This window comes from Hyphomonas sp. TMED31 (genome assembly GCF_002172815.1).
In the GTDB taxonomy this organism is placed as follows: domain Bacteria; phylum Pseudomonadota; class Alphaproteobacteria; order Caulobacterales; family Hyphomonadaceae; genus Hyphomonas; species Hyphomonas atlantica.
In genome coordinates, this window is the sequence record NZ_NHCK01000064.1 from 1 (window position 1) to 44549 (window position 44549).

Here is a 44549-nt window from a genome sequence, read left to right on the forward strand (position 1 = left end):
TGCTTCAAACGCGCCGGCGCCAGCGGCGTGATCACGTATTTTGCGGAAGAGGCGGCGGAGAAATTGGGCGGGGAGCCTTACGCGGACTCATCCTGAGCGAAGTCGAAGGATGCGAGGGACACAGCGCTCGTGCTTCGACTTCGCTCAGCATGAGCGCTCATCTCTCTACCCCGCCAATCCCTCAAAATACCCCATCAGCATTTGCAGCGTCAGCTCCCTTGCGCGCTCTGGCGGTTTGCCGATCAGTGTACCGAGGGAGGGGCCGAACAGGCCGGTGCCGAGGGCGAGGGTAACGCTCATCAGGATCATGTCTTCGGCAAGCTCTGACGGGATGCCGCCTTGGCTGATCTTTTTCTGCGCGACATCCCGAACCGCCTCGCGCACCACGGTCAGGCGGCTGGTNTCGTCCGTCAATTCCAGCCAGGCGGCCAGCCTNGCTGCGCCGCGTGACTCCAGCGCATCGAACAGGGTCTTCAGGCCCTCGGCCCGCGCCTTTGCCGGGGCNTCGACGGGAATTTCGATAGCCATGATCGCGTCCACAAGGTCTGCAATCATCCGCTCCATGAGGGCTTGCTGCACGGCGTCGATGGAGCCGAAATGATGCAGCACGGTGGCATTCGCCACNCCCGCCGCCTTGGCCACATCCGCCAGGCGCAGCGTCTGCGGCCCCTGTTCCACGAGCAGCGTCTCCGCCGCCGCAAGGATATTGGCGCGNGATTCCTCCGGCGTGCGACGGATTCGGGGTGAGGTNTCTTTTTTCTTTATTGACATTTTTGTCAGTAGTGTTACCTGTTGCGACAAGACGATTGCCAGTTCTGTACCAGAAAGCAGTAAACACAATGACGCGCAAACGCACCCCCGAAGACATCACGATCCAGCCGCGCAATCTGCGCTTTGACATGACCGCCGCGGAGGATGGCCGCCCCTGGCTGGACGGAAACCCCGTCGCCACNGCCGTTTACAACGCCATGTCGCTGACCTTCCCGGAGGGCGAGCGCATGTTCGTGGACGCGGTAAAGGCCTATCGCGGAGAGGTTTCGGGCAAGCTGGCCGACGATGTGCAGGACTTCATCACGCAGGANGCNATNCATTCGCGTGAACACCANTTGCTGAACAACAAGATCGACCGCGANAAATACCCCGTCGCTGACATCGAAGCGGAGGTGTTGGAGCGGGTAAATTTCGGCCGCGCCGGTGGNCCGATGCGCATGCTGATGGCCACGATCTGTCTGGAGCATTTCACCTCAATGATGGCCGATTTNATGTTCGATGCCGACATTGACGGTGTACNGATCTTCAGCCAGACCGACCCGGCGCTGGAACGCCTCTGGCGCTGGCATGCCATGGAAGAGACAGAGCACAAGGCCGTCGCCTATGACGTGTTCCTTGAGGTCACCAAGGGGTGGCCTTCGCTGAAGCGCTATTTCCGGCGCAGCCTGTCCATGCTGCTGATCACGAAACACTTCACCGCCAATATCGCCAATTTCTCCGCCATGCTGCTGGAGGCTGACGGCTATACNCGCGAAGAGGCCGACCGGGCCGTGAAGGAATTCCTCTGGAAGAAACCGGCCCTGTTCGGACGCGGCTGGAAGNTCTGGCTGTCCTGGTTCAAGCCCGGCTTCCACCCGTGGGACCATGACAANCGCCACGCAATGGATGACTGGAAAGAGGCGCTCACGCCCGTTCCGGCCGAATGATCCGTCAACTGGCGGCCTCGCGCGCCAATTGCTCGAACGGCTCGATCAAATCATCCACAAAGGCGGNCAGCTCNGCGCCGGANAGCCCCCGTTGCAATTCAATCTGCAGGGCGGTCAGCGCAGCCTGGTAACGNCGGGCCAGCCGGGCTGCATCCGCCGTGTGCGGCAAATCCCCGGCTTCCTTCGCCGCGTTGAATCCTGCCTCGAACTCAGCCTTCATCCGGTTCAGATAGTCCCGCGCAGGGCCTGAAATCTCTGAATCNGTCGCCGTNGCTTCCAGCAGGGTCTTGAGCAGCAGGCAAGCATGCACCCGCGCGCCGGGCGCATCTTCGGCATAGGCCCGCAGGAAGCTGGTCAGCCCCGCGAGGGGCGCGACCGCCCCTGCCATGTGCGCGCGAAACCCGGCCTGCATCTTTTCGAAATACCGCTCCATNGCCGCAAGGAACAGNGCCTGCTTGCTCTTGAANGCGGCATAGATGCTGCCCGGCCGCATGTTCAGCGCGGCTTCGAGATCCTTCAGCGATGTCGCGTGATAGCCCTTCGACCAGAACAGGCGAACGGCGGCCTCCAGCGCGGCATCCCGGTCATAGGCAGGCATACGTGTCATGCCCTCAAGATAGGGCCTTCNGGCGCGCTTGTCTTGCCCCGCCGCTCACATTTGAGTGATCACTCAAAAAAGATCTTGGTTTCGCGGCGCGGCCTCCCAGATGAGGTGGGCCCCGACGAACGGGCACNCAAACACTCAACGCAAGGAGCCCCCCAGATGACCGATTTCACCCTCCACACCGAAGACACCGCCCCCGCAGAAAGCCGCGAGATCCTCGCTGGCGCCAAGAAAAGCATGGGCATCGTCCCGAACCTCTACGCCGTCATGGCCGAAGCGCCGGGCCTGCTGAAAGCCTACAAGGAACTGGGCGATCTGTTNCAGGCGTCCAGCTTCGACAAGGACGAGCTGACCGTGGTGTGGCAGGCCATCAATGTCGANCATAGCTGCCACTATTGTGTCCCCGCGCACACCGCGATCGCAGGCAGCATGGGGGTTAGCCAGGACATCACNGACGCCCTGCGCAACGAAACGCCCCTGCCAAGCGACAAGCTGGAAGCGCTGCGCACCTTCACGCTCAGCGTCGTGCGCAATCGCGGCAATGTAGACGACGCCGCTGTGAAAGCCTTCCTCGATGCAGGCTACACCCAGCGACAGATNCTCGAAGTCGTGCTCGGCGTCGCCCAGAAGACGATCTCGAACTACACAAACCACCTCGCACAAACGCCGGTGGATGCGCCGTTCGCGAAATTCGAATGGCACAAGGCCGGCTAACCCGCCGCCTTGAGCTGGCCGGTGCGGTCCCCCTCCCGCACCGGCCTTTTTTTTTCAGTTTGCCGCCTCTACGCGATACAACGCCTTCAGCTCAACGGTCGGAGCAAAACCCGGCTCAGCGTCGAGGGCACGCTCCATCGCTTCATAGGCAAGCGCATATTGCCCGAGATCATGATGGGCGAGCGCCAGATTGTGGAAATACTGCGCGCGGTTCTCCGAGGCCGGTGCCTCAGACTCCGACAGCACCCGCAAGGCCAATTCGGGCTTGCCGGAGCTAAGATAGACTGCCGCGCAGCTCGTCGCCGTGTCCGCCCCCGCATCATGATAAGCCAGTGCGCGGACGCAGTCTTGCTGTGCCAGGTCGAGCTGACCCGCGCGCCGGTAGAGTATTGCCCGATTGGTCAGCCCCGCCATGAGCAATCGGTCACGCGGCGGATCGCCCTCCACAAGCTCCGTACACGCCTCTATGCCCTGCAGACCAGCCGCTCCGGGCTTCTGGACCGCATCGAAGCACCTCTCCACATGCGACGCCTCTCCCCTCAGTGAACGCACATACACGCCTGCGGGGTCTGCGATCGCGGCTTGCGTGGCCAGAGCCGCTGCGACACTGCAGAGCCCACCTGTCTTGAGCAAAATTTGTCTCCAATTCATCGGTCCGGACTCCTGTGCCTTTTTGTTGGAAGACCAAAACCTAGGGGATTGTCTGACCGAACCGAATTGGCAATAATGACAATATATGGTTGATTTCCGCCAAATCGGAGGCACGCTTGCCAGACACGACACAACCGGGCCCTCATTGTATCGTCGCGCTTGCATATGAGGGGCTGTGGCCGCTCGAATTCGGCATTGCGGCAGAGATATTTGGCTGGTCCCGGCCGGAACTCGACACCGACTGGTACGATTTCCGGGTAGTCTGTTCAGAAAACGTATCCCGGGCTGTGGGGGGATTCACGCTTACCTCGCCTTACGGGTTGGACAGCCTGCAGGACGCGGACACCATTATCGTTCCGGGGTGGCGCAATGTCGGAGAGCCCCCTCCGGCCGAGATCCAGAATGCCCTGATCTCGGCCCATGAGCGGGGGGCACGACTTGTTTCCTATTGCAGCGGCGCGTTCGTGTTCGCGCATTCCGGCTTGCTGGATGGGCGACGCGCGACAACACATTGGCGCTACCTGCCGATGATGAGAGACCGGTTTCCCCTGATCGAGACGCAGGAAGACGTGCTCTACGTCCACGATGCCAACATCATCACATCCGCTGGCAGCAGCGCTGCAATTGATGCGAGCCTTCACGTCATTCGGTGTGACCACGGCTCGGCCATCGCGAACAAAATTGCCCGCAGCCTGGTTGCGCCCCCTCATCGGGATGGAGGCCAGTCCCAATATGTTGAAGCCCCGATACAGGAACGGCCGGGCACATCGATTGCGTCTGTCCTGGATTGGGCCCGCGAGAATCTGGACAAACCTTTGACCGTGACCGAACTGGCCCAACATGCCGGCATGAGCGATCGGACATTCCTCCGGCGCTTTCGCGACGGCACTGGAACCACACCGCTCAAATGGCTGCGCAGTGAAAGAGTGTTCAGAGCCATGAGCTTGCTGGAATCTACCCAGATGGATACTGCAGACATTGCCCATCAATGTGGTTTTGGCGCCACCGACACTTTCCGCGCCGTCTTCCGTCAGGTTTCGGGCACCTCGCCGCTTGCCTATCGCCAGCGGTTTGATGCGCGAGACGGCTGATCCGACCTTGCCGAAGGCGGTGAGGCTTGGAATGTAGGGGTATGACCAAGCTGCTCATCATCTATCATTCCCGCACTGGCGGCACGCGCCAGATGGCAGAGGCCGCTGCCGATGCCGCGGGCGCAGAGACGGACACCACGCTGCAGCGCGCCGAAGATACCGGGCCGGAAGACCTGTTGAACGCAGACGGCTATCTCTTCGCAGCGCCGGAAAACCTCGCCGCCCTGTCCGGCGCGATGAAGGAATTCTTTGACCGCTGCTACTATCCGGTTCTGGGCAAGATCGAAGGCCGCCCCTATGGCCTGATGATCTGTGCCGGCTCTGACGGGGAGAACGCCGCGAAACAGGCCGCACGCATCGCCACGGGCTGGCGCCTGAAACAGGTGCAGCCGCCCCTGATCATCTGCACGCATGCGCAAACCGAAGCTGAGATCCTGGCGGAGAAAACCATCCCTGACGCAGACCTTGCCAAATGCCGGGAGCTTGGCGCCGCCCTGGGCGCAGGAATTGAAATGGGCGTATTCTGAATATCCCGCCCTATCCCCACTTTTATGGGTAATTCGCCTTGAAATCATTGCGCAAAAAATAAACTCATCCCACACCGTCCGAACCCGGCCTATAGTCAGAGCCATGATTGAGCCGCGTCACCTTCGATACTACGCCTTTGTCTGGCCCCTGTTCTGGCCAGTCCTGTGGCTCAATCTGCGCCGGCTTACCGCCTGGCAGAAACAAACGCGTCGCGTTGTTCTCATTCGTATTGACCGCTGTGGCAATCTTACCATTCAGGCGATGGCCGATGCGCCAAATCCCGGCCGCTACCGGTATACGCCGCCTGCTGTTCCGGCATGGCAGCGCCCNTCGCGNTGGANNGACNTGCCTGAGACCATTGTCGATGACATGGCACAATTGGAAACCGTACATNGCGCNTGGGCCGGGGCTCCGCAGACCCANATTGCAGCGACGGCCCCATTCATCCTGCACGACACGTCCTGACACGGATTTTCATNTGAACTCAGTCANACTTNACCGGANGGCCTCGCCAGTCCGNGCAAATGTGCTGCCTGAAACGAAAAACGGCGGCGCTCCTCTTTGGAACGCCGCCGTCTTTAAGTCTGATGCGGGGAAAACTACGCCGCAGCGTCAATCTTCACCAGTTCGATGTTGAAGGTCAGGTCCTGACCGGCCAGCGGATGGTTCGCGTCCAGCGTCACCGTGCTGTCGTCAACCGCGGTAACCGTNACCGGGATGACCTGTCCGTTCTGTGTCTGCATCTGAAGGCGGGTGCCGGTTTCCAGCGGGATGTCAGCCGGAATGTCTGCGCGCGGCACGGCCTGCGTCATTTCCGGATTAACCTGCCCATAGGCTTCGTCACAGGCAACGTTGACGGTCTTCTTGTCGCCGACAGTCATGCCCGGAATGGCAGAATCGAGGCCCGGAATGATCTGGCCNGANCCGACCTGAAAGCTCAGCGGCTCGCGGCCCTCGGAACTGTCGAANGTGGTGCCGTCATTCAGCGTGCCTGTGTAATGAATGTGTACGGTATCGCCCGTTTTCACTTGCGTCATGGTCTCTCTCCAGGATTTGGTAGGTGGATTTCAGAGGCCGCGGCGCGCGCACGGGTGCTCTGTCGAACTCACGCCATACCTAGGCGATCTGAGGCAGATGTAAACCCGAGCGGTGGGAAAAGGCCCGNCGATGAGCCGGGCCAGTACATTGATCAGTATACGAAAACTGCTTTGATGTTGACGAATTCCTTCATGCCAAAGCCGCCATGCTCGCGGCCATAACCGGAATCCTTCACCCCGCCAAACGGCATGTTGGGCGTGGCAATGCCATAGCCATTGATCATCACCATNCCGGTGTCGAAATGATTGCAGGCCAGCTCGATTGCCCGGTCTTCATTGGCNGAAAAGATGCCNCCNCCGAGGCCGTAACGGCTGTCATTGGCAATGCGCATGGCGTCTTCATCATCCTTCGCACGGATGACAGAAGCCACGGGGCCGAACAACTCATCGTCATAGGCTGGCTGGCCGGGTGCAACCTCGGTCAGCACGGTGGCAGGGTAATANGCGCCCTCGCCATCCGGCACTTCGCCCCCGCACCGGATTTTCGCCCCNTTCTTCACGCTCTCGGTGACCTGCTCGTGCAGCGTCTCCCGCAAATCCGCGCGGGCCATTGGGCCAATGTCCGTGTCCTCGCTGAACGGGTCGCCGGATTTGATGTTCGACATCGCCTCCACGAAGCGTTCGGTGAAGGCGTCATAATTCTTGTCCGTCACAATGAACCGTTTCGCGTTCACACAGGTCTCGCCATTATTGAACAGGCGACCTTCGACGGACTTTTTCACCGCCAGATCCAGATCGGCATCGTCCAGCACCAGATAGGCGTCGTTGGAGCCCAGCTCCAGCACGGTCTTCTTCAGCGCCTTGCCTGCCTGCTCCGCCACGATCTTGCCCGCGCCATCGCTGCCCGTCAGGGTCACGCCGCGCACAAGATCATGCTCAATCACTTTCTCGGACTGGTCATGCGAGATCAACAAGACCGTGAACAGATGTTTCGGCAGGCCCGCCGCCTCATAGATATCACGCAGCATCAGCCCACTGCCGGTGCACGCTTCTGCATGCTTCAGCAGCACGCCATTGCCTGCCATCAAATTCGAAATGGAATAGCGGATGGCTTGGTAGAGCGGGAAGTTCCAGGGCTGGATGCCGTAGACAATCCCGATCGGCGAATAGGTCACAATGCCCTTCTTGCCGGTCATGATCTCCCGTTCTTCGCTGGCCAGCTCTTTCGGCCCTTGCTCGGCGGTGTAGTCACAGATCCCGGCGCAGAGCTTCACCTCTTCCTGGCCATCGCGATAGAGCTTGCCCATCTCCCTGGTCATCAGCTCGGCATAGTCATCGACATGCTTGCGCAGCTCCTCACCGATGGCCTTGATCACCTTGGCACGGTCTTCCAGGCTGCGCTGACGCCAGTCCTGATAGGCGGCGTGGCACTGCTCGATGGCGGTCTGCATTTCGGCATCGCTCATGCGCGGATACGTGTTCAGCAACTCGCCGGTCGCTGGATTGATTGTCTTGAGGGGGTCGTTCATCAGGGGATACTCCAATCTGGTGTTCCCAGACTGAACGGGCCGCCCCCTCAGACAGTTCCGATCACATTCCCGTCAGACTGTGGTCTGTCATGCGTCCCACGTCTGATAATTCGCCTTCATGTAGGCCACGCCGTCCTCGACGATCTCCCGCAGCACATCCATGTCGATGTCGGCCAGCTTGTTGATGTAGAGACAGCTCTTGCCCAGCTTGTNCTTGCCNAGCCGCGCCAGCTTCTCGCCCATGTCGCGATAGCCCGGCATGATATACATCACCAGATTGGCCTTGCGCGGGGAAAAGCCNGTGACCAGCATGTCGCCCTCGCGNCCGCTGTCATATTTGTAGTGATAGCGGCCATAACCGATCAGGCTCGGCCCCCACATTTTCGGCGCGTAGCCTGTGACATCCTCAAACCATTTCAGCAGCACTTCGGCATCTTCGCGCCTGCGATCATGCTCAACGCTGGCGATGAAATCGGCTGGCGACACGTCGGTCGGCTGNGTCTTGTTCTCNTTCTTNGCCATGCGCGCCTCNCCGTCCCGGAAAGCCTAGCCGACAGACACTTCCGAGCCAAGGTCCAGCCAGATGATCAGGGCGGTGGCGATGGTCAACAACAGGATGGACAGGACCGCATTGATCCACACCGCGCGCTGCGCATTCTTCTGGTCGATCCAGGCACGTGGCCGGATCTTCCGCAGCCGGAACACGATCAACGCTGCCAGAACCAGCGCGACGACGTTGAGCGCCAACAGCAATCCGGCCCGCATGGCCAGCGTCCAGTGCCCCGTTCCAACGAACAGGCCCAGCGCTGCGCCCGGCGGCAACAGGGCCGCGGCCACCATGACGCCGACAAGCGCCGAGGCCTGTCCACGCGTCAGGGACAGCGCCGCNGCGCCGCCCGCCGCCATTGCCAGCGCCAGCCCGTCCAGCCGCACTTCTGCGCGGGACATNAGTTCCCGGCTCTGAAGATCAATCTGCAACACGAAGGACAAGAGCCACGCACAAAGCAGCGCGATGCCGATGCCCGACGCCAGCGTCACCGAGGCGCGCTTCAGCAGTTTGAAATCTCCCAGCGCAGCGCCCATGGAAAAGCCAANCACCGGCCCCAACAGTGGCGCAATCACCATCGCACCAATCACGGCCGCAATGCCATCGGAGTTCAGGCCAATCGCCGCCACGATGGTGGACAGCACCACCATAATGACGAAGTCGCGGTCCAGCCGGGCCCCGGTGGAAACATCGGAATAGATCTCTTCCCGCGTGGCCTGAATTTGTTTCTGGGCCTTCTGGTCAGTGGCCTCTTCAATGTTCGGGGCCGTGGCCTCAACCGGCAGGACGGTGATGCGGAAATCATCACACGTCTCCAGCGCCGTCTGGATGTTGTCGATCAGCGATTGCCCGGTCCCCTCGCGGATGAAGACGGAGATCAGCTTCCGGTCCTTGCGTTCTGTATTCTGAACATAATAGTCGATCGGGTCCGCGGCCTTCACGGCACGGATCACGGTATCGAACCGGTCATCGGCTGGCAGGTGAACTTCAAGCAGGCGCATGGCCGATCAGTCCCGCGTAAGCCGGGCGATCAGGCTGGACGTATCCCAGCGCTGCCCGCCCATCGCCTGAACATCGGCGTAGTATTGGTCCACAGTCGCCGTCAGCGGCAGGCTCGCGCCATTCTCCCGCGCCGCCTCCAGCGCGATCCGCAAATCCTTGCGCATCCAGTCCACGGCGAAGCCATGCTCGAATTGCCCCTCGACCATCGTCTTCCAGCGATTGTCCATCTGCCAGCTTTGCGCCGCGCCGCCGCTGATTGCCGCGATCACTTTCTCCGCGTCCAGCCCCGCCTGCTCGGCAAAGTGCAGCCCTTCGGAGAGGCCCTGCACAATGCCCGCAATACAGATCTGGTTCACAGACTTGGCGAGTTGGCCCGCGCCGCTCTCACCGATCAGCGTCATGCTCTTGCCATAGGCCGCCATGACGGGCTCGGCAGATTTGAACGCCTTCTCCTCGCCGCCGCACATGATGGTCAGCTTGCCATTNATGGCCCCGGCCTCGCCGCCGCTGATCGGTGCNTCCAGGAAGCGCGCNCCCTTCACNCGGCAGCGCTCGTCCAGCTCCCGCGCCAGTCCGGCAGANGCNGTGGTGTGGTCCACGACNATCATGCCCGCGCCAAGGCTCGGCTCCAGCTGGTCGAACACGTCGCGNACGTCCGGATCATCNCCCAGGCACAGGAACACGAACTCCGCGCCGAACGCGGCATCCGCCGGGCTCTTCGCCACCTCGCCCTTGTGCTGGGCCGCCCAGTCACCGCGCTTGGCCTCGCTCCGGTTCCAGACGGTCACCTGATGGCCCTTGGCNGCCAGATGGCCAGCCATGTGAAACCCCATGACCCCAAGGCCAAGAAACGCTGTTTTCGCCATTCTGTATCGCCCCTTAGTTGAAAGCGGTTGCTATCTTGTCGTTAGATAGTCCGACTGAGAGAGATCACTANTAGATTACATGAGGGGGAAGACAAGGATGCTGGAGCAAATTGGAAAGGTGCCGTCTTACATATGCACGACTACAAAAGAATGGGGCTTGGCCTGCGATCAACCACTACTAGTGATCAATGTATGGAATTTGGTACTTAGTTTAATTTTGGGAATTNCNNCGTTCGTCATTGTTCGTCTGATTGCGCGATACAAGGGCTTGGAGACACATGACCAAGTCTTCGAAATGAGAGTTCCTGCTGGCGCTCTACCTGAAAAGCGACTTATGCGTCTCAATCCGTACACGATGGCCAAGCTGGTAGGGGAAACTGGTTATAGCGGCCTTGGGTATCGTGAAGCCGGCTCGAAACTAAACGAAGCATACGGTGACAAGTATTTCGTTGTTCAGTTCCAAGAAGGCGGAAACAGCGTCTGCAGAACAGAAATACGACTAAAGGCCGCTTACTTTGGGCAGGACAGAAATGAAGTTCGCGTCGACGCGGAAACGTTGACGAAGCTGAAGATCGGATCCGCAAGCAAAGCTGATGATGGCACCAGCGACAGTGTTGGCGTAGACGGCCAATTCGATATTTTTGCGCGTGAAGTTCGCTGGTGGGATGTGCGGCACTATCTGTTTCATCCCAATCGGGAGATTAGGTACGCTCTCTATGTTGCACTCTTCGCAACGACCTTGGAGTACTCTTCTCCAATATTCGAACTAGTCGCGCGAATACTAAAATCACCGAGCTGATAGAGCGCCGCCACTTCATTGAAATTTGACGCAAATCCCACCCTTTGTTCTCAACCGGCATAAACCAAGCTCTGGTAGAACCGCCATTCCTGACAGAATGATGGGAACTGAAGCGCATGGCGATTGCCACCACCACCTCGCAACGCTTTCCGGGCAGAAGGCCCGCCGCGCCTCGGCGCAAGATGGGCACGTGGAAGATGGCNTATGCCGACTTCCTNACAGCGCTCGTGGCCTTTTTCCTGGTCATGTGGCTCGTCAGTGGTGTGTCACCAGACTCCCGCACAGCGATCGCGGACTTCTTCACGGGTGAAGACACCACCGCAACGCAATCGAGCACGCTGGTCGATCTGCGCCCTTCGGAATCCGCCCGTGCGTTCCATGNCCTGAAATCGAACCCGGCCTTGAGCGCCGCTGGCACGAGCCTGATCCTGACCCAGGAGGCAAACGGCATCCGTATCGACCTGGTCGATGGCGACGCGCGCCCTCTCTTTGACAGTGAAAGCGGCACCCTGACCGATTCAGGTGAGGCACTCACACGCGATCTTGGCGTCGCCCTCGGGGGCATGCCAGGCGCGATCACGATTGAGGGCCACACCGATGCCTTTCCGAGCCTGATTCCGAATCGGAGCAATTGGGATATCTCTTCCGAACGCGCCAACGCAGCGAGACGGGTGCTCTCAAATGCCGGTATATCCCCCGAACGTGTACGCGCTGTAACAGGATTGGCGGATACCCAACCGCTTAAACCGGGTGAGCCGCACTTGTCAGTCAATCGCCGGATAAGCATATTGCTTGATCTTGACGGCTAGTCCCTGCGGACCGGGCCAAAGCACACTCAAGACCCGGAGCCGCAATGCTATCTGAGCTGGTCCAAACCTGGCCGATGTGGGCGAGCCTCGCCGTCGTGTGTGCAGCCATCACCTTCTACATGCTCGACCGCTGGTCGATGGAATTTGTCTCCGTTTGCGTGATCGCGGCCCTCCTGCTCGTCTTTGCCATTCCGGGGGCGAGCGATGTGGACGGCAACGCGATCAGCGCCTCTGATCTGTTGTCGGGCTTCGGAAACCCCGCCCTCATCACGATCATGGCGCTGCTTGTCGTTGGCCAGGGCCTGTTTCAGACCGGCGCGCTGGAAGGCCCCACCAAGGCCCTGCTTGCAGGATATGACAAGCGACCGGTCACGACGCTGATACTGGCNTTTCTCGCCGTATTCGTGACCAGCGCCTTTGTGAACAATACCCCCATTGTCATCATGTTCCTGCCTGTGATGACCGCCATCGCCATGCGCATGAACGCGCCGCAATCGCGCCTGATGATGCCGCTCAGCTTCGCATCGATCTTTGCGGGCATGACGACCCTGATCGGCACCTCGACCAATTTGCTGGCTGCAGAATCCTATGACCGGATCACAGGCGAACAACTCGGCTTCTTTGACCAGACCCCAATGGGGCTGATCCTCGCCGCGGCGGGCCTGCTCTATATTCTGATCTTCTCCAAATTCATGNTGCCCAACCGCCGGGGCCTGTCTGACGACATCGTCCAGCCNTCNGGTAAGCAATTCGTGGCGCAGATCGAAGTCACACAAGGACATTTCCTGCTCGGCAAGAAACCCATTGCGGGTATGTTCACGGACTTGCCGGACATGACTGTGCGCATGATCCAGCGCGGCGAGCGCGCCTTCCTGCCGCCTTATGAAGATATCAGCCTGCAAGTGGGCGATCTGGTGATTATCGCCGCCACCCGCGCGGCGCTTCAGAACGTGCTTGCTCGCCAACCGGACTTCCTGCAGCAGGTCTGGCAGGCCTCCGGAGCGGACCTTGAAGAATCGCCCCGCCCCGGAACGCTGGCCCTGACTGAAGCGGTGATCGCCCCCGGCTCCCGCATGGTTGGCCGAACGGTTGAGATGCTCGGCTTCCGCCGNCTGACGCGGGCCGTGACACTCGGCATCCAGCGCCGCAGCCGCATGATCCGCACCAAGCTGGGCGAGATCCGCCTGGAGTCTGGCGACACGCTGCTCCTGTGTGGACCGGTTGATGCGTTCCGGGAATTGCGTTCCAGCCGCGACCTCATCCTGCTCGAATGGTCCCAGACCGAAATCCCACTCACGACCAAGGCCCTCGCCGCGCGGGTCATATCCATCGCCATGGTCATTGCNGCCGCTACGAGCCTTCTCTCCATCCTGCATGCGTCGGTTCTNGCGGGTGTCGGAATGCTGGTCGCGGGCTGCCTGAACACNCGTCAGGCCAGCCGGGCGCTGGATCTGCGCATCTTCCTTGTGATCGGCGCAGCGCTCGCGATGGGTATGGCGCTGGAGAAAACAGGCGCAGCGGGCGAAATTGCCCATGCCGTGGTCAATATCGCTTCGCCTTATGGCACGCTGGCGGTTCTCTCTGCGATCTTCCTGGCCGTTGCCTTGTTGACCAATCTGCTCAGCAATGCCGCGACGGCCATCCTGTTCTCGCCCATCGCCCTGTCTGCGGCGGCGGAGCTGAAGGTGGAAGATCCGCTGCCCTTCCTCTTGGCGGTGATCTATGGCGCAAATTGCTGTTTCGCGACGCCGATTGCTTACCAGACCAACATGCTGGTCATGGGCCCGGGACACTACAAATTCGGGGATTTCATGAAGTTCGGCGGCCCGCTCGTCATTCTGCTTTGGGCCGTGTTTACGATATTCGCCCCTTGGCGGTTCGATTTGTGAGTGTATCGTCTGCGGCATGAAGTTCACCGACTCCCAGATCCTGCCGCCTGGTCTTGAGCGTTCGCTGCGTTTCTACGTGACGAATCTCAGCCCGTGCCCGTACCTGCCGGGCAAGCAGGAACGCAAGGCGTTTACCAATCTGGCCATCGGGGAAGCGGATCTGGTGCACAATTCGCTGAGCCAGGCAGGCTTTCGACGCAGCCAGAGCATCGCCTATCGACCGGCCTGCCCACGCTGCAATGCTTGTCGCAGTGTGCGCGTCGCCACGCGGGATTTTGAACTATCACGAAATGATCGCCGCGCCCTGAACCGGAATGACTCGATCATCCGCCGCCCGGTAAAGGCCCAGCCAAGCCGCGAGCAATATCGCCTGCTGAAATCCTATCGGCCCCCCCGCCATAACGGCGCCGGCATGTCGGACATGTCCTATCGCGACTATAGCGCGATGGTTGGCGGCAGCCCGGTGCAGAGCCTGATCTTCGAGTATCGCGACGGACCGGACGAGGATTCGCCGCTGGTCGCTGCCTCGATCACGGACATTCTCCGCGACGGCTTCTCGATGGTCTATACCTTCTTCGATCCCCACCTCAGCGCCCGGGGTCTCGGGCACTACCTCATCCTGGATCACATTCTTCATGCCCAGGACCTCGGCCTGCCGCATGTCTATTTGGGGTATTGGGTCAAAGGTAGCCAGAAAATGGACTACAAACGTCGCTACAAACCGCTAGAAGTGCTCGATGGCGACGTCTGGCGACCGCTGGGCGACGACGAGTGACACAATACCGCCTTTGATCCGGACGGGAGATCGGAAAAAGGCAGGGGGAGGACTGGATGATCCATAGACGCAACCTGCTGGGTGCGGGTGCCCTCGGCCTTGCCGGGGCGGCCGCTGCTTTCGCCAATCCGGAAAAGGCTGCAGACCTTGCTGCCCCGGCCATTGCGCGCAATCGTCGCCGCTTCAATATGGTCACTACCTGGCCCAAAGGCTTGCCCGGACTCGGCGAAGCCGCCGAGCGCGTGGCCGAGCGCATCCAGCAAATGTCAGATGGGCTGATGGAGGTGAAAGTCTTCGCGGCCGGCGAATTGGTGCCACCTTTCGAATCCTTCGACGCCGTGTCGAATGGCTCGGCGGACATGTATCATGGCGCGGAATACTACTGGACCGCCAAGTCCAGCGCCTATCCCTTCTTCACCGCCGTGCCCTTCGGCATGACGGCGCAAGAACTGATGGGGTGGATCGACTTTGGCGGCGGACAGGAACTCTGGGACGAACTCTCGGCACAATTCGGCGTCAAATCGATACAGGCAGCGAACACCGGTCACCAGATGGGCGGCTGGTTCCGCAAGGAGATCAACAGTCTGGACGATCTTGTCGGCCTGAAAATGCGCATTCCCGGCCAGGGTGGCGATGTGCTGCGCGCCCTGGGCGGATCGTCCATCGCATTGCCCGGCGGGGAGATCTATCAATCCCTCCAGACCGGCGCGATCGATGCCACCGAATGGGTCGGCCCGTGGAATGACTACTATCTCGGCTTCTATCGGGAAGCGCCTTTNTACTATGGCCCCGGCTTCCATGAGCCCGGNGCCAGCCTCGCGGTCGGCATGAACCTCCGCGTCTGGGAAGATCTCACTCCCGGCGAGCAGGCCATCATCAANGCGGCCTGCGAGAGCGTGAACCACACCTCCCTCGGCGAATTCACCTATCAGAATGCGGTGCACCTGGACCTGCTGACCCGTGAACACGGCGTACAGATGCGCAGTTTCCCGGATGAAGTTGTCAGCCGNATGGCTGAGGCGGCATGGGATGTGCGCGCGGACTCCGGGCGCGACGGAATCGAGAAGCGCATCTATGAGAGCTTCGAGGCNAGCCTGAAGCTGATGCGCGGCTGGGCCGATGTGTCCGAAGGGCCGTACTACGCCGCCCGCAATTCNAACAAATAGGCTGGGGGCACGCAGAGCATGTCACCGGATATTTTCCTGTCAGTGGGAGGTGCCATGAAATGGCTGGGCCTTGCCCTGTCGCCTATGCTCGCATTGCCGCTGCTCCTGCTGATCTGGCCTGAGCCGATAGAGCGCGCGGCCAAATGGTTGATTTCGCGCATAGACGCGATCTCTGGCTGGGCGCTGGGCGGCGCGATCGCCAGCGCCATCATACTGGTCGGCTCGCAATTGCTGGTCGTGCTGCTGCGCTATGCTTTCGGCCTTTCTTTCACCTGGCTGAACGAGATTGTCGTCTATGCCTTTGCGGCCATGTTCATGCTGGGCTCTGCCTCAGCCCTGAGAGACGACGCACATGTGCGCGTTGATATTCTTCGCCCACGTTTCGGCACGCGGGGGCGAAACTGGGTCGAGCTGGCTGGCATTTACCTCTTCCTTTTCCCGATCTGCATCCGGTTGCTGGCAATGACCGAGCAGGGCCTCGCCCGCAGCTGGGCGCTGTTCGAAGGTTCACGCGAGTCCGATGGCCTGCCCCTGCTCTTCCTGTTCAAGACGCTGCTTCCGGCCTTCGCCATCCTGATGATCACACAGGGATTGTCCGAAGCATTGAAAGCCGCTCTGCGCCTGACCGGCAAGCTCGAGGACGCCCCCGACGAAGCCCCGCATGGAGGCATCCATGGAGCTTGAAGTCATCCTTGCCATCTCGATGTTCGTCTGCGCTGTNCTGGCGCTGCTNGCGGGCTATCAGGTTGCGCTCACGCTCGGTGGTGTCGCATTGCTTTTCGCCCTCGTCGGCATCGGCATCGGCGTGTTCGACGAAGCCTTTCTCCGNAACCTGCCCAGTCGCATCCTCGGCGGCTCGATCATGCAGAACCAGACGCTGATCGCCGTTCCGCTCTTNGTGCTCATGGGCGTGATCCTTGAACGNTCCCGCGTGGCGGAAGACTTGCTGCACATTGCCAGCAGGCTGCTCGGCAAGGTGCGCGGCGGGCTTGGCTATGCCGTCGTTCTGGTCGGCGCACTGCTGGCCGCCTCAACAGGCATCGTGGGCGCGACGGTCATCACCATGACACTGATCGCCCTGCCGACCATGATCCGGCAGGGCTATGATCCGCGCCTTGCAACCGGCACNATCGCCGCCTCNGGCACGCTTGGCCAGATCATCCCGCCATCCATCGTGCTGATCCTGCTCGCCGACGCCATCTCGAACGCCGCCAGCCAGGCAAGCCAGGCAACAGGGGCNGCNGGCTCNTTNGTCGTNTCCGTGGGTGATTTGTTTGCCGGCGCGCTGATCCCCGGCCTTCTGCTGGTCGGCCTCTATCTCGGCTGGATTGCNCTGACGGCCATCCGCAAGCCNCATCGNTGCCCACCGGTTCAGGACGATGACAGCCCGCCCCTGACGGCCAGGGAGGTCGCGTTCGGCCTCGGCGCGCCCTTGCTGCTTATCATCGCTGTGCTGGGGGCAATCCTTGGGGGCGTCGCCCCACCGACAGAAGCNGCCGNCATCGGCGTTGCCGGCGCCATCCTGCTTGCTGGCCTGCGCCTTGCCGATGATAAGNATGAACAGCGCGTGTCATGGCTGCTGATAGCGGGCCTCGCCAGCGTGGTGACCATCATCGTGTTGCGCAACATGTTCGACCTGCGCACCGGCGTCGCGGAGATTGGTCTCGCAAACGAATTCGGCATCGTGCTTACGATCCTGGCGTCTATCGTGTTCTTCGCCGGTGTCGCCGCGGGTCTCATCGTGTTGCGACGGGTTCGCCAATTGTTGCCGGCACTCAAAAGCGCGACGCAGATCACCAGCATGGTGTTCCTGATCCTGATCGGGGCCTCGCTGTTCAGCCTCGTCTTCCGCGGTTATGGCGGTGACGACATCGTGGCCGATGTGCTGCACGCCATGCCCGGCGGCAAATGGGGCGCNCTGGTCATGACCATGCTGGTCATGTTCGTGCTCGGCTTCTTCCTGGACTTCATCGAGATCGTTTTCGTGGTCGTGCCGTTGGTCGCTCCGCCGCTGATCATTCTCGGCTTTGACCCGGTCTGGCTGGCCATCCTGATGGCGCTCAACCTTCAGACCAGTTTCCTGACGCCGCCCTTTGGCTTTGCCTTGTTCTATTTGCGTGGTGCGGCGCCGCCCAGCATCAAGACGATGCAAATCTGGCAGGGTGCTATCCCATTCATCATGCTTCAATTGATCCTCATCGGTCTGGTTGCNGCAATTCCCGCCTTGGCAACCTGGCTACCAGCCGTTACCGCCCGCTNNTATGGGACAAGATATCGATCCATTTCGCGCCATTTCGGTGAGTCGTCGCGCACACGACCTGAAGGCCGAGGGCCGCCGNATCCTGCATATGGAATTCGGTCAGCCCTCTACGCCAGCACCGCGCGGCGCTATCGAGAAGGCGCATGAGGTGCTCGACACCGACCCGATGGGCTATTGGGAGAGCCGTCCGCTCAAGGAACGCATCTGCCGCCACTACAAGGATGAATATGGCATCGACCTGACGCCTGGCCGCGTGACGCTGACTTGCGGCGCCTCCCCGGCGCTCGTTCTGGCCCTGTCCACGGCGTTCAATCCGGGAGACCGGATNGCCCTGGCCCGGCCGGGNTATGTTGCCTATCGCAATACGTTGCGCGCCCTGAACCTGGAGCCTGTCGAGATCGCGTGCGGGGCGGACGTGAGATTTCAGCTGACCGCTGAGGCGCTGGACGCAATTGACCCGGTACCGGCTGGCGTCATCATCGCCAGCCCCGCCAATCCGACCGGCACGATCATTCCGGCCAGCGAACTCGCCGAGCTTGCCGCTGTCGCAAAAGCNAAGAACATCCGTGTGATCTCTGACGAAATCTATCACGGGCTCAGCTATGGNCCGGACATATGTTCGNTGCTGGAGTTTTCGCCTGACGCGTACATCGTGAATTCGTTTTCGAAATACTTCTCCATGCCTGCNTGGCGCCTTGGNTGGCTTGTATCCCCGGAAGATGGCGCAGCGCGGACCAGCGCCTATGTCGGCAATCTTTTCCTGACGCCGCCTTCGCTCTCCCAACACGCCGGATTGGTCGCAATGGACAGCGCGGAAGAGCTGGATGGCCATGTCGAGGTCTATCGCAAGAACCGCGAATTGATGCTTGAAGCGCTGCCTCGGCTGGGGCTTGAGAGGATCGCTCCACCCGATGGCGCTTTCTATATCTATGCGGACATTTCCAGATACACAGACGACAGCCTCGCCTTCTGCCTGAAGCTGCTTGAGGACACCGGTATCGCCACAGCGCCCGGCGTCGATTTCGACCCGGTCGAGGGCCACAGATTCATGCGGTTCTCGTTTGCCTTGTCCACGCCTCAGATTGAGGAGGCCATCAGCCTGCTGGAACCGTGGTTCGCGGCTCAGCCGCAATCATAGTCTGCGACAGCCCCGCCATCCGGTGTGCGCTCCAGAGAGACGAAGCTGCAGCCTTCTGGCGTCGCGGCCTTTGCGGCCTCCAGCAAGGCGTCTTCGGTCGGGGCCTCAGCCACGCCGAATGTTCCATCAGACTTCACGGAGAATTTCAGCTTGAAGCCCTGGCCCTCGGCGGGTGAGGCAAAGAAGCTGTAGCCGCCACCAGCAACAGTCCGGTCAGGCAACCCGTTCCAGGTCGACGCACTCCAGCCGGAAGAAGACGCGGCGCAAGCCCCAAGGACAAGCGCCGCGCTGATCAATACATATTTCATGGTCCCACCTCCGTATCGAGAGGGCCAATCTATCCTAGAATTTGACTTCCGGCACCGTCGAAAGCGCCTCGCGGCCTTCGACGCCTACATCGAAGAAGTCGCGGCCTTCGAAATTGAACATGCCAGCCACAATGGAACCAGGGAATTGCTCGCGGGACGTGTTGTAGTCCTGAACCGCGGAATTGTAGAAACGCCGCGCGGCGGCCAGCTTGTCCTCGATGGTCGAGAGTTCGGTCTGCAGCTGCTGGAAGTTCGTGTTGGCTTTCAGGTCCGGATAGGCCTCGGCGAGCGCAAACAGCTTGCCAAGCGATGCGGTGAGCATGCCTTCGGCAGCTGACATCTCGCCGGGCGTGTTGGCGCTCTGCGCCGCGCTGCGCGCCTTGATCACCGCATCCAGTGTCTCTTTCTCGTGGGCGGCATAGCCCTTCACGGTTTCGACGAGGTTGGGGATCAAATTCTGGCGTTGCTTCAGCTGGACATCCACATCAGCAAAGGCCTGATTGACCCGCTGGCGCTTCATCACGAGGCCGTTGTAGATCAGGATGACAAAACCGGCGATCGCAACGATTGCGGCCAGAACAATTAGAATGGGGCTCATCGGGCGTCCCTCCATAAGAACCAGATTTAAAAGGGGTATCCGCGCCCGCCGTAGAGCGCAAGGGAGCGTTCGCCCCTCATGTAACGGTTTCCGTTTCCAGACCGGTCTTGAGGCGGTCGATCATGCTGACNGCCCCCNTNGCATAGTCTCCGATCCAGCGGTCATGGATATGNTTGATCGGCNAGGCNTTGAGNTAATTCCAGCGCTGGCGGCCTNCGCGGCGCACCAGGACCAGCTCCGCCTCTTCCAGCACGCCGAGATGCTGCATCACCGTGCACCGATTGAGATGACTGAAGCGCGTGCAGATTTCCCCGGTCGTCTGAGGCGTGTCACGCAGCACGTCCAGAATATCCCGCCGGATCGGCGCGGCCAGAGCCTTGAAAACAAGGTCGGTTTTATCATCGCTTGACATGTTGGTTTTTTATAACATTAATTCTGATGTGACAAGCAGCGCTGGGAGGCTGTGATGAATCTCAAATTCGAGGTGAGCGGGCGCATCAATCGCCCTGTTGAAGACGTGTTTGAGGCAGTCGCCGATCCGGCAAAACTGTCCAGCTACTTCACGACTGGCGGCGCAAAAGGACGACTCGAAACGGGCGCAACTGTTACGTGGGACTTCCATGACTTTCCCGGCGCGTTTCCTGTCCATGTGGTCGAAGTCGAACCCAACAAGCGCATCGTCCTCAAATGGGGCGGCGAGGATGGCAGCTCGGCCACGCTGGTGACGATGCGGTTTGAGCCGACGGATGATGGCCGGACAATTGTCTCCATCGCTGAAGAAGGCTGGCCATCAACTGAGGACGGACTCAAGAATTCCTACGGCAATTGCATGGGCTGGTCGCAGATGATCTGCGCCATGAAGGCCTGGGTGGAGCACGGCATCAATCTGCGAGACGGCATGTACGCCTGAGCGCCAGCTCGAACACCGAAATGCTGAGGGCTTGACCCGACCGGCTATCTGTCGCCTGCTTGCCGGGTCAGGAGACATGATATGGCATCTCAATTTCCCCTTGGAGAACACCATTACAGCCACCGGATCGGATGGTTGCGCGCGACCGTGCTCGGCGCGAATGATGGCATCCTGTCCACGGCCAGCCTGATGATCGGGGTCGCTTCAGCGGATGCGAGCCAGTCCGCGATCCTGACCGCAGGCCTTGCGGGCCTTGCCGCCGGGGCGATGTCGATGGCAGCGGGGGAGTATGTGTCTGTCTCGTCCCAGGCTGATACCGAGCAAGCCGACCTGGAAATTGAAAAGGTAGCCTTGCGGGATCATCCCGAAGCCGAACTGGTCGAACTTGCGCATATCTACATGAATCGCGGCGTCGCCAAGGACACCGCCTATGATGTGGCGCGCCAATTGATGGCGAAAGATGCGCTGGAGGCACATGCCCGCGACGAGTTGGGCATCAACGAGATTGTCACCGCACGCCCCGTCCAGGCCGCTGTCAGTTCTGCCGTCAGCTTCTCGGCGGGCGCGATCCTGCCTCTCTTGGCCGGGGTCGCCGCGCCATCTGGCCTCGTGACGCCGGTCGTCGCCATCGTGTCGCTGCTGGCGCTCGTCCTTCTCGGCATATTGTCAGCGAAGGCAGGCGGCGCGCACAAGCTGAAGGCCGTCGTGCGGATTGTCTTCTGGGGCACTGCGGCCATGCTGGTCACCGGCCTGATCGGCGCGGCGTTTGGCACAATCGTCTAGGCCGCGCACTGCTTCACGCCGGGCAAGCGCTTTACAAATCTGTTCAAGTGGTTAGCTGCTAGAAGGACAGGAAACGACAGGATTACGTAGACGACACTCATGACGGATGCAGGCAGACTCGCTCGAATGATTTCAGACGCTCGCCGCGTGATGATTTTCACTGGCGCAGGCATCTCGACCGAAAGCGGCATTCCGGATTTCCGCAGCCCTGGCGGGGTGTGGAGCAAGATGTCCCCCATCTATTTTCAGGACTTCGTCTCGTCTCGTGAAGCGCGGCGAGAATCCTGGAACCGCGTGTTCAACCGCACCGAAGGCTGGACCGGCGCGAAACCGAATGTCGGCCATTTTGCAATTGCTGACCTCGTGAAGAGCGGCAAGGTTTCTTCCGTGGTCACACAGAATGTCGACAACCTTCATCAGGATTCCGGCGTGCCGGATGACAAGGTGATCGAGATCCACGGCAATGCGAGCTATGGCAAATGCCTTCAATGCGGCAAGCGATATGAATTCGAAACACTCAAGGCGCGCTGGGAGAATGATGAAGATCTTACCTGCATCTTCTGCACCGGCCTGATCAAGAATGCGACGATTTCCTTTGGCCAGGCCATGCCGGAAGACAAGATGCTGCAGGCCAGCGAAGAGGCCCTGCTCTGCGACCTCGTGATCGTGCTCGGATCGTCGCTTGTCGTGTATCCGGCGTCCGCCATCCCCATGGAGGCCAAACGCAACGGCGCCAAGATGGTGATCATCAACCGCGAACCTACCGATCAGGATCCGTTTGCTGACCTCGTCCTCCACACAGAGATCGGCCCCCTGATGACCGACACAATGGCGCTGTTGGAAAAGTAGCTAGCCGTTGAACGTTCCGCTGCGTGGGAAGCCCTTCGGAACCGTCTTGCCGGCCTGTGAGCGTTTGCCGATCCATTCTTCCCATTCCGGGAAGGCACGGTGGCGACCACCGGTCATGACAATCAGGCCATCGCGCTTGTCGAAGGTCATCAGGTCTTTCAGNGTGTGCTTGCCGCTATAGGATTGCAGCTTGTTGCCCTTGCCGCGTGCCATCTCCGGCAGCTCGTCCAGCGGGAAGATCAGCAATTTGCGATTTGATCCGACCACGGCCAGCATGTCGCCTTCAACCGGCGTGCAGACNGTCAATTTGCCCTTACCCGTGTTTACCGCCTGCTTGCCGGCTTTCCGGTTGGACTCCAGTTCCTTTTCCTCGACCACGAAGCCATAGCCTTCGGTCGATGCGACAACGCGTTTGCGCTCCGGCTCAAACCGGAACATGGCGACGATGTCGACACTGTCTTCCAGATCGATTGACAGGCGGATCGGCTCGCCATGCCCGCGCCCGCCAGGCAGCTTGTCTGCCGGCAAGGTGAACGCGCGGCCATCCGACGCCATCAAGATGATCTTGTCCGTGCTCATCACCTCTTCAGCGAGATAGAGCGCATCGCCATCCTTGAACTTGGCGGATTCCGGATCGAGGCCATGCCCCTTCATNCCGCGGATCCAGCCCTGCTGGGACAGCACAATCGTCAGCGGCTCCTTCGGCAGGGNGGCTTCAAGCGCGGCGGCGAGATCAACTTCCGCGACTTCCCCGAACGTCGCACGGCGGCGGCCAAGCCCGGACTCCGGATCGAACGCATCGCGCGCTTCCTTCAGCTCCTTGGACACCTTGCTCCATTGGCGACGCGTGGAGCCGATCAGCTTGGTCAGCTCTTCGCGCTCTTTCATCAGGCGGTCATGCTCGCCGCGAATTTCCATTTCCTCCAGCTTGCGCAATGCCCGCAAACGGAGATTGAGGATCGCTTCAGCCTGCGTGTCNGTCAGGTTGAAGGTCGACATGAGAACCTCTTTTGGTTCGTCCTCATACCGAATGATCCGGATCACCTCATCAATATTGAGATAGGCGATCAGGTAACCATCGAGCAGGTGCAGGCGCTTCTCGATCTTGTCGAGGCGGAATTCCGCACGGCGCACCACGACTTCGCGCCGGTGGTCCAGATAGGCTTGCAAAACGTCCTTCAGGCCCATTACCTGAGGCGCGCCCTTGTGCAGGACGTTCATGTTCAGGCTGAAGCGCGTTTCAAGATCGCAGACCTTGTAAAGGCTTTCCATCAGCACTTCCGGCTCAACCGTCTTGGAGCGCGGCACCAGCACAAGCCGCACATCCTCNGCGCTCTCATCGCGCACATCGTCCAGAAGCGGCAGTTTCTTGGCTTCGATCAACTCGCCCAGCTTCTCAAGCAGGCGGGATTTCTGCACCTGATACGGGATCTCGGTCACGACGATCTGATAGGTGCCCCGGCCTGTGTCCTCGACTTCCCAGCGCGCCCGCATGCGGAAGCTGCCCCGNCCGGTCTCATAGGCCTGGATCATCGCTTCCNNGGTCTCGACGATGATGCCGCCCGTCGGGAAATCAGGCCCCTTCACGAANTCCATCAATTCTTCGGTCGTGGCTTTCGGCTTCTCGATCAGAAGCCGTGCCGCATCAATCAATTCCGCCGCATTATGAGGTGGAATCGACGTCGCCATGCCGACCGCGATGCCGCTCGCACCATTGGCCAGCAGGTTCGGGAAACCGGCAGGCAGAACGACCGGCTCTTCATCATTCTCGGCATAATTGGCGCGGAAATCGACCGCGTTCTCGTTGAGGCCATCCAGCAGCAACTCGGCGGCAACCGTCATCCGCGCTTCGGTATAACGATAGGCAGCGGCGCTATCACCGTCGATATTGCCGAAATTGCCCTGTCCATCGACCAGCGGATAGCGGACGGTGAAATCCTGTGCGAGGCGCACCAGCGTGTCATAGATCGAGCTGTCGCCATGCGGGTGGAANTTACCCATCACGTCGCCGACGATCTTGGCGCACTTGCGATAGCCGCCTTCAGGGTCGAGCTTCAGGACACGCATACCATACAGGATACGGCGCTGGACGGGCTTCAGGCCGTCGCGCACATCCGGCAAGGCCCGGGCAGTAATCGTCGAGAGCGCATAGGCGAGATAGCGCTTGGAAAGCGCCTCGCTCATCGGCTCGTTGATGATCCGGTCTTCCGGCGTGCCGTCAATCAAATCGGACATTCTGGCCTCATTGCAGTTCGTGCCACATTCTGGTGCAGGCCCTTGATTAAAGTCAGCGACTCACGGGCCGGAGCACGTTAACACAAACGAGACTTTGGTTAAGGAAAGGAAAAGGGCACAGCTGCAGATGAATGCAATCAAGGCATGGATCATCCTGATTGGCGTACCCGTGCTGTGCGTTCTGACATTCTTCTGGCTCGCCCCGCCGCGCCACAACCCCTTTGCCCCGATTGACCTGACCGAGCCACCTGGCATGGGCACATGGCACAAGCTGACACGCGCCAAGAAGAACCGGGAACTCTGCTTCACCGCGCTGGACNAGGCGGGCGTGCTGTATACGCCACTGGAAGATCAGGACATGGCCGGCAGTTGCGGCCTCTATGATGCGCTGACACTGGACCAGACACTCACGCCGTACTCTGCCACCTTGCGCATGACGTGCGCTCAGGCNGCTGCGCTGTATACNTGGGAGCGTCATGTCGCCCGCCCCGCNGCGGTGGAGATCCTCGGCTCACCCATTGCGCGGGTGGAAACCTATGGCAGCTTTTCCTGTCGTAACATTGCTGGCACGGGGCGCATGTCCCAGCACGGGCTCGGCAATGCAATCGACATTGCNGGGTTTCGGCTGGANGATGGTCGCCACATCAATGTGAAAACCCATTGGGATGGCGGCGGNGCCGAACAGAAATTCCTGCGCCGCCTGCATGAAGGCGCNTGTGACCTGTTCTCNGTGACGCTGGGGCCTGAATACAATGCCGCCCATGCCGATCATTTTCATCTCGACATGGGCGGGGGAAAAGTGTGCCGGTGACCTAATCAGTCAAGGCATTTGAAGCCGTCTTCGTTGACTTCCTTTACGCGGCCCTCGCCGCCACAGACNCGCAGCGCGGTCTCGGTATTNTCATAGATCGCNTCGCGACCATGTTCATCTGCATCAACATGGATACAGCCCGCCAGTCCCAAAGTGGCAATGGCGGTTGCGGCAAACAGTGTTTTCTTCATGGCATCAGCCTTTTTCATTCGCACGGAACGCCCCATTCCTCACGCGCTACCTAGCACACTGGAAAATGAATGGCTTCTGAACATGGCAGTCTAGGACTGGCGCGATTTCAGGATACGNCCCACNAGCCGCGTGCGCTCTGGCGGCATGCCGCGATTAAGCCCGCCGAACANCCGCTCTTCCATGAAATATCCTGTCAGCGTCAGCCCGTCTGCAATGTCGTCTGGCGCGACGTGGGCAGTGGGCGTTGTCAGGAAAAGAGGCAGGCGCAGCAGGCGGTCGACANATTCTTCGGCTTCNGACCCGCGCACGGCGCGCCCTGTCTTCGGCGACACATGGGTCAAGCCATCATTCGCGCCAGACAGCGCGCACTCATCCAGATCCANCCCAAAGCCNAGGGCAGACAGAAGGCCGAGCTCCCAACGCACATAGAGCGCNGGCCAGATTTCCCGCGCCTCGATCTGGTCGAGCAGCAATTCCGTCGCATCAAACAGGGCAGAGCCCGCAGCGTCGCCCTCATCTAGCCCGCCGCGCAATATGGCCGTAATCGCGGAGATGGCGGCAAGTGCCGCCGGATCGTCCAGCACGCGCGCGGCGCGCTCGCGGCTCGCCTCTGCCACGTCAAAGCGCCCGAGCGAGTCCTCCAGACGGCCTGTCCAGCTAAGCGAAACAGAGTTCCCGGCTTCGTATTGCGCCCGGCGCTTGCGGGATGATCCGCCATAGACAAGGCCNGANCGNCGNCCGCGTGTACGGGTCAGAACATCGAGGATGAGGCCACCTTCCCCGAAACGGCGACCGCCGAGGATTATGCCGTCATCGGACCAGTTCAAACATCAAACTCCAGGCCCAACCCCTGATAGCTCTCGCGGCGCTCTTGCCAGCGCTCATCGACTTTGACGAACAGGAACAGATGCACCTTCCGCCCCAGCATCTCGGACAATTCCTCGCGCGCCTTGCGGCCAACATCCTTGATGGCCGCGCCGCCTTTACCCAGCACCATGGATTTGTGGTTTTCCCGCCCGACGATCACAACCTGCTGCACACGGACAGACCCATCCTTGCGCTCTTCCCAGCTCTCGGTCTCGACCATCAGCTGATACGGCAGCTCCTGATGCAGTCGCAGCATCAACTTCTCGCGCGTCACTTCCGCCGCCAGCAGGCGCATCGGCAAGTCTGCGATTTGATCTGGCGGATAAAGCGCCGGGCCTTCGGGCATGCGCGCTGCGACCGCTTTTTCCAGCGCCTCCACACCGTCGCCATTCTCGGCCGAGATCATGAAGATCTCATCATAGACACCCGTCTCGTTCAGCTCCGCGATGATCGGCAGGATCTGGTCGTGCGGGAATAGGTCAATCTTGTTCAGCGCCAGAAACGCCTTGCGACCGCTTTGTTTCAATTGCTCGATTACGCGCCGGTCGTCTTCGAGAGACTTCTTCTGCGCACCGTCCACCTTGTTTTCACGCTCTGCAACCCAAGCCGACGCATCGATCAGGTGCACGATGGCATCCGCGTCTTCTGCGCCGCTCCAGGCCGCCTTGACCATAGCACGGTCAAGCCGCCGCTTCGCAGCGAAGATCCCGGGCGTATCAACCAGCACGATCTGGGTGCCGTCCAGCTGCGCCACGCCGCGCACGGGAAAGCGCGTTGTCTGCACCTTGTGGGTCACGATGGCGACCTTGGTGCCGACAAGGCGATTGGTCAGAGTGGACTTGCCGGCATTCGGCGCGCCGATGATGGCGGCAAATCCGGCACGGGTGATGGGGATATCTGTCATTTCGGTTCGGTCAGACTTTTCAGAAGGAGGGCCGCAGCATTACGCTCAGCATCGCGCTTTGACGAGCCCACCGCAACAGCGCTGCCCCGGTTATCGACTCGCACCTGGATTTCATAGGTCGGCGCATGATCCGGGCCGGAGCGGTTGAGCACGTCATAATCCGGCAGTGGCAGGCCCTGCCCCTGCGCCCATTCCTGCAGCAGCGTCTTGGGGTCCTTGGCTTCTGCCAATGGTGCCTGAAACTGTGGGGCCCAGCCTTTTTCGATGAATTTTCGCGCAGTGGACAGCCCGGCATCAAGATAGATCGCGCCGATGATCGCCTCGCATGCGTCGCCAAGGGTCGACTCTCGCTCGCGCCCGCCGGAAGCAATCTCTCCATCCGACATGATGAGAAATTTCGACAGCCCCAGATGGCGCATCGCCTCGGCGCAGGCGCCCTTCTTCACAAATCCATTGAGACGCGGGGCAAGATCGCCTTCACTCTCAAGGCGCCGGCGATCAATCAACCGGTCCGCGATAACCAGATTCAACACACGGTCGCCCAGGAATTCCAGGCGCTGATTGGAAAGCCGCACAGAGTCTGCCGAGGATACCGCACTTGGATGCGTCAGGGCCCGGATCAATGTGTCAGGTGTCTTGAACTTGTGGCCAAGGATCGCCTCGACAGATTTCAGGTCTGCGTCTGTCAGGGACGGCTGATTGGCCTTTCCCTTGCTGCGCAGGCGCGTGCGTTTCGGACGGGTTGGGGTCATGGCTTCTGCACCGGAAGTGCTTCGATGATCACCTGGGCCTCAGCCCAGGGGTGATCGTCCGTGATCGTCAAATGGATAACCGCTTCATGACCTTCCGGAACCATTGTGGCGAGCCGCTCGGCCGCACCGCCCGTCAGCGCCAGCGTCGGCTTTCCCGTCGGCAGGTTCACCACGCCCAGATGTTTCCAGTGTACCCCGCGGCGCGGCACGCCCGTGCCCAGCGCCTTGGCGCAGGCTTCCTTCGCGGCGAACCGCTTGGCATAGGTCTCCGCCGTACGGCGACGCCGCCGTGCAAGCGCAATCTCTGTTTCCGTGAAGACCCGGTTCTCGAACCGTTCGCCATAGCGCTCGAGCGTCTTCTCGATCCGCTCGATATTGCAAAGATCATTCCCGATACCGATGATCATGCGTCAGCCTTGTCTCTGGCTTCGTCCATCAGGCGCCGCATCTCCTTGATCGCCGCGTCCAGACCAATGAAGATAGCCTCACCAATCAGGAAGTGGCCGATATTGAGCTCTGCGATTTCCGGAATGGCAGCCACCGGACCGACATTCTCGAAGGTCAGGCCATGACCGGCATGGGGCTCGACACCGCGCTTGCGCGCTTCTGCGGCGGCAATCTTCAGACGCTCCAGCTCCGGCGCTGCGGCTTCCAACCCACCTTCGATCCAGAGTTCGGCATATTTCCCGGTGTGCAACTCTACCACAGGCGCCTGCAGGACTTCCGCCACCGCAATCTGGACGGGGTCTGGCTCAATGAAGAGTGATACACGCGCGCCGGACTCATTCAGTCGACGAACCACAGGTGCAATCTGGTTGTGCAGGCCGGCCACATCCAGGCCGCCTTCGGTGGTGCGCTCTTCGCGCTTTTCCGGAACGATACAGGCGGCATGCGGACGAAAACGACAGGCGATATCCGTCATTTCTTCCGTGGCTGCCATCTCCAAATTGATCGGCAGGCTGGACGCGGCGCGGATGGCCTCCAGATCGCCATCGCGAATATGTCGGCGATCCTCGCGCAGATGGATCGTGATGCCGTCGGCCCCGGCTGCCGCTGCGATTTCCGCCGCCCGCATGGGGTCTGGATGATCCCCGCCGCGCGCGTTGCGAATGGTCGCAACGTGATCAATGTTCACACCCAGACGAAGCCGGTCTGCCATCAGGCAAGGCCCCGCGAGCCAGGCTTGACCGCCTCAATCGCCGCGAGGTCTGGCGGCAAATCATTGGCGTCATAGTCGGGGAAATCCACCGCCGCGAGCGAGACCAGCTTGCAGCCGACATCGGCGCGGCCATTCGAACGGTCAATGACGCAAGCGCCACCGACGACCTCACCGGGCAGCTTGTCCAGCGCCTCGACCGTCTCGCGGAACGACAAGCCCGTGGTCACAATGTCTTCAGCGATCAGGACGCGCTCACCCTCCGCAATCGAGAAGCCCCGGCGGAACTGAAGCTGGCCATCGACCCGCTCAGCAAAGATCGAGCGAGCGCCCAACTGGCGCGCCAGCTCATAGCCTGGAATAATGCCACCGACGGCCGGCCCGGCGACCACATCAATCTTGCCAAACTCTGCCGTCAGCTTTTCTGCCAGCGCCTTGCACAGCTTTTCCGACAGGTCAGGCTGCGAAAACACCAGCGCCTTCTGAAGGAATACCGGGCTGCGGCGACCGGATGACAGGATGAAATGCCCCTCCAGCAAAGCCCCGGCCTCGCGGAATACGTTCAGCACATCATCATTCGTCATCTTCGCCCTCCTGGTCGCGAACTGCCCGGTCGACCACCGCGATCGACCGGAGCGCGGCCAGTATCTGCGTCAGGCGCTTCAGGTCTTCAACCTCAATTTCCATCAGGATCTCGGTAAAATCCTCATGACGGTCGACAGTGTGGATGCTGGTGATGTTTCCACCGGCCTGAGCCACAGCTGCGCACAGCTTCGCCAACACGCCGCGTTCGTTCGAGGCATTGATGCGAATCCGGCCAATCGCAATTGCTCCGGTCCGCGCCAATTCCGTCCAGCGCAGGTCGACCCACAGGTCTGGCTTGTCGTCATATTCAGCCAGTTTCGGGCAACTCGCGACGTGTACGACAATGCCTTGTCCCGGCTCATGAACCCCCATAATCCGGTCGCCTGGCAATGGGCAGCAGCATTTGCCCAGATGCAGGGTGACACCCGGCGACAAATCATTGCCAGACACCATCAGCGGCGTGTGCTCGCTGTCCATGCGCACCTTGCTCGGGTCATCCTCGCGTTCGGGGCGATAGCCCGGAAACGCCGCCACGATCACATCGTTCGAAGAGATGCGCCCGCGCCCAAGCGCCTCGGCCATTTCTTCAAGGTTTTCGAACCCGGCGAGGCGTGCCGTATGGTTCATCTTCACATCAACCGGATCAATCCCGGCACGGCGCAACGCCATGTTGATCAGGCCCTGGCCGAGACGGCGGAATTCGGTTGTTTCCTTATCGCGCACCAGCTTCCGCATGGCAGAGCGCGCCCGTCCGGTAATGGCCAGCGCCTCCCAGCCGTGGATGGCCTGTGGGGCCTTGCCCCGGATGACCTCGACAACATCGCCATTCTTCAATGGACGGCGCAGCGGCTTGATCTCACCATTGATCTTCGCGCCGACGCATGTGTCGCCGACAGCCGAGTGGACCGCATAGGCGAAGTCCAGCGGCATCGCGCCGGCCGGCAGGATAATCAACTTGCCCTTCGGCGTGAACGCGAACACGTGCTCGCGATACATCTCCAGCTTGGCGTGTTCCATGAACTCGCTCGGATCGCCGCCATCCTGAATGAGCTCGGCGAACGCTTCCAGATTGGCTGCGGGGTCTAGTCCTGCCGCGCGCGCAGAATCGACATCAAACCCATAGGAATGATTCTTGTAGCCCCAATGCGCTGCGACGCCGAACTCGGCCGTGCGGTCCATCTCTTCGGTGCGGATCTGCAACTCCACTCGGCGATTGCCGGACGCGCGCACAGTGGTGTGAAGGCTCGCATAGCCGTTTGGTTTCGGCACCGAGATATAGTCCCGAAACCGATCCGGAATGCAGGCCCAGAGCGCGTGAACCTTGCCCAGCACACGGTAGCAATCCTCAACCGAGCTGACGATCACACGGAATGCGAACAGATCGGCCACATCCCTGAAAGAAATGGATTTCTTCTCCAGCTTCCGCCACAGCGAATAGGGCTGTTTCTTCCGGCCCTTGATCCGGCAGGCAATGCCGGACTCTTCCATCAGCTCCTGCAGCGCTTCGCGGATACGTTCCAGGTCACCCGCATTTTCCAGCGCCAGCTCTTCCTGTCGGTACAGAATGGCCCGACGCGCTTCGGGATTGAGTTCCTGGAACGCCAGATCCTCCATTTCGGCAGCGATCTGGTACAGGCCAACCCGGCGCGCCAGCGGCCCGTAAATGTCCATCGTTTCGCGCGCGGTCCGCTCCCGGCTCGATGCCTTCTTGCGGAAGTGCAGGGTGCGCATGTTGTGCAGACGATCGGCCAGTTTCACCAGCAGGACACGAATGTCGCTGGTGGTCGCCAGGATGAATTTCTGGAAGTTTTCGGCCTGCGCCAATTCCTTCGAGCTGTATTCCAGCTTATCAAGCTTGGTAACGCCATCGACGAGTTCGGCGACATCTGCGCCGAACCGCACTTCGACATCACCGATGTCAATTTCGGTATCCTCGACCACATCGTGCAGCAGGCCGGCGACGATCGTGATCTCGTCCAGCTTCACATCGGCCAGCAGGCTGGCGACCTCGACGGGGTGGGAATAGTACGCGTCTCCGGAATCGCGCATCTGCTCGCCATGATGTTTCTTGGCGAAATCGTAGGCGGCGCCCAGCAGCTCGGACTTCACCCGCGGATGATAGGCCCTGACTTTTGAAATCAGCTGCGCGCGAGTAAGTACTTCGCGCGGCTCAGGTTTTTCTGCAGCCGTTGTTTCTGCGCCAGCCGTGTCGCCAGCCCCTTCATCCTTTGCGGAAAGGGTGCTGCCGTCCATTGGGCCTCCTACAGCCGGTCGTCCCGTCCGGACTCCAGCTCAGCCTGATAGGCGCGCATGACGTCTTCTTCGGTCGCAGCAGGTGCGGACTCCAGAGCCATACGGTCTGCTTCGCGCTCGTTCTCTTCGCCTGGGCGAATGTCCTGAAGGTTGGAGATCAGCGCTTCCTTGACCACTTTCAGGTCAACCGACTCATCGGCAATCTCGCGCAGGGAGACGACTGGATCCTTGTCATTGTCGCGGTCCACGGTGATCGGCGAACCTTCGCGGATCATGCGGGAACGGTGTGCGGCAAGCAGGACGAGCTCGAAGCGGTTTGGAACCTTATCGACGCAGTCTTCAACGGTAACGCGGGCCATGAGCAGATTATCTCCTTTGGACCGCCCCTTATATGCAGCGCAGCACAGCGGCGCAACCCGGCGATTGCCGTTGTATGCAGGGATTTTAGCCCCCTTCACAGCGCGCAAAAGGCGGTTAGGCTGAATCCTATATAAACACAGGGGTCAAAACTCATGCTTCGCACTGCTGCCATCTCCTCATTCGCTCTCGCGCTGGTTGCCTGCGGGAATGGAAACGACTCGACCGAAACGCCTCAAACGCTCGCCTCGGATACCGGATCAGAAGCCAGCCCCGCGACAGATGGCGACACCCCGGCGACACCCGCCGCAGCAGTGAATGCCGCAATGCCCAAGGCCGACGCGGAACTGATCGAAATCTACAAAAAGCTCCACGCCAATCCGGAGCTGTCCTTCAAGGAAGCCAAGTCTGCCGCCCTGATGGCATCGGAGTTGGAGAATCTTGGCTTCGAGGTGACCACCGGCATCGGCCAGGACTGGGTCGTCGACAAGGCGATGAAGGACGTCGGCGAAGTGAAGGACGGCGTTGGCGGCCATGGCGTGGTTGGCGTGTTGCGCAATGGCGACGGGCCTACGGTGATGATCCGCGCCGACATGGACGCCCTGCCCGTGCCGGACCAGACCGGCTTCCCATTCGCCTCTGAAGTCGTCTCAACGACCTGGACCGGCGTTGAAAGCCCGGTGATGCACGCCTGCGGTCACGACATCCACATGACCAGCTGGATCGGCACGGCGCGCGCCCTCGCCGCCCGCAAGGACGAATGGAGTGGCACGCTGGTCATGATTGCCCAACCTGCTGAAGAGATCGGTCTTGGCGCTCAGGCCATGCTGGCCGATGGCCTCTACAGCCGCTTTCCTCAGCCGGACTACAACCTTGCCCTGCACGTTTCCGCGTCTGCGCCAGCAGGCACGGTCGTCTACACGAAGGGGTATGCGATGGCGAACGTCGACAGCGTGGACATAACGGTGAAAGGTGTCGGCGGACATGGCGCCTACCCGCACACCACGCGGGATCCTGTGCTCGTCGCGTCGCATATTGTCGTCGCACTGCAAAGTCTCGTCTCACGCAACACGAACCCCCAGGATTCTGCCGTTGTCACCGTCGGCTCCTTCAAGGCCGGGGCGAAGCACAACATCATCTCCGATGAAGCGACCCTGTTGCTCACCGTGCGCTCCTATGACGACTCGACGCGACAAATGCTGCTCGATGGCATTGAGCGCATCGCCAAGGCGCAGGCCGACGCGTTCGGCGCACCGGAACCCATCATCAAGGTCGAGCAGGACTACACACCATCGCTGTTCAACAATGCCGACCTGGCCGACAAGGCGATGACAGCGGTGGCCGACGCGATTGGCAGCGACAATGTGAAAGAAGTCCAACCCGTCATGGGCGGCGAAGATTTCAGCCAGTTCGGCCGCACGGAAGAGAACATTCCTGGTCTCCTGTTCTGGGTCGGCGCAGTTTCGCCTGACAAATACCAGGCCTCACAGGACAGTTCCCTACCCCTGCCCTCGCTGCATTCGCCGTTTTTCGCGCCAGACTATGACCCCACCATCGCAACGGGCGTTGAGGCCATGACAGCGGCGGCGTTGGAGCTGTTCGACGAAAGCTGACGTGGCGTTCACACGAGTTTGAACTTGCCCGAGCGAGCCGAAAGCGCTAAACCCCCTTTTGCTCAGACTGCGCATAAGCTTCAAGTTTCTGTCGCACGAGCTCCTGTCTCCGGACGTTTGAAGGTCAATTCCCTTGAAACGCGAGGCTTCAGGCCCATATTATACTCAGATCGAGCATAAGTCGGTCTGAACCAAGGAGGACGACAAATGGCACGTCTTATCGACTCTGGCCCTGGCTGCCCCACCCCAACCCCGCTGCGCGGCGCATCCGCTGCTGAAGCGCGCGGACTGGCATATGACGACGCCGTAAAGGCCGAGACCGACGCGCTGTACCCATTGGTGCAGGATTTCATCACGCCGATGGAATGGCCCGCGATTGCGCCGCTCGTCGCGGCGATCAATCGCCTGAAAAAAGAGAAGAATGCCGTCATCCTGGCGCACAACTACATGACGCCTGACATCTTCCAACTGGTCGGTGACTTCCGGGGCGACAGCCTTCAGCTCGCCCGTGAAGCCGCCAACGTCGATGCCGACATCATCGTTCAGGCTGGCGTGCACTTCATGGCNGAGACCTCCAAGATCCTGGCGCCTGAGAAAACGGTGCTGATCCCGGACACCCGCGCCGGATGCTCACTTGCAGCNTCGATCACNGGCGCGGACGTGCGCCTGATCAAGGAGAANTTCCCGAATTATCCGATCGTCACCTATGTGAACTGCACAGCCGAGGTGAAGGCCGAGTGTCACATCACCTGCACCAGCTCCAATGCGGCTCAGGTTGTGGAAGCCATCGCGAAGGAATGGAATTCCGACACAGTGATCCTCGTCCCGGANCAGTATCTGGCGAAGAATGTGGCCGCGCAAACCGGCATTCGCGTCATGACGTGGCCTGGCGCCTGTGAAGTGCACGAATTGTTCAGCGCCGATGATGTTGATCAGCTGCGCGAGGCNCATCCGGGCGTCGTCATCCTGGCCCACCCGGAGTGCCCGCCGGACGTGCTGGAAGCCGCTGACTTTGCCGGCTCGACGTCTGCACTTGCCAANTATGTGGCNGAGGAAAGCCCGAACAAGGTGGTGTTGCTGACGGAATGCTCAATGAGCGACAATGTCGCCTCGGCAAACCCGAATGTGAACTTCATCCGTCCGTGCAATCTCTGCCCGCACATGAAACGCATCACGCTGGAAAACATCTATGACTGCCTCGTGACCGGCGAGTATGAAGTCACCATTCCGGAAGATGTTCGCGTACGCGCCAAGGAAGCACTCGACGCCATGATGGCCCTGCCGAAAATGGAGAAGCCGCTGGCNTTCGAAACCGGGCTGAAACCCATGGAACTGGAAATGGTNGTCTAACAGCCCTGCGGGGTGTGCAAATGCCTGGGCACAGCGTAATGTGCCCGGCAGGTGCGAGGAGTGGTAGGATGTTCCAGGCCAAGCTTGGTCTTGCGGCAATGGTGTTTGCAGGCTTCCTCGCCTGCGCGCCCGCCCATGCCGACAGCAAGAGCGAAACTGACCCGACCGACGTGATNGGGACGTGGAGTTTCCAGACGAAACCCTATCGCGGTGGTGAGTGCATGATGTCTGGCACGATGTANNTGTCCCCCCATCCGGAGGACGGCCAGTATGCGTGTGAACTAACGGCNGTTGAGGTGTGNTCCATGTGGGGCCGTTCGGTCGTNCGCCAGTCCTGTCAGGCGCGCCGCTTCGGCAACCAGATCTCCATTCGCTCACANATCGAAGANATGCTGGAAGCGAAAGTGGANGGCCTTGTTTACGTCCCTGACAATTTCACACTGACCGTCCAGTCCGCAGACCGAATGTTCGGCGCGCTCGTTTCAGCTGTAACGGCACCGGCGGAGTTTCGCCGGGCAACCGACGGCATCTCCTGATCCGTGGCCGTGACGTTTCCGCAAACCCTGACGGCCGATCGGCCAAGCGATGACGATGTTCTGATCATTGGCGCAGGCCTTGCTGGCCTGTTCCTGGCATTACAATTGGCGCCGCGGCCTGGTACCGTCATCTCACCGGCCCCCCTCGGGCAAGCGGCTTCATCCGCCTGGGCGCAAGGTGGCCTTGCCGCAGCGCTCCACCCGAAAGACAGTCCCGAACAACATGCCGCCGACACCGTCGCGGCCGGGGCTGGACTGGTCGACCCGATCATTGCCCGCCTGATTGCTGAGGAAGGCCCGGCGAGGGTGCGGGATCTGGTAGCACTGGGCGTGCCGTTCGATCGTACGCCAGACGGCGCGCTCGCCCTCTCCCTCGAAGCGGCACATTCCCATCCGCGTGTCGCTCGTGTCGCCGGTGATCTTGCNGGCAAGGCNATCATGGACGCGCTGGTGGCTGCGGTTGCTGCCGCGCCGCACATCACCATCATCGAAGGGGTGCGTGCAACGGGCCTGCTACAGGACAAGAATTTGCAGGTTGCNGGCGCGATACTTCGCGACACCTCNGGAAACCTCTCCACACGCACCGCCCGCGAGACCGTGCTCTGCACCGGTGGCTCCGGCGGACTGTTCCAGGTCACAACCAATCCCCCCGAAGCCCGCGGCGACGCGATTGCAATGGCTTGGGAAGCAGGCGCCCTGATGGCGGATCTNGAATTCGTGCANTTCCATCCGACGGCCATTGATATCGGGCGTGATCCCGCTCCACTCGCGACAGAAGCCTTGCGCGGNGAAGGCGCCACGCTGCACAATCGCGACGGTGNTGCNTTCATGGATCGCTATCACGAGCTCGCAGAACTTGCGCCACGGGATGAAGTTGCGCGCGCAGTGCATACGGAACGCCTTTCCGGCCGCGGCGCGTTTCTCGATTGTCGGGAGGCCGTAGGCGACCACTTCCCTGACCACTTCCCCACCGTATTCGGCGCATGCCGATCTGCCGGCATAGACCCGCGCACAGACATGATCCCCGTTGCTCCAGCGGCTCACTACCATATGGGCGGGATCGTACCGGATTTCTGGGGACGCAGCAGCCTCGACGGCTTGTCCGTGTGCGGCGAATGCACTTCAACTGGCGTGCACGGCGCAAACAGGCTGGCATCGAACTCGCTTCTCGAAGCGGTGGTGTTCGCCCACAGGATTGCAGCGCGTTTGCGGGACGCGACACTGAAAGACCCGCAATCCTCGACCGGCCATGTTCCGGCGGCCCTTCCAACCGCCGCGCTGCAAGAGCTACGCACTGCGATGTCCGAAAAATGCGGTGTCGTCAGAGACGAAACCGGAATGACAAGTGTTCTGGAACTGGTCCAGCGACTTCAATCCACGCACGGGTCCGCCCGCGCCCTGACAACTGCCCGCTTGATCGTGCAGTCGGCACTCAACCGCAAAGAAAGCCGGGGTGGCCATTATCGTTCGGATTATCCGGACACGACTGCTCCGGAACGTCAATTCCTGATCAGAAGCTTTGAGGAGACTGCGCACCCATGACGCCCGTCCCACCGCCCCTGCCCGCCATCATCCTTGATCCGATCGTCCGTCTGGCCTTGTCTGAAGACCTTGGCCGCGCCGGTGATCTGACTACGGATGCAACCATCGCACCGGACACGCAGCTGAGCGTTGTCATTGCCGCTCGCCAGAACGGTGTAATCGCAGGCATAGACGTCGCCAGCCATGCGCTTTCCCTCATTGATTCCAGTGTGAAACTGGACGTCCAGATGGGCGACGGCTCCGCTGTGAAACCTGGAGACGTGGTTGCGCGTCTGGACGGCAGCGCCCGTTCCATCTTGACCGCGGAACGCACCATGTTGAACTTCATCGGGCGGCTGTCCGCTGTCGCGACCATGACGCGCTCCTATGTAGAGAAAATCTCGCACACGTCCGCCACGATTGTCTGCACAAGGAAAACAACGCCGGGACATCGCGCGCTGGAGAAGCGCGCCGTTCGCTGCGGTGGAGGGACAGCCCACCGCTACGGCCTGGATGATGCGGTGCTGATCAAGGACAACCACATTGCCGCCTGCGACGGATCTGTTGCCTTGGCGCTTGAACGCGCGAAAGCCTATGCCGGTCATCTCCGCATGATCGAGATCGAGGTCGACACGCTGGAACAGTTTGAAGAAGCCCTGAAACACGGTCCGCACGCTGTCCTGCTCGACAATATGAGCCCGAACACGCTGCGCCGCGCGGTCGCCATGAATGAAGGCCGCGTGACGCTGGAAGCTTCCGGCGGCGTCAATCTGGATACCGTTGCGTCAATTGCCGAGACGGGCGTGGACTATATCTCTGTGGGCGCACTCACCCATTCGGCTCCCAATCTTGACGTCGGCATGGATGTCGTCTGACACTGCTGAAAAGGGCGATCAGTCCCTAACAGCAGGAGGAAATTGCCCATGAGTCAGGCGGGCGGCCGAAAGAGCATATTCATCACAGGCGCAGCATCCGGAATCGGGGCAGAGACCGCACGCTACTTCTCAAAGCGCGGCTGGTTCTGCGGTCTCTACGACGTGAACACGGATGGCCTGGATGAAGTAGAAGCCGAAATCGGCGCGAAGAATTGCATCAAGGCCAAGCTTGACGTGCGCAGCCGTGGCGACTGGGCGGGCGCCGTGAAAGATTTCGGCGACGCAACCGAAGGGGCGATGAATGTCCTGTTCAACAATGCCGGTATCGGCCGTCATGGCTGGTTTGAAAATATCACCGGCGAAGACAATGATGCGATCATCGACATCAATGTGAAAGGCGTCGTGAATGGCGTCCAGGCATCCCTGCCGCTTCTCAAGGCAACATCAGGCGCGCGCATTGTGAACACCGCCTCAACTGCAGGAATAGTGGGGTCGCCGCAACTCGCCGTCTATTCCGCAACAAAGTTTGCCGTTCGCGGGCTGACCGAGGCGCTCGATGCCGAGTTCCGGGATCTGGATATTCGTGTCACCAGCCTGATGCCGTGGTTCGTCGAAACCCCAATTCTTGAAATGGGAGATCGTGACGGCTCCAACCACAAGATGTCCGACCAGCTACGGGAAAACGGAATGAACGTGTATCCGGTTTCGATGGCCGCCGAACGCGCCTGGGAGGCCGCTCACGGCAAGGATCGGCATTACATGGTCGGAAAAGATGCAGAACGGGCCAGATTCATGTCGCGCTGGATGCCCGGCGCGATCATGAAGCGAGTCCGCGAGAGCGTACCCCCGCGAGACTAGATCTTCAGTTCAGGCCGCCTGTTGCGCCCGCCCCAGCGGCCGCGCGGGTAACCTGTGCGGTCTGGTAAGACGATACGTTCGACGATTTGCGAACCGCATTGAACTTTGGCGCGCCATTGGTGATCGTGCGCGTCGATGTCGTCACGGAGGCAGGCGCAAGCGTTGGCGCGGGGGCATCCATTGCAACTTTCTGAACCTTGGCCTCGTCCTGTGTCTTGATGACGGAAGTCGCGGCCGCGTTCACATCACGGTCAGCAGCGGCGGTGATCACACGCGCGCGCTTGTTATTGTAGTTCTGGCGGACCTGGGCCCATTCCGCTCCGCGCGGGAAGCGATAGAAGATGTGCAGGCCGATCTTGTCAGTCTTGATGAGGCCTGCGCTCCAGATCGGGTCGACATAGGTTGCGTGATAATGCGTGGCACCGCCCGTGCGCTCCTCATTGAGGTTCATCAGGACGTGGGCAGCAACCTTCTGGGATGTATCCCAATTGCGGCCACGCGGCGCGCGATTCATGGCCCCGTCACAGGTGAAAGTGAACTGGCAGCCCGTTGTGCGCGTGGCACCCTGGAAAACCACATCACAGATGCTGTCGGGATAGCGGTGATCACGAACGCGGTTCGCGATGACCTCAGCAACAGCCATCTTGCCGCCCAGCGATTCCGTGCCGGCCTCATAATAGATGGCCTGCGACAGGCATTTCGCCTCGTCATTGATCTTTTCAGCGCGTTTGATGTGTTCCGGACGGAACGAAACCAGCGATGAAAGCGCTGCACCATCACGGTCGCGCATCGCATAGCGGCTCATGGAAGAATCGGTATCGCGCTTGAGCGTGTACTCCACCGTGCGAATCCATGGCGTATCCAGCAGGCTGGGCGTCATGGGGTCAGAGCGCACAGTCACGCCGCCATCCTCAATGGTGGCCAAGCGCATCGCCTCTGCACGGAAATCAGCTTCGGCGCGCTTCTCCAACTGGAGTTCGCCGATTACAGGCAGGGTCACAGTCGCAGCGACGGCACAGACCGCAATGGTCGCCCCGCGCACAACAATATCTCTCTGCTCTTCGTTCGTCATGGCCATCCACCAACGCTTGAGCTGCTCTTGGAGCCCACGCATTGGCGACAGAGTCGCCCTTCGTGGTTGAAGAACCCTTAACATCACCGCTCCCCAATCCCCCGGCAGGCGATATAATTTCCGCCATATGCAACCCGGGTGTTGTTGGTTTGTCTTAAATTGATGACCCCGATCAGGGCCTGATTTGGACTTCGATATCCATCTCTCACGCTACCTAGCAAGAAGCTGGCCAGATACGTGAATGACTTTTCTGTCAGGATAGATACAGCGCCTTCTGGCGATTTAAACCGCCACATGAGGAAAGAGCCGCCAAGTCGCTGTAATTACGCGGAATATTTCTGCAAATTTTATGAAATTCACCGCACTGCACAAAAAAGGGTGTTGCGTCGCCGCAACACCCAAATTTTGAACGATTCGAGCGAATCCTGCCCGCTTATGCGTTCTTCAGCGCAGCATGTGCCGCGGCGAGCCGCGCGATTGGCACACGGTACGGAGAGCAGGATACGTATTCGAGTCCCGTAACGTGACAAAAGTTAATGGAAGCCGGGTCGCCACCATGTTCACCGCAGATGCCGAGCTTGATTCCAGGGCGGGTACTGCGGCCACGTTCGGCGGCCAGTTTGACCAATTCACCGACGCCAACCTGGTCCAGCGTTACGAACGGGTCCTTTTCGTAGATGCCCTTGTCCTCATAAGCCTTGAGGAACCGCCCCGCATCATCACGGGAAATACCGAGCGTGGTTTGCGTCAGATCATTCGTGCCGAATGAGAAGAATGCTGCCGATTGGGCGATTTCACCCGCCTGGAGGGCTGCGCGTGGCAGTTCGATCATCGTGCCGACCAGGTAGTCCAGCGTCACACCGGTTTCAGAAAAGACCGACTGGGCCACTTCATCCACCACGGCCTTCAGGATCGCCAGCTCTTTATGCGTTGCGACCAGCGGAATCATGACTTCAGGAATCGGCTTGCGGCCGGTTTCCTTGGACACGTTCACAGCTGCCTCAAAGATGGCGCGAGCCTGCATCTCGTAGATTTCAGGATAGGTAATGCCGAGGCGGCAACCACGGTGGCCAAGCATTGGATTGCTCTCGTGCAGCTCCGCAGCGCGGCGGCGCAGCTCGTCCACATTCACGCCGGACGCCTTGGCCACATCTTCCATATCCGCATCGGTATGCGGCAGGAACTCGTGTAGCGGTGGATCCAGCAGACGGATCGTCGCCGGGCGATCTTCCAGAATGCGGAAAATCTCTTCGAAGTCGCTGCGCTGCATTGGCAGGAGCTTGTCGAGCGCCGCGCGGCGGCCGGTCTCGCCATCGGCGAGGATCATGGCACGCACTTCCGGGATACGCTCTTCTTCGAAGAACATGTGCTCGGTACGGCAGAGGCCAACGCCTTCTGCGCCAAACTCAACAGCGGTACGCGTGTCGAGCGGCGTTTCCGCATTGGCGCGCACTTTCAGCTTCCGGGCCTTGTCCGCCCAGCCCATCAGTAGACCAAAATCACCAGACAAGTCCGGCTGAACCATTTCAACAGCGCCCATCATGACCTGACCGGTCGCGCCGTCGACAGTAACTACGTCACCCTTCTTGATCTCCCGGCCCATGACGCGGAACACGCCGGCCTTGTAGTCGATCTGCAGGCCACCAGCGCCACAGACACATGGACGGCCCATGCCACGCGCAACAACTGCGGCGTGGCTGGTCATGCCGCCGCGCGCCGTGACGATGGCGCGGGAGGCGTGCATGCCCTTGATGTCTTCCGGGCTGGTTTCGACGCGAACGAGGATCACATCCTCGCCCTTTTCAGCCATGGCCCAGGCATCTTCGGATTCGAACACAACCTTGCCAACGGCTGCGCCGGGGCTGGCCGGAAGGCCCATCACGATCACGTCGCGCTTGGCATCTTCGGAAATGGTCGGGTGCAGCAACTGGTCGAGCTGGGACGGCTCAAGGCGCAGCACGGCCTCTTCTTCCGTCACGAGGCCCTCACGCGCCATGTCGACTGCGATCTTCAGCGCGGCGGCAGCAGTGCGTTTGCCGTTCCGGGTCTGCAGCATGTAAAGACGACCGTCTTCAACGGTGAACTCCAGATCCTGCATGTCCTTGTAGTGTTGCTCCAGCGTGTTCGCGACGTCGCGCAGCTGGGTGTAGACTTCCGGCATCGACTCCTCGAGCGGTGCGTCGGTTGAGCCCAGCGTATCAGCGCGCTCGCGAGAGATTGGTGCAGGCGTGCGAATACCGGCGACAACGTCTTCGCCTTGCGCATTGATCAGGTACTCGCCGTAGAAAACCGGATCGCCATTTGAGGGGTCACGCGTAAAGGCGACGCCGGTCGCGGACGTTTCGCCCAGATTGCCGAACACCATCGCCTGAACGTTCACCGCCGTGCCCCATTCCTCCGGAATGTCATTGAGCTTTCGGTATGTGATCGCGCGGTCATTCATCCAGGAACCGAACACGGCCGTGATCGCGCCCCAGAGCTGTTCCTTCGGATCATCCGGGAACGGGCGGCCGAGATTGTACTGAACGGCGTCCTTGTAGAGTGAGATGATCTTCTTCCAGTCATCCGCCGTCATCTCGGTGTCGAGCTCGTAGCCCTCGCGATCCTTGTAGTCGTCGAGGATATGCTCGAACTCGTCATGGCTGATGTTCAGCACGACGTTGGAATACATCTGAATGAAGCGGCGATAGGAATCATAGGCGAACCGCTCGCCAGCCTTCTTCGCCAGCCCCGCCGCAGCGGTTTCGTTCAGGCCCAGGTTCAGCACCGTATCCATCATGCCCGGCATCGAGGCGCGCGCGCCGGAACGAACGGACACGAGCAGCGGGTTTTCGGGATCACCGAAGCCTTTGCCGGTTTCTTTCTCGATGGCTTCCAGCGCGGCATCCACCTGCGCTTCCAGCGTTTCCGGATACTTCCGGTCGAGTTCGTAATACGCCGTGCAAACGGCGGTCGTGATTGTAAAGCCCGGCGGTACCGGCAGGCCAAGCTTGGCCATTTCTGCGAGGTTGGCGCCTTTGCCACCCAGCAGGTTTTTCATTGAGGCGTCGCCATCTGCGCTACCGCCGCCAAAAGCATACACCCAGGTTTCGTCTGCTGGTTTCAGTGCTGCTTCACCCATGAATTCTGCCTTCCGATACATAAGTCGAGTCCCCCAAGGATACTCGGGGGCGATTTGCAATTTCTATGCTGCATCGCAGCGCCATTGGCCAGTACCAGAAAGGGTACACTCAGCGTGACAACGTTGTTCGTGACACATTGGCGCGTTGGCGCTCAGGCGCCGCGTTCCAAACTGAGACATTGACCCGAAAACGCCTTGATCTGGATCAACCGTCGATACGGGAGAAATCAGCTACGCGATGCAGCGTTGCGCGAATTTTGGTCAGCAGGGCCAGGCGATTCGCCCGGACAGCGGCGTCATCATCGTTGACCATGACGGCCTCGAAAAACGCGTCGACCGGCGCGCGGAGCTTGGCCAGCTCGGCCATTGCGCCGGTGAAGTCTTCCGCCGCCAGAGGCCCTTCGATTGCTGCCTCAACATCCGCCAACGCCTTGCCCAGCGCCTGCTCCTCGGCGGGNCCCTTCGCGATCANCGNGTCATCGACNGAGAGNTCNGACGGCANNTCGCCCTTCTTCTCCTCNGCCTTNAGGATNTTCGCNGCNCGCTTNTAGCCCGCGAGNAGGTTCGCNCCGTCCTCGGTATCCAGAAACGCCCCCAACGCCTCGACCCGGCGCGTGATAAGCACAAGGTCGTCTTCGCCAAGGGCGAAGACGGCATCGATCAGGTCGTGTCTTTGGCCTTGGTCACGGAGGACTTGTTTCAGGCGGTCAGCGAAGAAGGAGAGGAGGTCGTTCGACACTTCCAGATTCGACTGAAGTTTCAGTCGAACTTCATTCTCCAACACAATCCGCACAACACCCAGCGCCGCCCGGCGCAGCGCGAATGGGTCTTTTGAGCCCGTCGGTTTCTCGTCAATCGCCCAGAATCCAACCAGCGTATCCAGCTTGTCGGCCAGTGCGACAGCGATGCCCACAGGGTCGGTCGGAACGGAATCGCTCGGA

45 protein-coding genes are annotated in these 44549 nt (G+C 60.5%); 22 read left to right on the forward strand and 23 right to left on the reverse strand.

Annotated elements, in window-relative coordinates; translation table 11 throughout:
• Positions 1-165 precede the first annotated feature (165 nt).
• Complete coding sequence (locus CBB91_RS09755; RefSeq protein ID WP_273013834.1) at positions 166-771, reverse strand: TetR/AcrR family transcriptional regulator; 606 nt, start codon at positions 769-771, stop codon at positions 166-168.
• Positions 772-839: 68 nt separating this feature from the next.
• Between CBB91_RS09755 and CBB91_RS09760 the strand changes: the two genes are divergently transcribed.
• Positions 840-1697: a metal-dependent hydrolase gene (locus CBB91_RS09760; protein ID WP_273013836.1), complete on the forward strand. Its 858-nt coding sequence runs from the start codon at positions 840-842 to the stop codon at positions 1695-1697.
• 4 nt (positions 1698-1701) lie between these two features.
• Here the strand turns inward: CBB91_RS09760 and CBB91_RS09765 are convergent, their stop codons facing one another.
• Positions 1702-2304 (reverse strand): TetR/AcrR family transcriptional regulator, encoded by a 603-nt coding sequence (locus CBB91_RS09765; RefSeq protein ID WP_273013838.1) that lies wholly within the window; start codon positions 2302-2304, stop codon positions 1702-1704.
• Positions 2305-2460: 156 nt separating this feature from the next.
• Here CBB91_RS09765 and CBB91_RS09770 point away from each other — a divergent pair, with 156 nt between their 5' ends.
• Entirely contained in the window at positions 2461-3015 is a 555-nt protein-coding gene (locus CBB91_RS09770) for a carboxymuconolactone decarboxylase family protein (protein WP_273013840.1), read from the forward strand.
• 54 nt (positions 3016-3069) lie between these two features.
• Here the strand turns inward: CBB91_RS09770 and CBB91_RS09775 are convergent, their stop codons facing one another.
• Positions 3070-3666, reverse strand: coding sequence for a hypothetical protein (locus CBB91_RS09775; RefSeq protein ID WP_273013841.1), 597 nt, complete (start codon positions 3664-3666; stop codon positions 3070-3072).
• A gap of 116 nt (positions 3667-3782) precedes the next feature.
• Here CBB91_RS09775 and CBB91_RS09780 point away from each other — a divergent pair, with 116 nt between their 5' ends.
• Both CBB91_RS09780 and CBB91_RS09785 read left to right on the forward strand, forming a co-directional pair.
• The gene (locus tag CBB91_RS09780) at positions 3783-4757 is read left to right on the forward strand and encodes a helix-turn-helix domain-containing protein (protein WP_273013842.1); all 975 of its coding nucleotides are present in this window, start codon (positions 3783-3785) and stop codon (positions 4755-4757) included.
• 41 nt (positions 4758-4798) lie between these two features.
• A complete protein-coding gene (locus CBB91_RS09785; protein ID WP_273013843.1) occupies positions 4799-5284 on the forward strand; it encodes an NAD(P)H-dependent oxidoreductase in 486 nt (161 codons plus the stop codon).
• Between the two features lie 600 nt (positions 5285-5884).
• On the opposite strand, the gene CBB91_RS09790 is transcribed toward CBB91_RS09785, so the two are convergent.
• The 5 genes from CBB91_RS09790 to CBB91_RS09810 form a co-directional block, all read right to left on the reverse strand.
• Positions 5885-6322, reverse strand: coding sequence for a peptidylprolyl isomerase (locus CBB91_RS09790; protein ID WP_035553193.1), 438 nt, complete (start codon positions 6320-6322; stop codon positions 5885-5887).
• A 152-nt stretch (positions 6323-6474) separates the two neighbouring features.
• A complete protein-coding gene (locus tag CBB91_RS09795; RefSeq protein WP_273013845.1) occupies positions 6475-7851 on the reverse strand; it encodes an NAD-dependent succinate-semialdehyde dehydrogenase in 1377 nt (458 codons plus the stop codon).
• 87 nt (positions 7852-7938) lie between these two features.
• Positions 7939-8373, reverse strand: a complete 435-nt coding sequence (locus CBB91_RS09800) for a DUF1801 domain-containing protein (RefSeq protein ID WP_273013847.1) — start codon at positions 8371-8373, stop codon at positions 7939-7941.
• Positions 8374-8397: 24 nt separating this feature from the next.
• Positions 8398-9399, reverse strand: a complete 1002-nt coding sequence (locus tag CBB91_RS09805) for a TIGR00341 family protein (protein WP_273013849.1) — start codon at positions 9397-9399, stop codon at positions 8398-8400.
• A 6-nt stretch (positions 9400-9405) separates the two neighbouring features.
• Complete coding sequence (locus tag CBB91_RS09810) at positions 9406-10266, reverse strand: NAD(P)-dependent oxidoreductase (RefSeq protein ID WP_273013851.1); 861 nt, start codon at positions 10264-10266, stop codon at positions 9406-9408.
• A 355-nt stretch (positions 10267-10621) separates the two neighbouring features.
• On the opposite strand from CBB91_RS09810, the gene CBB91_RS09815 reads away from it, so the two are divergent.
• From CBB91_RS09815 to CBB91_RS09850, 8 genes are all read left to right on the forward strand, one after another.
• Positions 10622-11065 carry a hypothetical protein gene (locus CBB91_RS09815; RefSeq protein WP_273013853.1) on the forward strand — a complete coding sequence of 148 codons (444 nt, stop codon included), beginning with the start codon at positions 10622-10624 and terminating at the stop codon, positions 11063-11065.
• Positions 11066-11247: 182 nt separating this feature from the next.
• Positions 11248-11874, forward strand: coding sequence for a flagellar motor protein MotB (locus CBB91_RS09820; RefSeq protein WP_273013895.1), 627 nt, complete (start codon positions 11248-11250; stop codon positions 11872-11874).
• Positions 11875-11918: 44 nt separating this feature from the next.
• Positions 11919-13763, forward strand: coding sequence for an SLC13 family permease (locus CBB91_RS09825; protein ID WP_273013855.1), 1845 nt, complete (start codon positions 11919-11921; stop codon positions 13761-13763).
• A gap of 16 nt (positions 13764-13779) precedes the next feature.
• A complete protein-coding gene (locus CBB91_RS09830; protein WP_273013857.1) occupies positions 13780-14538 on the forward strand; it encodes an arginyltransferase in 759 nt (252 codons plus the stop codon).
• A 56-nt stretch (positions 14539-14594) separates the two neighbouring features.
• Positions 14595-15704: a TRAP transporter substrate-binding protein gene (locus tag CBB91_RS09835; RefSeq protein ID WP_273013859.1), complete on the forward strand. Its 1110-nt coding sequence runs from the start codon at positions 14595-14597 to the stop codon at positions 15702-15704.
• Positions 15705-15722: 18 nt separating this feature from the next.
• Positions 15723-16388: a TRAP transporter small permease subunit gene (locus tag CBB91_RS09840; RefSeq protein WP_273013861.1), complete on the forward strand. Its 666-nt coding sequence runs from the start codon at positions 15723-15725 to the stop codon at positions 16386-16388.
• Positions 16378-18111, forward strand: coding sequence for a TRAP transporter large permease subunit (locus CBB91_RS09845; RefSeq protein WP_273013862.1), 1734 nt, complete (start codon positions 16378-16380; stop codon positions 18109-18111). The genes CBB91_RS09840 and CBB91_RS09845 overlap by 11 nt, the downstream gene beginning before the upstream one ends.
• Positions 18053-19102, forward strand: a complete 1050-nt coding sequence (locus tag CBB91_RS09850) for an aminotransferase class I/II-fold pyridoxal phosphate-dependent enzyme (RefSeq protein WP_273013864.1) — start codon at positions 18053-18055, stop codon at positions 19100-19102. Before CBB91_RS09845 ends, CBB91_RS09850 begins: the two co-directional genes overlap by 59 nt.
• Here CBB91_RS09850 and CBB91_RS09855 read toward each other — a convergent pair.
• The 3 genes from CBB91_RS09855 to CBB91_RS09865 all read right to left on the reverse strand — a co-directional run bounded on the left by CBB91_RS09855 (position 19087) and on the right by CBB91_RS09865 (position 20420).
• On the reverse strand, positions 19087-19410 hold the full coding sequence (locus tag CBB91_RS09855) for a hypothetical protein (protein WP_035553165.1): 324 nt from the start codon (positions 19408-19410) through the stop codon (positions 19087-19089). The two genes, CBB91_RS09850 and CBB91_RS09855, sit on opposite strands and share 16 nt — an antisense overlap.
• 34 nt (positions 19411-19444) lie before the next feature.
• Positions 19445-20008: a LemA family protein gene (locus CBB91_RS09860; RefSeq protein ID WP_035553163.1), complete on the reverse strand. Its 564-nt coding sequence runs from the start codon at positions 20006-20008 to the stop codon at positions 19445-19447.
• A 76-nt stretch (positions 20009-20084) separates the two neighbouring features.
• Positions 20085-20420, reverse strand: coding sequence for a helix-turn-helix domain-containing protein (locus CBB91_RS09865; RefSeq protein ID WP_273013866.1), 336 nt, complete (start codon positions 20418-20420; stop codon positions 20085-20087).
• 54 nt (positions 20421-20474) lie between these two features.
• Here CBB91_RS09865 and CBB91_RS09870 point away from each other — a divergent pair, with 54 nt between their 5' ends.
• The 3 genes from CBB91_RS09870 to CBB91_RS09880 all read left to right on the forward strand — a co-directional run bounded on the left by CBB91_RS09870 (position 20475) and on the right by CBB91_RS09880 (position 22550).
• Positions 20475-20918: an SRPBCC family protein gene (locus CBB91_RS09870; RefSeq protein WP_273013868.1), complete on the forward strand. Its 444-nt coding sequence runs from the start codon at positions 20475-20477 to the stop codon at positions 20916-20918.
• Positions 20919-20999: 81 nt separating this feature from the next.
• Positions 21000-21701 carry a VIT family protein gene (locus tag CBB91_RS09875; RefSeq protein ID WP_273013869.1) on the forward strand — a complete coding sequence of 234 codons (702 nt, stop codon included), beginning with the start codon at positions 21000-21002 and terminating at the stop codon, positions 21699-21701.
• 126 nt (positions 21702-21827) lie between these two features.
• Positions 21828-22550: a Sir2 family NAD-dependent protein deacetylase gene (locus CBB91_RS09880; RefSeq protein WP_273013871.1), complete on the forward strand. Its 723-nt coding sequence runs from the start codon at positions 21828-21830 to the stop codon at positions 22548-22550.
• Here the strand turns inward: CBB91_RS09880 and parC are convergent, their stop codons facing one another.
• A complete protein-coding gene (gene parC / locus CBB91_RS09885; protein WP_273013873.1) occupies positions 22551-24785 on the reverse strand; it encodes a DNA topoisomerase IV subunit A in 2235 nt (744 codons plus the stop codon). It abuts the gene before it with no gap.
• A 127-nt stretch (positions 24786-24912) separates the two neighbouring features.
• Between parC and CBB91_RS09890 the strand changes: the two genes are divergently transcribed.
• Positions 24913-25596, forward strand: coding sequence for an extensin family protein (locus CBB91_RS09890; protein ID WP_273013875.1), 684 nt, complete (start codon positions 24913-24915; stop codon positions 25594-25596).
• Between the two features lie 281 nt (positions 25597-25877).
• Here CBB91_RS09890 and recO read toward each other — a convergent pair whose 3' ends face one another.
• From recO to rpoZ, 8 genes are read right to left on the reverse strand one after another with little or no spacing between them, the layout of a single operon-like run.
• Positions 25878-26615, reverse strand: a complete 738-nt coding sequence (gene recO, locus CBB91_RS09895) for a DNA repair protein RecO (protein ID WP_273013877.1) — start codon at positions 26613-26615, stop codon at positions 25878-25880.
• Positions 26612-27559 carry a GTPase Era gene (gene era, locus CBB91_RS09900; RefSeq protein WP_035553134.1) on the reverse strand — a complete coding sequence of 316 codons (948 nt, stop codon included), beginning with the start codon at positions 27557-27559 and terminating at the stop codon, positions 26612-26614. The genes recO and era overlap by 4 nt, the downstream gene beginning before the upstream one ends.
• Positions 27556-28311 (reverse strand): ribonuclease III, encoded by a 756-nt coding sequence (gene rnc / locus CBB91_RS09905; RefSeq protein ID WP_273013879.1) that lies wholly within the window; start codon positions 28309-28311, stop codon positions 27556-27558. The genes era and rnc overlap by 4 nt, the downstream gene beginning before the upstream one ends.
• Positions 28308-28718 carry a holo-ACP synthase gene (acpS, locus tag CBB91_RS09910; protein WP_035553132.1) on the reverse strand — a complete coding sequence of 137 codons (411 nt, stop codon included), beginning with the start codon at positions 28716-28718 and terminating at the stop codon, positions 28308-28310. The genes rnc and acpS overlap by 4 nt, the downstream gene beginning before the upstream one ends.
• Positions 28715-29470, reverse strand: a complete 756-nt coding sequence (locus CBB91_RS09915) for a pyridoxine 5'-phosphate synthase (RefSeq protein ID WP_035553130.1) — start codon at positions 29468-29470, stop codon at positions 28715-28717. The genes acpS and CBB91_RS09915 overlap by 4 nt, the downstream gene beginning before the upstream one ends.
• Positions 29470-30051 carry an orotate phosphoribosyltransferase gene (gene pyrE / locus CBB91_RS09920; protein WP_273013881.1) on the reverse strand — a complete coding sequence of 194 codons (582 nt, stop codon included), beginning with the start codon at positions 30049-30051 and terminating at the stop codon, positions 29470-29472. The genes CBB91_RS09915 and pyrE overlap by 1 nt, the downstream gene beginning before the upstream one ends.
• Positions 30041-32305 carry a bifunctional (p)ppGpp synthetase/guanosine-3',5'-bis(diphosphate) 3'-pyrophosphohydrolase gene (locus CBB91_RS09925; protein ID WP_035553125.1) on the reverse strand — a complete coding sequence of 755 codons (2265 nt, stop codon included), beginning with the start codon at positions 32303-32305 and terminating at the stop codon, positions 30041-30043. The genes pyrE and CBB91_RS09925 overlap by 11 nt, the downstream gene beginning before the upstream one ends.
• Before the next feature lie 8 nt (positions 32306-32313).
• Positions 32314-32664 carry a DNA-directed RNA polymerase subunit omega gene (gene rpoZ, locus CBB91_RS09930; RefSeq protein ID WP_035553123.1) on the reverse strand — a complete coding sequence of 117 codons (351 nt, stop codon included), beginning with the start codon at positions 32662-32664 and terminating at the stop codon, positions 32314-32316.
• 153 nt (positions 32665-32817) lie between these two features.
• On the opposite strand from rpoZ, the gene CBB91_RS09935 reads away from it, so the two are divergent.
• The 6 genes from CBB91_RS09935 to CBB91_RS09960 all read left to right on the forward strand — a co-directional run bounded on the left by CBB91_RS09935 (position 32818) and on the right by CBB91_RS09960 (position 39415).
• Complete coding sequence (locus CBB91_RS09935; RefSeq protein WP_273013883.1) at positions 32818-34275, forward strand: amidohydrolase; 1458 nt, start codon at positions 32818-32820, stop codon at positions 34273-34275.
• Positions 34276-34482: 207 nt separating this feature from the next.
• The gene (gene nadA, locus CBB91_RS09940) at positions 34483-35625 is read left to right on the forward strand and encodes a quinolinate synthase NadA (protein ID WP_273013885.1); all 1143 of its coding nucleotides are present in this window, start codon (positions 34483-34485) and stop codon (positions 35623-35625) included.
• Between the two features lie 68 nt (positions 35626-35693).
• Entirely contained in the window at positions 35694-36161 is a 468-nt protein-coding gene (locus CBB91_RS09945; RefSeq protein WP_273013887.1) for a hypothetical protein, read from the forward strand.
• A 9-nt stretch (positions 36162-36170) separates the two neighbouring features.
• A complete protein-coding gene (locus CBB91_RS09950) occupies positions 36171-37703 on the forward strand; it encodes an L-aspartate oxidase (RefSeq protein WP_273013888.1) in 1533 nt (510 codons plus the stop codon).
• Positions 37700-38557 (forward strand): carboxylating nicotinate-nucleotide diphosphorylase, encoded by an 858-nt coding sequence (gene nadC / locus CBB91_RS09955; protein WP_273013890.1) that lies wholly within the window; start codon positions 37700-37702, stop codon positions 38555-38557. The genes CBB91_RS09950 and nadC overlap by 4 nt, the downstream gene beginning before the upstream one ends.
• Before the next feature lie 48 nt (positions 38558-38605).
• Positions 38606-39415: an SDR family oxidoreductase gene (locus CBB91_RS09960; RefSeq protein ID WP_273013891.1), complete on the forward strand. Its 810-nt coding sequence runs from the start codon at positions 38606-38608 to the stop codon at positions 39413-39415.
• 4 nt (positions 39416-39419) lie between these two features.
• On the opposite strand, the gene CBB91_RS09965 is transcribed toward CBB91_RS09960, so the two are convergent.
• From CBB91_RS09965 to CBB91_RS09975, 3 genes are all read right to left on the reverse strand, one after another.
• On the reverse strand, positions 39420-40529 hold the full coding sequence (locus CBB91_RS09965; RefSeq protein WP_345906794.1) for a cell wall hydrolase: 1110 nt from the start codon (positions 40527-40529) through the stop codon (positions 39420-39422).
• 391 nt (positions 40530-40920) lie between these two features.
• Positions 40921-43608 carry a pyruvate, phosphate dikinase gene (ppdK, locus tag CBB91_RS09970; protein ID WP_272983527.1) on the reverse strand — a complete coding sequence of 896 codons (2688 nt, stop codon included), beginning with the start codon at positions 43606-43608 and terminating at the stop codon, positions 40921-40923.
• Between the two features lie 205 nt (positions 43609-43813).
• Positions 43814-44549, reverse strand: a 736-nt coding sequence (locus tag CBB91_RS09975; RefSeq protein ID WP_273013893.1) for a glycine--tRNA ligase subunit beta, incomplete at its 5' end; no start/stop codon positions are given.

What these genes read in the sequence shown, in the direction of transcription:
- CBB91_RS09775 (WP_273013841.1), bottom strand. Translation starts at nt 3,666, where the DNA reads ATGAATTGGAGACAAATTTTGCTCAAGACAGGTGGGCTCTGCAGTGTC.
- CBB91_RS09785 (WP_273013843.1), top strand. Translation starts at nt 4,799, where the DNA reads ATGACCAAGCTGCTCATCATCTATCATTCCCGCACTGGCGGCACGCGC.
- CBB91_RS09815 (WP_273013853.1), top strand. Translation starts at nt 10,622, where the DNA reads ATGGCCAAGCTGGTAGGGGAAACTGGTTATAGCGGCCTTGGGTATCGT.
- CBB91_RS09830 (WP_273013857.1), top strand. Translation starts at nt 13,780, where the DNA reads ATGAAGTTCACCGACTCCCAGATCCTGCCGCCTGGTCTTGAGCGTTCG.
- CBB91_RS09840 (WP_273013861.1), top strand. Translation starts at nt 15,723, where the DNA reads ATGTCACCGGATATTTTCCTGTCAGTGGGAGGTGCCATGAAATGGCTG.
- CBB91_RS09855 (WP_035553165.1), bottom strand. Translation starts at nt 19,410, where the DNA reads ATGAAATATGTATTGATCAGCGCGGCGCTTGTCCTTGGGGCTTGCGCC.
- CBB91_RS09860 (WP_035553163.1), bottom strand. Translation starts at nt 20,008, where the DNA reads ATGAGCCCCATTCTAATTGTTCTGGCCGCAATCGTTGCGATCGCCGGT.
- CBB91_RS09870 (WP_273013868.1), top strand. Translation starts at nt 20,475, where the DNA reads ATGAATCTCAAATTCGAGGTGAGCGGGCGCATCAATCGCCCTGTTGAA.
- CBB91_RS09875 (WP_273013869.1), top strand. Translation starts at nt 21,000, where the DNA reads ATGGCATCTCAATTTCCCCTTGGAGAACACCATTACAGCCACCGGATC.
- CBB91_RS09880 (WP_273013871.1), top strand. Translation starts at nt 21,828, where the DNA reads ATGATTTCAGACGCTCGCCGCGTGATGATTTTCACTGGCGCAGGCATC.
- era (WP_035553134.1), bottom strand. Translation starts at nt 27,559, where the DNA reads ATGACAGATATCCCCATCACCCGTGCCGGATTTGCCGCCATCATCGGC.
- rnc (WP_273013879.1), bottom strand. Translation starts at nt 28,311, where the DNA reads ATGACCCCAACCCGTCCGAAACGCACGCGCCTGCGCAGCAAGGGAAAG.
- acpS (WP_035553132.1), bottom strand. Translation starts at nt 28,718, where the DNA reads ATGATCATCGGTATCGGGAATGATCTTTGCAATATCGAGCGGATCGAG.
- CBB91_RS09915 (WP_035553130.1), bottom strand. Translation starts at nt 29,470, where the DNA reads ATGGCAGACCGGCTTCGTCTGGGTGTGAACATTGATCACGTTGCGACC.
- pyrE (WP_273013881.1), bottom strand. Translation starts at nt 30,051, where the DNA reads ATGACGAATGATGATGTGCTGAACGTATTCCGCGAGGCCGGGGCTTTG.
- CBB91_RS09925 (WP_035553125.1), bottom strand. Translation starts at nt 32,305, where the DNA reads ATGGACGGCAGCACCCTTTCCGCAAAGGATGAAGGGGCTGGCGACACG.
- rpoZ (WP_035553123.1), bottom strand. Translation starts at nt 32,664, where the DNA reads ATGGCCCGCGTTACCGTTGAAGACTGCGTCGATAAGGTTCCAAACCGC.
- CBB91_RS09935 (WP_273013883.1), top strand. Translation starts at nt 32,818, where the DNA reads ATGCTTCGCACTGCTGCCATCTCCTCATTCGCTCTCGCGCTGGTTGCC.
- nadC (WP_273013890.1), top strand. Translation starts at nt 37,700, where the DNA reads ATGACGCCCGTCCCACCGCCCCTGCCCGCCATCATCCTTGATCCGATC.
- CBB91_RS09960 (WP_273013891.1), top strand. Translation starts at nt 38,606, where the DNA reads ATGAGTCAGGCGGGCGGCCGAAAGAGCATATTCATCACAGGCGCAGCA.
- CBB91_RS09965 (WP_345906794.1), bottom strand. Translation starts at nt 40,529, where the DNA reads ATGCGTGGGCTCCAAGAGCAGCTCAAGCGTTGGTGGATGGCCATGACG.
- ppdK (WP_272983527.1), bottom strand. Translation starts at nt 43,608, where the DNA reads ATGGGTGAAGCAGCACTGAAACCAGCAGACGAAACCTGGGTGTATGCT.